This is a genomic window from Mycobacterium scrofulaceum, from assembly GCF_002086735.1.
Lineage (GTDB): Bacteria > Actinomycetota > Actinomycetes > Mycobacteriales > Mycobacteriaceae > Mycobacterium > Mycobacterium scrofulaceum.
The window spans coordinates 1-57671 of the sequence record NZ_MVIJ01000010.1; the positions used below are offsets into that span (position 1 = coordinate 1).

52 protein-coding genes, 2 tRNA genes and 1 pseudogene (1 of these 55 running past the window's edge) are annotated in these 57671 nt (G+C 69.2%); 27 read left to right on the plus strand and 28 right to left on the minus strand.

Annotation, left to right across the window (positions count from 1 at the left end; all coding sequences use genetic code 11):
• Window positions 1-224 precede the first annotated feature (224 nt).
• Both BST44_RS08760 and BST44_RS08765 read right to left on the minus strand, forming a co-directional pair.
• A complete protein-coding gene (locus BST44_RS08760) occupies window positions 225-1643 on the minus strand; it encodes a cystathionine beta-synthase (RefSeq protein ID WP_083176670.1) in 1419 nt (472 codons plus the stop codon).
• 69 nt (window positions 1644-1712) lie between these two features.
• On the minus strand, window positions 1713-2780 hold the full coding sequence (locus BST44_RS08765; protein WP_083176672.1) for an alpha/beta hydrolase: 1068 nt from the start codon (window positions 2778-2780) through the stop codon (window positions 1713-1715).
• 243 nt (window positions 2781-3023) lie between these two features.
• On the opposite strand from BST44_RS08765, the gene BST44_RS08770 reads away from it, so the two are divergent.
• Together BST44_RS08770 and BST44_RS08775 are read left to right on the plus strand one after the other, a co-directional pair.
• Window positions 3024-3986 carry an SGNH/GDSL hydrolase family protein gene (locus BST44_RS08770; protein WP_142274427.1) on the plus strand — a complete coding sequence of 321 codons (963 nt, stop codon included), beginning with the start codon at window positions 3024-3026 and terminating at the stop codon, window positions 3984-3986.
• Window positions 3987-4069: 83 nt separating this feature from the next.
• On the plus strand, window positions 4070-5287 hold the full coding sequence (locus BST44_RS08775; protein WP_083176675.1) for an acetyl-CoA C-acetyltransferase: 1218 nt from the start codon (window positions 4070-4072) through the stop codon (window positions 5285-5287).
• A gap of 183 nt (window positions 5288-5470) precedes the next feature.
• Here BST44_RS08775 and BST44_RS08780 read toward each other — a convergent pair whose 3' ends face one another.
• Entirely contained in the window at window positions 5471-6322 is an 852-nt protein-coding gene (locus BST44_RS08780) for a Bax inhibitor-1/YccA family protein (RefSeq protein ID WP_083176845.1), read from the minus strand.
• Between the two features lie 224 nt (window positions 6323-6546).
• Between BST44_RS08780 and BST44_RS08785 the strand changes: the two genes are divergently transcribed.
• The 3 genes from BST44_RS08785 to BST44_RS08795 are packed head-to-tail and all read left to right on the plus strand — an operon-like array spanning window position 6547 to window position 10168.
• Window positions 6547-7584: an enoyl-CoA hydratase/isomerase family protein gene (locus tag BST44_RS08785; protein ID WP_083176846.1), complete on the plus strand. Its 1038-nt coding sequence runs from the start codon at window positions 6547-6549 to the stop codon at window positions 7582-7584.
• Window positions 7585-7596: 12 nt separating this feature from the next.
• Window positions 7597-8388 carry an enoyl-CoA hydratase gene (locus BST44_RS08790; protein WP_083176847.1) on the plus strand — a complete coding sequence of 264 codons (792 nt, stop codon included), beginning with the start codon at window positions 7597-7599 and terminating at the stop codon, window positions 8386-8388.
• A 7-nt stretch (window positions 8389-8395) separates the two neighbouring features.
• Window positions 8396-10168 carry an alpha/beta hydrolase gene (locus BST44_RS08795; protein ID WP_083176676.1) on the plus strand — a complete coding sequence of 591 codons (1773 nt, stop codon included), beginning with the start codon at window positions 8396-8398 and terminating at the stop codon, window positions 10166-10168.
• On the opposite strand, the gene BST44_RS08800 is transcribed toward BST44_RS08795, so the two are convergent.
• On the minus strand, window positions 10169-10618 hold the full coding sequence (locus tag BST44_RS08800; protein WP_083176678.1) for a rhodanese-like domain-containing protein: 450 nt from the start codon (window positions 10616-10618) through the stop codon (window positions 10169-10171).
• The gene (locus BST44_RS08805; RefSeq protein WP_083176679.1) at window positions 10618-11193 is read right to left on the minus strand and encodes a cysteine dioxygenase; all 576 of its coding nucleotides are present in this window, start codon (window positions 11191-11193) and stop codon (window positions 10618-10620) included. Before BST44_RS08805 ends, BST44_RS08800 begins: the two co-directional genes overlap by 1 nt.
• A gap of 180 nt (window positions 11194-11373) precedes the next feature.
• Between BST44_RS08805 and lpqV the strand changes: the two genes are divergently transcribed.
• On the plus strand, window positions 11374-11748 hold the full coding sequence (gene lpqV, locus BST44_RS08810; RefSeq protein ID WP_083176848.1) for a lipoprotein LpqV: 375 nt from the start codon (window positions 11374-11376) through the stop codon (window positions 11746-11748).
• A 90-nt stretch (window positions 11749-11838) separates the two neighbouring features.
• Window positions 11839-12918, plus strand: coding sequence for a patatin-like phospholipase family protein (locus BST44_RS08815; protein ID WP_142274421.1), 1080 nt, complete (start codon window positions 11839-11841; stop codon window positions 12916-12918).
• Between the two features lie 21 nt (window positions 12919-12939).
• On the opposite strand, the gene BST44_RS08820 is transcribed toward BST44_RS08815, so the two are convergent.
• From BST44_RS08820 to BST44_RS08855, 8 genes are all read right to left on the minus strand, one after another.
• Window positions 12940-13818 (minus strand): patatin-like phospholipase family protein, encoded by an 879-nt coding sequence (locus tag BST44_RS08820; protein ID WP_083176849.1) that lies wholly within the window; start codon window positions 13816-13818, stop codon window positions 12940-12942.
• A gap of 45 nt (window positions 13819-13863) precedes the next feature.
• Window positions 13864-14733 (minus strand): class II glutamine amidotransferase, encoded by an 870-nt coding sequence (locus BST44_RS08825; protein WP_083176682.1) that lies wholly within the window; start codon window positions 14731-14733, stop codon window positions 13864-13866.
• A 135-nt stretch (window positions 14734-14868) separates the two neighbouring features.
• Complete coding sequence (locus tag BST44_RS08830; RefSeq protein WP_083176684.1) at window positions 14869-16500, minus strand: long-chain fatty acid--CoA ligase; 1632 nt, start codon at window positions 16498-16500, stop codon at window positions 14869-14871.
• Window positions 16501-16595: 95 nt separating this feature from the next.
• Window positions 16596-17657: a beta-propeller fold lactonase family protein gene (locus BST44_RS08835; protein ID WP_083176685.1), complete on the minus strand. Its 1062-nt coding sequence runs from the start codon at window positions 17655-17657 to the stop codon at window positions 16596-16598.
• A gap of 378 nt (window positions 17658-18035) precedes the next feature.
• Complete coding sequence (locus BST44_RS08840) at window positions 18036-18779, minus strand: DUF427 domain-containing protein (RefSeq protein WP_083176850.1); 744 nt, start codon at window positions 18777-18779, stop codon at window positions 18036-18038.
• 23 nt (window positions 18780-18802) lie between these two features.
• Window positions 18803-19078, minus strand: coding sequence for a DUF6295 family protein (locus BST44_RS08845; RefSeq protein WP_083176687.1), 276 nt, complete (start codon window positions 19076-19078; stop codon window positions 18803-18805).
• 12 nt (window positions 19079-19090) lie between these two features.
• Window positions 19091-19846 (minus strand): dienelactone hydrolase family protein, encoded by a 756-nt coding sequence (locus BST44_RS08850; protein WP_083176688.1) that lies wholly within the window; start codon window positions 19844-19846, stop codon window positions 19091-19093.
• A gap of 109 nt (window positions 19847-19955) precedes the next feature.
• A complete protein-coding gene (locus BST44_RS08855; RefSeq protein WP_083176690.1) occupies window positions 19956-20738 on the minus strand; it encodes a hypothetical protein in 783 nt (260 codons plus the stop codon).
• Window positions 20739-20959: 221 nt separating this feature from the next.
• Between BST44_RS08855 and BST44_RS08860 the strand changes: the two genes are divergently transcribed.
• The gene (locus BST44_RS08860) at window positions 20960-21973 is read left to right on the plus strand and encodes a chemotaxis protein CheB (protein WP_083176692.1); all 1014 of its coding nucleotides are present in this window, start codon (window positions 20960-20962) and stop codon (window positions 21971-21973) included.
• 3 nt (window positions 21974-21976) lie between these two features.
• On the opposite strand, the gene BST44_RS08865 is transcribed toward BST44_RS08860, so the two are convergent.
• From BST44_RS08865 to BST44_RS08885, 5 genes are all read right to left on the minus strand, one after another.
• Complete coding sequence (locus BST44_RS08865) at window positions 21977-23197, minus strand: class I SAM-dependent methyltransferase (RefSeq protein WP_083176694.1); 1221 nt, start codon at window positions 23195-23197, stop codon at window positions 21977-21979.
• A gap of 94 nt (window positions 23198-23291) precedes the next feature.
• On the minus strand, window positions 23292-23657 hold the full coding sequence (locus BST44_RS08870; protein ID WP_083176695.1) for a DUF732 domain-containing protein: 366 nt from the start codon (window positions 23655-23657) through the stop codon (window positions 23292-23294).
• A 57-nt stretch (window positions 23658-23714) separates the two neighbouring features.
• Window positions 23715-24017, minus strand: coding sequence for a hypothetical protein (locus BST44_RS08875; protein ID WP_244184760.1), 303 nt, complete (start codon window positions 24015-24017; stop codon window positions 23715-23717).
• A gap of 136 nt (window positions 24018-24153) precedes the next feature.
• Complete coding sequence (locus BST44_RS08880) at window positions 24154-24624, minus strand: hypothetical protein (RefSeq protein ID WP_083176698.1); 471 nt, start codon at window positions 24622-24624, stop codon at window positions 24154-24156.
• A gap of 151 nt (window positions 24625-24775) precedes the next feature.
• Window positions 24776-24849: transfer RNA gene (locus BST44_RS08885), tRNA-Leu, on the minus strand.
• A gap of 355 nt (window positions 24850-25204) precedes the next feature.
• Here BST44_RS08885 and BST44_RS08890 point away from each other — a divergent pair.
• The 4 genes from BST44_RS08890 to BST44_RS08905 all read left to right on the plus strand — a co-directional run bounded on the left by BST44_RS08890 (window position 25205) and on the right by BST44_RS08905 (window position 28104).
• Entirely contained in the window at window positions 25205-26098 is an 894-nt protein-coding gene (locus tag BST44_RS08890; protein ID WP_083176700.1) for a PPE family protein, SVP subgroup, read from the plus strand.
• Between the two features lie 55 nt (window positions 26099-26153).
• Complete coding sequence (locus tag BST44_RS08895) at window positions 26154-27311, plus strand: PPE family protein, SVP subgroup (protein WP_083176702.1); 1158 nt, start codon at window positions 26154-26156, stop codon at window positions 27309-27311.
• Between the two features lie 161 nt (window positions 27312-27472).
• A complete protein-coding gene (locus BST44_RS08900) occupies window positions 27473-27769 on the plus strand; it encodes a WXG100 family type VII secretion target (RefSeq protein WP_007771418.1) in 297 nt (98 codons plus the stop codon).
• Window positions 27770-27819: 50 nt separating this feature from the next.
• Window positions 27820-28104 carry a WXG100 family type VII secretion target gene (locus BST44_RS08905; protein WP_046182844.1) on the plus strand — a complete coding sequence of 95 codons (285 nt, stop codon included), beginning with the start codon at window positions 27820-27822 and terminating at the stop codon, window positions 28102-28104.
• 72 nt (window positions 28105-28176) lie between these two features.
• Here the strand turns inward: BST44_RS08905 and BST44_RS08910 are convergent, their stop codons facing one another.
• The gene (locus BST44_RS08910; protein ID WP_083176703.1) at window positions 28177-29535 is read right to left on the minus strand and encodes a PPE family protein; all 1359 of its coding nucleotides are present in this window, start codon (window positions 29533-29535) and stop codon (window positions 28177-28179) included.
• Between the two features lie 479 nt (window positions 29536-30014).
• Here BST44_RS08910 and BST44_RS08915 point away from each other — a divergent pair, with 479 nt between their 5' ends.
• The 9 genes from BST44_RS08915 (at window position 30015) to BST44_RS08950 (ending at window position 40671) form a co-directional block, all read left to right on the plus strand.
• A complete protein-coding gene (locus BST44_RS08915; RefSeq protein ID WP_083176705.1) occupies window positions 30015-30788 on the plus strand; it encodes a response regulator transcription factor in 774 nt (257 codons plus the stop codon).
• A complete protein-coding gene (locus BST44_RS08920; RefSeq protein WP_083176706.1) occupies window positions 30785-32341 on the plus strand; it encodes a sensor histidine kinase in 1557 nt (518 codons plus the stop codon). The genes BST44_RS08915 and BST44_RS08920 overlap by 4 nt, the downstream gene beginning before the upstream one ends.
• A gap of 77 nt (window positions 32342-32418) precedes the next feature.
• Window positions 32419-32589, plus strand: a complete 171-nt coding sequence (locus BST44_RS30640) for a hypothetical protein (protein WP_208619756.1) — start codon at window positions 32419-32421, stop codon at window positions 32587-32589.
• Entirely contained in the window at window positions 32586-32675 is a 90-nt protein-coding gene (gene kdpF / locus BST44_RS29485; protein WP_050790038.1) for a K(+)-transporting ATPase subunit F, read from the plus strand. The genes BST44_RS30640 and kdpF overlap by 4 nt, the downstream gene beginning before the upstream one ends.
• The gene (gene kdpA / locus BST44_RS08930; protein ID WP_083176708.1) at window positions 32675-34345 is read left to right on the plus strand and encodes a potassium-transporting ATPase subunit KdpA; all 1671 of its coding nucleotides are present in this window, start codon (window positions 32675-32677) and stop codon (window positions 34343-34345) included. Before kdpF ends, kdpA begins: the two co-directional genes overlap by 1 nt.
• Window positions 34345-36495, plus strand: a complete 2151-nt coding sequence (gene kdpB, locus BST44_RS08935; protein WP_083176709.1) for a potassium-transporting ATPase subunit KdpB — start codon at window positions 34345-34347, stop codon at window positions 36493-36495. Before kdpA ends, kdpB begins: the two co-directional genes overlap by 1 nt.
• Before the next feature lies 1 nt (window position 36496).
• Window positions 36497-37414: a potassium-transporting ATPase subunit C gene (locus BST44_RS08940; RefSeq protein ID WP_083176710.1), complete on the plus strand. Its 918-nt coding sequence runs from the start codon at window positions 36497-36499 to the stop codon at window positions 37412-37414.
• A 12-nt stretch (window positions 37415-37426) separates the two neighbouring features.
• Entirely contained in the window at window positions 37427-39994 is a 2568-nt protein-coding gene (locus tag BST44_RS08945) for a DUF4118 domain-containing protein (RefSeq protein ID WP_083176711.1), read from the plus strand.
• The gene (locus tag BST44_RS08950; protein WP_083176712.1) at window positions 39991-40671 is read left to right on the plus strand and encodes a response regulator; all 681 of its coding nucleotides are present in this window, start codon (window positions 39991-39993) and stop codon (window positions 40669-40671) included. The genes BST44_RS08945 and BST44_RS08950 overlap by 4 nt, the downstream gene beginning before the upstream one ends.
• A gap of 126 nt (window positions 40672-40797) precedes the next feature.
• On the opposite strand, the gene BST44_RS08955 is transcribed toward BST44_RS08950, so the two are convergent.
• The 7 genes from BST44_RS08955 to mfd all read right to left on the minus strand — a co-directional run bounded on the left by BST44_RS08955 (window position 40798) and on the right by mfd (window position 49733).
• Window positions 40798-41742, minus strand: coding sequence for a Ppx/GppA phosphatase family protein (locus BST44_RS08955; RefSeq protein WP_142274422.1), 945 nt, complete (start codon window positions 41740-41742; stop codon window positions 40798-40800).
• Window positions 41736-42224, minus strand: coding sequence for a DUF501 domain-containing protein (locus BST44_RS08960; RefSeq protein ID WP_083176713.1), 489 nt, complete (start codon window positions 42222-42224; stop codon window positions 41736-41738). Before BST44_RS08960 ends, BST44_RS08955 begins: the two co-directional genes overlap by 7 nt.
• On the minus strand, window positions 42217-42891 hold the full coding sequence (locus BST44_RS08965; protein WP_083176714.1) for an FtsB family cell division protein: 675 nt from the start codon (window positions 42889-42891) through the stop codon (window positions 42217-42219). The genes BST44_RS08960 and BST44_RS08965 overlap by 8 nt, the downstream gene beginning before the upstream one ends.
• Window position 42892: 1 nt before the next feature.
• Window positions 42893-44182 (minus strand): phosphopyruvate hydratase, encoded by a 1290-nt coding sequence (eno, locus tag BST44_RS08970; RefSeq protein WP_083176715.1) that lies wholly within the window; start codon window positions 44180-44182, stop codon window positions 42893-42895.
• 69 nt (window positions 44183-44251) lie between these two features.
• Window positions 44252-44980, minus strand: a complete 729-nt coding sequence (locus tag BST44_RS08975) for a lytic transglycosylase domain-containing protein (RefSeq protein WP_142274430.1) — start codon at window positions 44978-44980, stop codon at window positions 44252-44254.
• Window positions 44981-45069: 89 nt separating this feature from the next.
• Window positions 45070-46077, minus strand: a complete 1008-nt coding sequence (locus tag BST44_RS08980; protein WP_083176717.1) for a nucleoside triphosphate pyrophosphohydrolase — start codon at window positions 46075-46077, stop codon at window positions 45070-45072.
• Window positions 46074-49733: a transcription-repair coupling factor gene (gene mfd, locus BST44_RS08985; RefSeq protein WP_083176718.1), complete on the minus strand. Its 3660-nt coding sequence runs from the start codon at window positions 49731-49733 to the stop codon at window positions 46074-46076. The genes BST44_RS08980 and mfd overlap by 4 nt, the downstream gene beginning before the upstream one ends.
• A gap of 108 nt (window positions 49734-49841) precedes the next feature.
• Between mfd and BST44_RS08990 the strand changes: the two are divergent.
• Window positions 49842-50540, plus strand: a pseudogene (locus BST44_RS08990) (diaminopimelate decarboxylase); the annotation flags it as partial.
• Between the two features lie 39 nt (window positions 50541-50579).
• Here the strand turns inward: BST44_RS08990 and BST44_RS08995 are convergent.
• A complete protein-coding gene (locus BST44_RS08995; RefSeq protein WP_142274431.1) occupies window positions 50580-51173 on the minus strand; it encodes a TetR/AcrR family transcriptional regulator in 594 nt (197 codons plus the stop codon).
• A 169-nt stretch (window positions 51174-51342) separates the two neighbouring features.
• Here BST44_RS08995 and BST44_RS09000 point away from each other — a divergent pair.
• The 5 genes from BST44_RS09000 to BST44_RS09020 all read left to right on the plus strand — a co-directional run bounded on the left by BST44_RS09000 (window position 51343) and on the right by BST44_RS09020 (window position 55163).
• Window positions 51343-51414 (plus strand) — tRNA-Gln (locus BST44_RS09000).
• Between the two features lie 179 nt (window positions 51415-51593).
• Window positions 51594-53081 (plus strand): bifunctional UDP-N-acetylglucosamine diphosphorylase/glucosamine-1-phosphate N-acetyltransferase GlmU, encoded by a 1488-nt coding sequence (gene glmU, locus BST44_RS09005; RefSeq protein WP_083176720.1) that lies wholly within the window; start codon window positions 51594-51596, stop codon window positions 53079-53081.
• Between the two features lie 91 nt (window positions 53082-53172).
• Complete coding sequence (locus BST44_RS09010) at window positions 53173-54153, plus strand: ribose-phosphate diphosphokinase (protein ID WP_007168931.1); 981 nt, start codon at window positions 53173-53175, stop codon at window positions 54151-54153.
• Window positions 54154-54519 (plus strand): arsenate reductase (glutaredoxin), encoded by a 366-nt coding sequence (gene arsC / locus BST44_RS09015; protein WP_083176721.1) that lies wholly within the window; start codon window positions 54154-54156, stop codon window positions 54517-54519.
• Window positions 54516-55163, plus strand: a complete 648-nt coding sequence (locus BST44_RS09020) for an LpqN/LpqT family lipoprotein (protein WP_083176722.1) — start codon at window positions 54516-54518, stop codon at window positions 55161-55163. The genes arsC and BST44_RS09020 overlap by 4 nt, the downstream gene beginning before the upstream one ends.
• 81 nt (window positions 55164-55244) lie before the next feature.
• On the opposite strand, the gene BST44_RS09025 is transcribed toward BST44_RS09020, so the two are convergent.
• A protein-coding gene (locus BST44_RS09025) for a helix-turn-helix transcriptional regulator (protein WP_244184761.1) crosses the window boundary here: on the minus strand, window positions 55245-57671 show its 3' portion. Its footprint extends 867 nt past the window's final position; only the last 2427 of its 3294 coding nucleotides appear in the window; the start codon falls outside the window, past its right edge; its stop codon occupies window positions 55245-55247.

Genomic DNA, 57671 nt, shown 5'->3' on the forward strand with positions numbered 1-57671 from the left:
TTTTGTGTTAAAGTGACTGGATAGGAACCGCCGGCGGGCGCCTGCGGAGGGGGCGGGGTGTCCTGCCCACCGGGTGACTCGGGCGACGAGGCCGGTGGCGGGTAGGCGCCGCCGGGCGGCGGTTGATCGGTCATGGGCACCCCTTCCACTGCGGACCAGCCGAACCAGGCGGCATTACAGTACCTGAGCGCCCGACGGCCGGGCGAGATACGCGGCGGGCCCCGTTAGCGCCGCCCTGCTGGTCCACGAGGCCCGTCCGAGAGGAAGCCCAGCAGGTCGTAGCGGGTGATCACCCCTACCGGTTTGCCCTCCTCGACCACCATCAGCGCGTCCCAGTCACGCAGCGCCTTGCCGGCCGCGCTGACCAATTCGCCGGCGCCGATCATCGGCAGCGGCGGGCTCATGTGCTGCGACACCGCGTCGGCCAGTTTGGCCCGGCCCTCGAAGACGGCCGACAGCAGTTCGCGCTCGGAGACGCTGCCGGCCACCTCGCCCGCCATCACCGGCGGTTCGGCGCCGACGACGGGCATCTGGGACACCCCGTACTCGCGCAGGATGCCGATGGCGTCGCGCACGGTCTCGGACGGATGCGTGTGCACCAGGTCCGGCAGCTCGCCCGATTTGCGGCGCAGCACGTCACCCACCCTGGCCTGTTCGGTCGACCCGTCCAGGCGGCTGCGCAGGAACCCGTAGGACGACATCCAGGCGTCGTTGAAGATCTTCGCCATGTAGCCGCGCCCGCCGTCGGGCAGCAACACCACGATCAGCGCGTCGGGGCCGGCCTCCTCGGCGACCTTCAGCGCGGCCACCACCGCCATCCCGCACGACCCGCCGACCAGCATCGCCTCTTCGCGGGCCAGCCGCCTGGTCATGTCGAACGAGTCGGAGTCGGACACGGCGATGACCTCGTCGGGCACACCTGCGTCGTAGGCGGCCGGCCAGAAATCCTCGCCGACGCCCTCGACCAGGTAGGGCCGGCCGGTGCCGCCCGAATACACCGAGCCCTCGGGGTCCGCGCCGATGATGCGCACGGGTCCTTCCGGTCGGCCGCCGGACACCTCTTTGAGGTAGCGGCCCGCGCCGGTGATGGTGCCGCCGGTGCCGATGCCGGCGACGAAATGGGTGACCTTGCCGTCGGTGTCGGCCCAGATCTCCGGGCCGGTGGTGGCGTAGTGACTGGCCGGGCCCTCCGGGTTCGCGTACTGGTCCGGCTTCCAGGCGCCCTCGATCTCGCGGGTCAGCCGGTCGGAGACGCTGTAGTAACTGTCCGGGTGCTCGGGCGGCACCGCCGTCGGGCAGACGACCACCTCCGCGCCGTAGGCGAGCAGCACGTTGCGCTTGTCCTCGCCGACCTTGTCGGGGCAGACGAACACGCACTTGTACCCGCGCTGCTGGGCCACCAGCGCGAGACCGACGCCGGTGTTGCCCGAGGTGGGTTCGACGATGGTGCCGCCGGGCTTCAACAGCCCGGTCGCCTCGGCGGCGTCGATCATCCTGGCCGCGATCCGGTCCTTCGAGCTACCGCCGGGGTTGAGGTACTCGACTTTGGCCGCCACGATGCCGGCGCCGTCGGGGACGACCGAATTCAGGCGAACCAGCGGGGTGCCGCCGATGAGCTCACTGATGTGCTGGGCGATCCGCATGCGTTCATCGTCTCAGGCGGATTCCCGGGGTGCACGAGGGCTTCCCTTCGGCGGGCAAGGGCGGTTGCGTTATTCGGTGGCCTCGCGGATGTAGTCGCCGATCTGCCGCAGGGAGCGAACCGCCTCCGGCACCATCGGCGCCGCGAGCTGGAAGTCGTGAACCTGGCCGGGCCACACCCGCACCTCGGCCGGCACCCCCACCGCGGCCAACCGGCTCGCCGCCAGGCGAGCGTCGTGCAGCAACACCTCGGACCCGGAGACGTGGATCAGCGTCCGCGGCAGGCCGGGCTTGATGTGCTCGAGCGGCTCGTAGATCTCCTCGGGTTTCCCCGCCACCTTGTGCTTGTCGGCCGCGCTGGCAACCAGCTCGGCCAGCGCGTCGAACGCCCGGTGGGAGAACATCGCGTCGGTGTTGATGTTGGGGTGCGCCTGCTTGCATTCCTTCGCCAGCTGCAGCAGCGGCGAGATCATCACCAGGGCCGCCGGCTCCTCGCCGCTCTCTTGCAGGCGTTGCGCCAGCGACAGCGCCAGATAGCCGCCCGCGGAGTCGCCGGCCAGCACGATCTGGTCGGGCTGGTATCCGCGCAGCCGCAGCCATCGGTAGCCGTCGTGGCAGTCGTCGAGGGCCATCCCGATCGAATGCTTGGGCAGCAGCCGGTAGTTGACCACCAGGACCGGCGCGTCGGCGGAACTCGACAGCGCCTCGACCAGCCGGCCGTGCGAGTTCGCCCCGCACGTCAGGAAGGCGCCGCCGTGGAAGTAGACGACCACCCGGCGGGTGCCGTCGGCGGGCAGTACGCCCGGCGCGCGCACCAGCTGCGCCGACGCGTTGGGCAGCTTCACCGTCTCGCGGACGGTGGCCGACACGGGCAGCACCGCCCGGGCCGCAAGGTCGATCAGGCCCCAGGGCCAGGGGAAGTTCGGGACGTGGCTGCCGACGGACAGCACCGGCCGGATGGTCACCCGCGACGTCAGGTTGGCCACCCGCGCAGCAACGCTGGGCCCGGACTCGAGAACCTCGACCGGCGTGCCGTCGCTCATCGCGAACCTGCGGGCCTTTGCCCGGCGGGCCCTCAGGCCGTCATGCGGGCGCAGGGCATCTTGGGGCCAGCCGGATACCTTGCCGGGTGCGCTCATGCTCAACACTTCCTACGCCGTTGTAGTGCGACACAGCATGTGACGAGGCGGCCAAGCGTCCGGTTCAGCCGTTTGCCCGAAGCGCTCAGCCAACCCCTGCGGATCAGCGTGACAGGCATTTTCCGGAGCAACGTTTGAATAGCCCGATTCGATACCAATTCGTTTCCCGCCGTGACCGGATTGTTGGTCAGCCGACCTCGCAAACATCCAAGCCGAACTAAACTGGTCTGCGTGACCATGCGGGTGCCGCGTCGTTCGGCGATCGCCCTGGCCACAGCAGGCGCACTCGCCTCGACGGGGACTGCCTATCTGGGGGCGCGCAACCTGCTCGTCGGCCAGGCGACGCACGCGCGCACCGTCATCCCCAAGTCCTGGGACATCCCGCCGCGCGCCGACGGCGTGTACACCCGCGGCGGCGGACCCGTGGAGCGGTGGCACCGCGGCGTGCCCTTCGACCTGAGCCTGATGATCTTCGGCGACTCGACCGCCGCCGGCTACGGGTGCGTCAGCGCCGAGGAAGTGCCGGGGGTACGGATCGCGCGGGGCCTCGCCGAACAGACGGGCAAGCGAATCCGGTTGAGCACCAAGGCCATCGTCGGCGCGACCTCGAAGGGCGTCTGCGGCCAGGTGGACGCCATGTTCGTGGCCGGGGCGCCACCGGACGCCGCGGTGATCATGGTGGGCGCCAACGACGTGACGGCCCTCAACGGTGTGAGCCAGTCGGCCCAGCGGCTCGGGTTGAGCGTCCGCAAGCTGCGCGCCCGCGGGGCGGTCGTGATCGCCGGCACCTGCCCGGATCTGGGTGTCATCACCGCCATCCCGCAACCGCTCCGCTCGCTGGCGCACGAGCGTTGCATGCAACTGGCCCGCGCCCAGGCCGCGGCGGTGCGCTCCGCCGGCGGCATGCCGGTACCGCTGGGCCAGCTGATGACCCCTCAATTCCGGTCCACGCCCCACGTGATGTTCTCGCCGGACGGCTTCCACCCGTCCGCCCCGGCGTACGCGATCGCGGCCGACGCGCTGCTGCGCGCGCTGTGCGAGGCCCTGGGCGAGGAGGTCGACATTCCGCCGCTGGAGTTGGCGGCGTCGACCACCGCGCCGGTGCTGGGCCAGGGGCACACCCGAAGCAGCGTGATGTCGCGGCTGTGGCGGCGCCCGGTGGCGCGACCCGCCCCGTCTTCGTGCCCTCAGGTTGGCAGCGACTAGATTTGTCCTAGCCCGTCGGCGTTCAGTCAACGGTTTGTGAAGCGCACTCGTCGGAATCCGGAAGGGATTTGAAGGGAACCGTTATGCCTGAAGCCGTCATTGTCTCAACCGCTCGCTCGCCGATCGGCCGCGCGATGAAGGGGTCGCTGGTCTCCATGCGGCCCGACGACCTGGCCGCCCAGATGGTGCGCGCCGCGCTGGACAAGGTGCCCGCGCTCAACCCGCACCAGATCGACGACCTCATGCTGGGCTGCGGCCTGCCGGGCGGCGAGTCCGGCTTCAACATGGCCCGCGTCGTCGCCGTCGAGCTCGGCTACGACTTCCTGCCGGGCACCACCGTGAACCGGTACTGCTCGTCGTCGCTGCAGACCACCCGGATGGCGTTCCACGCCATCAAGGCCGGCGAGGGTGACGCGTTCATCTCCGCGGGTGTGGAGACCGTGTCCCGGTTCGGCAAGGGCAACTCCGACTCGTGGCCCGACACCAAGAACCCGATCTTCGACGAGGCCCAGGAGCGGTCGCAGGCCGCGGCCGCGGGCGCCGACGAGTGGCACGACCCCCGCGCCGACGGCAGCCTGCCAGACGTCTACATCGCGATGGGCCAGACCGCCGAGAACGTCGCGATCATGACCGGCATCAGCCGCGAAGACCAGGACCGCTGGGGGGTGCGCAGCCAGAACCGGGCCGAGGAGGCGATCAAGAGCGGCTTCTTCGAGCGCGAGATCTCCCCGGTCACGCTGCCCGACGGCAGCACCGTGAGCACCGACGACGGTCCCCGCGCGGGCACCACCTACGAGAAGGTCTCCGAGCTCAAGCCGGTGTTCCGGCCGAACGGCACGGTGACCGCGGGCAACGCCTGCCCGTTGAACGACGGCGCCGCCGCGCTGGTGATCACCAGCGACACCAAGGCCAAGGAGCTGGGCCTCACCCCGCTGGCGCGGATCGTGTCCACCGGCGTCAGCGGCCTCTCGCCGGAGATCATGGGCCTGGGCCCGATCGAGGCGTGCAAGAAGGCGCTGGCGCGGGCGGGCATGTCGATCAACGACATCGACCTCTATGAGATCAACGAGGCGTTCGCCGTTCAGGTGCTGGGCTCGGCGCGCGAGCTGGGCATGGACGAGGACAAGCTGAACGTGTCCGGCGGGGCGATCGCGCTGGGCCACCCGTTCGGCATGACCGGTGCGCGCATCGCGACCACGCTGATCAACAACCTGCAGACGCACGACAAGACGTTCGGCCTCGAGAGCATGTGCGTCGGCGGCGGTCAGGGCATGGCGATGATCGTCGAGCGGCTGAGCTGACGGCGGCTGTCCCGTCCTAGTCGCCCGGCGTGCGCCGGGGGCTTTGCGCGTGCGTTCAGGGCGAGAAACTCGCCGAGATCCCGCCGCCGGCTCACACCCGAAGCCGTCAATGCACACGCGAGACCCGGCTCAGACGACAAGACCGGCACGCCGATCGGCGTGCCGGTCTTTCGTTGTCGAGAGCTAGTCGTTCTGCAGGTAACTGAGCAGGCGCAGGATCTCGATGTAGAGCCAGACCAGGGTCACGGTCAGGCCGAGCGCGATACCCCAGGCCGCCTTCTCGGGGGCCCCGGCGCGCACCATCTGGTCGGCCGCATCGAAGTCGATCAGGAAGCTGAACGCCGCGATCGCGATGCACACCAGCGAGAAGATGATCGCGAGCGGGCCGCCGCTGCGCAGGCCCAGGCCGGTGCCGCCGCCGACGCCGAACATCGCCAGCACGAAGTTGCCGAGCATCAGGGCCAGCACGCCGAACATCGCGGCGACGAGCATGCGGGTGAACTTGGGGGTGACCCGGATGGCACCGGTCTTGTACACCACCAACATGCCGAAGAAGACACCGAAGGTGCCCATCACGGCCTCCCCGATCAGCACGCCGGCATTCGCGTGCGACACCGAGAAGTTGGCGAAGACGAACGAGATGGCGCCCAGGAAGAGGCCCTCGAGGACGGCGTAGCTGAGCACGATCGCCGGGCTGTCCTGCTTGCGGCCGAAGGTCGCCACCAGCACCAGACCCAGGCCGCCGAGCGCACCGATCATGGTGAGCGGCATCGCCAGCGCGAGGTTGGCGGACACCAGGAAGTAGGAAACCACGGCGGACACCGCCAGCACGGCCAGCGTGATGCCGGTCTTGGTGACGACGTCGTCGATGGTCAGCGGCCGCGAAGCCCTGGCCTCCTGGTAGGGAGCTTGGTAGGGCGCCGCGTAGGGGTCGGCTCCATATCCCTGCATCGGGGCCGCGCCTGTGCCGAACTGCGCGTATCCGCCCCGCTGCTTGGGCAGCGAACGAAATACCGGGTTGCTTGTCTCCCGCACCGTCGGATCCTCTCTATTGGCTTCGAGCTGTGCGAACACCATCTCAACGAGCAGCGTCCCGTCCGGGTTCCCGGCCGACCTGGGCATTTTTCGGTGCCCGGAGCCGTCCCGACGAACGCAGGTGCTGTCGTCGCGTTAAAGATAACCCTTACCCGCGGGTATGGCGCCGGTCGTCACGATCTAGATTTTTCGTCGAGGGTGAACCGGCGATGGGAGGCCAGTGCGTGTCCGACGAGTCCGATGAGGTTCTGACCCGCGTCGACGGCAACGTCGGTCTGATCACGCTCAACCGCCCCAAGGCGATCAACTCGCTCAACCAACGGATGGTGGACGCGCTGCGCGCCATCCTGACCGCCTGGGCGGACGACGACGCGGTGCGGGCGGTGGTGCTCTCCGGCGCCGGCGAACGCGGGCTGTGCGCCGGCGGCGACGTCGTCTCCATCTATCACAGCGCCCGCAAGGACGGGGTGGAGGCGCGGCGGTTCTGGCGGGACGAGTATCTGATGAACGCCCAGATCTCCGATTTCGCCAAGCCATACGTGGCGCTGATGGACGGCATCGTGATGGGCGGCGGCGTCGGCGTGAGCGCGCACGCGAACACCCGCGTGGTGACCGACACCTCCAAGATCGCGATGCCCGAGGTCGGCATCGGCTTCGTTCCCGACGTCGGCGGGATGTTCCTGCTGTCCCGTGCGCCCGGGGGCCTGGGTCTGCACGCGGCCCTGACCGGGGCGCCGTTTTCCGGATCCGACGCCATCGCCATGGGATTCGCCGACCACTACGTGCCGCACGGCGACCTCGAGGCCTTCACCCGCGCGGTCGTCGCCGACGGCGTCGAGAACGCCCTCGCCGCGCATGCCGTTGAGCCACCACCCAGTGAGCTTGCCGCACAACGACCTTGGATCGATGAGTGTTACGCGGGCGAGACGGTCGAAGACATCGTCGCCGGTTTGCGGGACCACGACGCCAACGCGGCCAACGACGCCGCCGACCTGATCGCCACCCGGTCGCCGATCTCGCTGTCGGTGACCCTGGAGGCCATCCGGCGCGCCGGCAAGCTCGAGACCGTGAAAGACGTTCTCGTTCAGGACTACCGGGTGTCGTCGGCGTCGCTGCGGTCGCACGACCTGGTGGAGGGAATCCGGGCACAGCTGATCGACAAGGACCGCAACCCGAAGTGGTCGCCGGCGACGCTGCCCGAGGTGACCCCGGCAGACGTCGAAGCGTATTTCACCCCGGTCGACGACGACCTGAGTTTCTAGAAAGGCGATTTGGTGACTGACACGGCCCCAGAGAACTACGAAACCATCCTGGTCGAGCGCGACGAGCGCGTCGGCACCATCACCCTGAATCGCCCCAAAGCGCTCAACGCCCTGAACACCCAGGTGATGAACGAAGTTACAAGCGCGGCAACCGACTTCGACAACGACCCCGGCATCGGCGCGATCATCATCACCGGTTCGGCCAAGGCGTTCGCCGCGGGCGCCGACATCAAGGAGATGGCGGCCCTGACGTTCGCCGACGCCTTCGACGCCGACTTCTTCGCCCCCTGGGCCAAACTGGCGGCCGTGCGCACCCCGACCATCGCCGCGGTGGCCGGGCACGCGCTCGGCGGCGGCTGCGAGCTCGCGATGATGTGCGATCTGCTGATCGCGGCCGACACGGCGAAGTTCGGTCAGCCGGAGATCAAGCTCGGTGTGCTGCCAGGCATGGGCGGCTCGCAGCGCCTCACCCGCGCCATCGGCAAGGCCAAGGCGATGGACCTGATCCTGACCGGGCGCACCATCGACGCCGCCGAAGCCGAACGCAGCGGCCTGGTTTCGCGGGTGGTGCCGGCCGACGACCTGCTGACCGAGACCAAAGCCGTGGCCACCGCCATTTCCCAGATGTCACGCTCGGCCGCACGGATGGCCAAGGAGGCGGTCAACCGCGCGTTCGAATCGAGCCTGTCCGAAGGGCTGCTCTACGAGCGCCGGCTCTTCCACTCGACCTTCGCGACCGAGGACCAATCCGAAGGCATGGCGGCCTTCGTCGAGAAGCGCGCTCCCAACTTCACGCACCGGTAGGCCTGCGATGAGCGACCCGGGTTCAGCGACGAACACCGACACCGGCGGCAACCCGACGGCCGTCGCCGACGAAGCCGGGCCTGCGCAGACCGGACCCGAAACCGCGCCGGCGGCTCCCGAGCCGCAGCCCGGCCGAAAGCCTTGGTGGGTACGTCATTACACGTTTACCGGCTCCACCGTCGGCCTGATCTTCATCTGGTTCTCCATGACGCCGTCGCTGCTGCCGCGCGGCGCGCTGTTCCAGGGGCTGGTCAGCGGGATCTCCGGCGCCATCGGCTACGGGCTGGGGGTGTTCGCCGTGTGGCTGGTCCGCTACATGGGCGCCAAGGATCACAGTCCCCCGGCGCCGCGCTGGGCGTGGAAGGTGCTGATCCCGATCGGTGCGCTCGGAATGGTGTTGATGGCCATCTGGTTTCACGTCTGGCAGGACAACGTGCGCGACCTGATGGGCGTTGCCCACCTGAAGTGGTACGACTACCCGGTGGCCGCGGGCCTGTCGCTGGTGGTGTTGTTCACCCTGGTCGAAATCGGCCAGTTCATCCGTTGGCTGGTCCGGTTCCTGGTCGCCCAGGTGGACCGCATCGCTCCGTTTCGGCTGTCGGCGACCATCGTGGTGGCGCTGCTCGTGGTGCTCACCATCACCGTGCTCAACGGTGTCGTGCTCAAGTTCGCCATGCGCACCATGAACGACACGTTCGCCTCGGCGAACAACGAGATGAACCCCGACACCGCTCCGCCGAGGACGCCGCTGCGATCCGGCGGTCCCGAGTCGCTGGTGTCCTGGGAATCCCTTGGCCACCAAGGCCGCATCTTCGTGGAAGCCGGGCCCAGAGTGGACCAGCTCACTGCCTTCAACGGGGTCCAGGCGACCGAACCGATCCGCGCCTATGCCGGGCTGAACTCCGCGGACGGCATCACGGCGACCGCCGAGCTCGCGGCGCGCGAGCTGCAGCGCACCGGCGGGCTGCAGCGCGCCGTCGTCGCGGTCGCGACGACCACCGGCACCGGCTGGATCAACGAGGCGGAGGCCGACGCGCTCGAGTACATGTACAACGGCAACACCGCGATCGTCAGCATGCAGTACTCGTTCCTGCCGAGCTGGCTGTCCTTCCTGGTGGACAAGGAGAACGCCCGCCACGCCGGGCAGGCGCTGTTCGAGGCCGTCGACCGGCTGATCCGCCAGATGCCCGAAGCGCAACGCCCCAAGCTCGTCGTGTTCGGCGAGAGCCTGGGCTCGTTCGGCGGCGAGGCGCCGTTCATGAGCCTCAACAACGTCCTCGCCCGCACCGACGGCGCCCTGTTCAGCGGACCGACGTTCCAGAACACCATCTGGACCGACCTGACGGCGACGCGCGACGCCGGTTCCCCGGAGTGGCTGCCGATCTACAACGACGGCAAGAACGTCCGGTTCGTCGCTCGCCCACCCAATTTGGCGCGCCCGAACGCCGCGTGGGACCGTCCGCGGGTGGTGTATCTGCAACACGCCTCGGATCCGATCGCCTGGTGGTCACCCGACCTGCTGTTCAGCCAGCCGGACTGGCTGCGGGAACCGCGGGGCTACGACGTGCTCCCGGAGACGCGCTGGATTCCGGTTGTCACGTTCCTGCAGGTGTCGGCGGACATGGCGGTGGCGGTCGACGTGCCCGAGGGGCACGGCCACCACTACGTCGCCGACGCGGCCGACGGCTGGGCCGCGGTGCTGTCGCCGCCGGGTTGGACGCCGGAAAAGACGGCCAGGCTGCGGCCGCTGCTCCATTCGGAGGCCACCTCCACCGGGTAGCTAGAGCCAGCGGCGGCCCGGGGTGCCGGAATTGGCGAGCACTGCCGGGCCGGCGGCCACCGACCCGGCGCCCGAAAGCTGTTGCAGCACACCGGCGCCCGCCAGCGCGTGGTAGCCGCCGATGACGTCGGTGGCGCGGTGCAGGCCGATGTCCAGCAACGCGGCGGCCGCCAGGCTGGAGGTGTAGCCCTCCGAGCACACGATCGCCCATTCGACGTCGTCGCCGACCGCCTCGGGCAGCCTGGCCTCGCTGGTCGGGTCGCAGCGCCACTCCAGGACGTTGCGCTCGATCACCAGCGCGCCGGGGATGTCACCCTCCCGCAAGCGCTGGGCCTGCGGCCGGATGTCGACCAGCACCGCACCGCGCCGCAGCGCGTCGGGCACCTCGGCGGCCGGCAGCCGGCGGAAACGGCGCCGGGCGGATCTCAACACGGCGTCGATGCGGCTCATCACGGTCCTTCCGGTTGGTCGGTCAGTTCGGTGCGCTGACGGCGCAGCCGATTCCGGCCGGTGATCTGGTAGTAGGACATCGCGGTCAGCGGCGGCGAATAGGCATGCACGCTGAGCGAGGGCCGTGCCGGTGCCGAGACGGGCACGGCCACCGGCCGGGGTGCCCACACCACGTCGTGCACCCAGCCCAGCGGGAACCCGGCCTGATCGCCGGCGTCGAGCCGGCGCTGCCGCAGGGCACGCCCGTCCCAGCGGAATTCGTTGAGCGAGCCGGACACGACGGTCAGCGCGCCCAGGGACCCGCCGTGGTCGTGCAGTTCGGTGTGATGCCCGGGGACCCAGCTGATCAGCCAGACGTCCAGCTCCTCGTCACCGTGGATGCGGGTGAACCAGCGGCGCGACTCGGGTACGCCGCCGGGCGGCAGCAGGTGGTCGCAACGCCCGCTCAGCACGTCGTCGGCGGCCTGGTCGGTGGCGTGCAGGAGGTCGGGAACGCGCAGGCGCGTCGGGCCCGAAGAGGGGGACGAGAAGGGCCGCGGGCGCAACGCAGCCGGGGCGGCAAGGGGCACGGACATCGGGGAGCTCCAGGGAGAAGGATCGGACAGGCGGCGGCGTGTTACGGCCGACAACACTCGCAAAATCCGAAGCGCTCCATCACGGCCGCCAGTGTTGCATAGATTGGCAGGGTGCGCTGGTGCCGTGCCCGTCCCCGGTCCTGGGGACCGCTCGTCGTGGCGGCCGGCCTGCTGTCGGTGATGGGTTGCTCGCACGGCGCCCCCAGCGGCGAGCCCGCGCCCTCAACGGCGCGGCCGACGGGCGTCCCGGCCGACCCGGGCGCGGCGCCCCCGGGCGCCGTCGGACGCTCACCGGCGGGCGTGACGACCAGGGTCGACGTGCCCGCGAATTCGACCGAGGAAGAGTATTACCAGGCCTGCCACGCCGCAAAAGTGTGGATGGACGCCCAGCCCCGGACCGATCGGTCGCTGTTCGAGCCCTACCTGGCGATGGTCCAGGCCGCGCCCGCGGGCACCGCGGGCAGCTGGAACGCCCGATGGGCGGACCTGACGCCGGCTCGGCAGGCGGCGGTCATCACCGCCGCGCGCGCCGCCGCCGACGATGAATGCGACTAGAGCCTTCGAACTCGTGCGCGATTGAATTCACGGGTAGATAAAGTGTCATCCCCGCCGGTGCCGGCCGGTTCCACCGCGCAAAATGAAGGGATGCCGGACGGACCTGGCGGGGTGGTCCCGCGCCGATCGTCACCGACGCGGGTGGCGTTGGCGCTGGGCAGCGGCGGCGCGCGCGGCTACGCCCACATCGGGGTGATCGACGCCCTGCGCGCCCGTGACTACGAGATCGTGGGAATCGCCGGCTCGTCGATGGGTGCGCTGGTCGGCGGTCTGGAGGCCGCCGGCCGCCGCGACGAATTCGCCGACTGGGCGAAGTCCCTGACGCAGCGGACCATCCTGCGCCTGCTGGACTTCTCGATCAGCGCGGCCGGGGTGATGCGGGCGGAGAAGATCCTGGAAGCGGTGCGCGACATCCTCGGCCCCGTCGCCATCGAGCAGCTGCCGATTCCCTTCACCGCGGTCGCGACCGACCTGTTGACCGGTAAATCGGTGTGGTTTCAGCGGGGTCCGGTCGACGAGGCGATCCGCGCCTCCATCGCGATCCCGGGCGTGATCGCCCCCCACGAAGTCGACGGCCGACTGCTGGCCGACGGCGGCATCCTGGACCCGCTGCCGATGGCCCCCCTGTCGGCGGTCAACGCCGACGTGACCATCGCGGTGAGCCTGAGCGGCAGCGAGGCGATCGCCAACCGCGACGCCGACGCCGGCGTGACCGCCGACTGGCTGAACCGCATGGTGCGCAGCACCTCCGCGCTGCTCGACACCTCCGCGGCCCGGTCCCTGCTCGATCGGCCGACCGCGCGCGCCGTCCTGGGCAGATTCGGCGGGACCACCGCCGAATCCGACAGCTGGACCGACGAAGCGGACGCCGACGAGGTCGCCGCCGAGGACGACGCGGTGGGCGAACTTGCCGACGCCGCACCGGACGTCCCGAAGCTGGGCAGCTTCGAGGTGATGAACCGCACGATCGACATCGCCCAGGCCGCGCTGGCGCGCCACACGCTGGCGGTCTACCCGCCCGACCTGTTGATCGAGATCCCGCGCTCGGTCTGCCGGGGCCTGGAGTTTCACCGGGCGGCCGAGGTGATCGCCGTCGGCCGCGCGCTGGCGGACGAGGCCCTGGACGCCTTCGAGAACGACCGCGCCGCGCCGCCCCCGGCCGAAGGCTGAAACCCCTACGGCCGCAACGGCTCAGCGTCGATCGCACCCCAAGAACCGCGCGACGGCCCCGGCTTCGCGGCGGCCCTGCTCGCGCCCGGCCAGCGCCGATGCGACGCGGCACCGGGGGTCCAGCGGGTTGGGCCCGAACGCCTCCAGCGAGCGGTGATCGGCGAACACCGCGAACGTCGCACCGGGGAACGAGGAGATCTCCGCGGCCGGGCCCGCGCCGAACGGGGCGGGCGCGTCCGCGGCCGACGGCACCAGCACCACCGCCGCGTCGCAATCGGCGGCCACGCCGAGGTTGACCAAGCTGGCGACCCCACCGTCCATGTAGCGCCGGCCCGCGATCGCCACCGGCGGCCACGCCCCCGGCACCGCGCAGCTGGCGGCCACCGCGTCGACGAGGTCGACGCGGGAGTCGCGATCGAAGGCCACCAGTTCCCCGGTGTCCGCGTCGATGGCGGTGATCCGCAGCGTCCGGTCGGGCCAGACGTGCGACGGCAGCCGTTGGGCGATCACCCGGCGCCGCACCGGCGGCGCAACGGTTTTGGCGGCCAGCGCCACGGCACCGATCCGCCGCATCTGCTCACGCGTCCGGTCCGAGCCGTCCGCATAGGGCTCGGCCAGGGCGGTCAGGAACATCTCGGTGATCGAGTCGACGTCGACCCCGGAATCGATCTCGGCCGACGATTCGGCGACCTGCCGGTCGAACAGCGCGTCAAGCGGGCTGCCGCCGGCGATCTGTGCGGCCACGGCCGAGCCCGCCGAGGTTCCCACCAGCACGTCGGCGCCCAGCAACAGCCGCGCCGCCGCCGGCGACGCGTCGGCGATGCCCCGCAAAACGCCTGTCTCCCAGGCTATTCCCGCGATCCCGCCGCCGGCCAGCACAAGCGCCCGTCTGGTTGTCACGCCCACCCACTCTGCCAGCAGCCGTGGGCGCCGCAGTGGCGGGGTTTACGGCGAGAGCAGCTGCGCCTGCTGCGCCGGCACGCTGAGATCCTCCTCGCGGATCAGGTGCCTGGGCGGGTCGGGCAGCACCACCTTGCTGGTGATGTGCAGTCCCGCGTCGACATGGACGAGCTCGCCGGGGTCCAGCAGGCGCCAGCGCGGGTCGCCGTCCATCGGTTCACTGGCGAATATCACCGACGATCGGGCGCACAGATGCTTCGACCAGGCGCGGATCCGGTCGGTGCGCATGTGGAAGTCTCGCGCCGACTCGGGCTCATAGCGCCGGTCCAAGACATAGAGCCGGTTGCTCGCCGGGTACCGCAGCGCCCACATCTCGGTGGCCGTACTCAGCAGCACGTTGACCCCGAAGATCGGCACGCTGTCCGCAAGCCACCGGATGGCATCGAGCAAACCCGCTGTCGTGTCGCCGCTTTGGGCTCGGGCGCAACCGGTGATCAAGGCGAAGACCCGCTCGGAGTCGGTGTCGCCCTGCACCAGGTCGTCGGTGCCGAGCTCGCGCAGCCGGGCATCGAGAACCTCCAGCCCCTCGACCACGCCGTTGTGCGCGAATATCCGCCCGTCCTGCAGAAAAGGATGAGTGTTACGGGTCTCGTGTGAGCCGGTTGTCGCGTAGCGCACGTGGGCGATGAAGGTGGTGCCGGTCATCTCGTGGGCGTCTGTGGCGAACGCGGAGTCCTCCCAGGCCGCCATCGGCTGCTTGTCCAGCCGCGGCCGGCCGCGTTCGTCGAAGACGCCCAGGCCGGTGCCGTCCGGGTTCCTCCTGCTCTGGACCGACAGGCTGTCGGGGGCGTCCAACAACCAAAACGTCGCGGTACAAACGTCCGTCCCGGCGTGCAATCCGAAAAGTCGACACATATCAGCACGGTACCCAGGATCGCCTGGTCAACACGCGCGCGAGCTCCGCCCTCATTCGCGAGCAGACGCAAAATCGCACGCTTCGGGGCGAAGCGATGCGATTTTGCGTCTGCTCGCGCCGCCAACCCGCGGCGCTCAGTCGCGGGCCTCGACCACCCAGTAGCCATGCTCGGCGTAGCGCGCCCGGATGGCCTTCTTGTCGTACTTGCCCACACTGGTGCGCGGAATCTCCTCGACGAACGCCCACCGCTCGGGCAGCCACCAGCGAACCACCTTCTCCGCGAGGAACTTTCGCAGATCCTCGGCGCTGACCGTGGTGCCTTCCTTGGCGACCACGACGGCCAGCGGCCGTTCCTGCCACCGCTCGTCGGGCACGCCGACGACCGCCGCCTCGACGACGTGGGGGTGCCCGATCAAGTCGTTCTCCAGCTCGACCGAGGAGATCCACTCCCCACCGGACTTGATGACGTCCTTGGCCCGGTCGGTCAGGGTGACGAAGCCCCGCTCGTCGAGCCGCCCCACGTCGCCGGTGCGCAACCAGCCGGAGTCGAACTTCTCGTCGTCGGCCGTCAGGTAGTACGAGCCCGCGATCCACGGGCCGCGGACTTCCACCTCCCCCACGGCCTCCCCGTCGTTCGGCAGCACCCGGCCGTCGTCGTCGACGATGCGCATCTGGACACCGCAGACCGGTTGCCCCTGGGTGGCGCGGAACGCCCAGTGCTGGTCCTCGGGCGTACCAGGCGGCGGCCACGCCATGGTCGCCATCGGGGAGGTCTCCGTCATGCCCCACAGCTGCCGGATCTGCACGCCGTGCTTTTCCTCGAAGGTGCGCATCAGCGACACCGGGACGGCCGAGCCGCCGCAGACCACCAGCCGCAGCGACGACATGTCGTGGCCGGGTTCTTCCTCCAGGCGATGCAGCACGTCGTTCCAGATCGTCGGGACCGCGCCCGCCACGGTCGGCCGGAGGTCCTCGACCATGCGGATCAGTGACCGCGCGTCGAGGTGGCAGTCGGGCAGCACCAGGTCGGCGCCGGCCATCAGGGCGGCGTACGGCAGGCCCCACGCGTTGGCGTGGAACATCGGCACGATCGGCAGCACGCTGTCGACGGCAGCCACGCCGATGCCGTTGGCCGTGCAGGCCGCCATGGTGTGCAGGTAGCTCGAGCGGTGGCTGTAGACCACGCCTTTCGGGTTGCCGGTGGTGCCGCTCGTGTAGCACATCGCGGCCGCGGACCTCTCGTCGATCTCGGGCCAGTCGAACTCGGTCGATTCGCCGGCGAGGACGTCGGCGTACCGCAGGACGGTCTTGCCCGCCCCTTCGAACGGGGCCTGGTCACCCTCGCCGACCACGATCACCGTGTGCACAGTCTTCAGCTCGCCCAGCACCGGGGCGAGCAGCTTGGCGAGCGACGCGTCGACCAGCACCACCTGGTCCTCGGCCTCGTTGGCGACGTAGGAGATCTGTTCGGCGAACAGGCGGATGTTCAGGGTGTGCAGCACGGCGCCCATCGACGGCACCGCCAGGTAGGTCGCCAGGTGCTCGGCGTTGTTCCACATGAACGTGGCCACCCGCTGATCCCCGTCGACGCCGAGGCGGCGCAACCCGTTCGCCAGCCGGGCGGCGTCCTGCCCGAGTTCGCGGTAGCTGAGCCGCCGGTAGCCGTCGCCGGTGGCGGTGGTGACCGTGCGCGCACCGTGCACGCCGCAGCCGTGCCGCATGATCGCGGTGATCGTCAACGGAACGTCCTGCATCGTGCTGTCCATTGAGGTACCGCCTTTGGATCTCGGCGCAGCGCCGCCTGATGTCAACCGGCCGCCTCCACCCTAAGCCGGGTCCGGCGGCGGCGTCGGCAATCACCCTAGGCGAGTACGGGTTCCCGCTGAGCCAGCGCGGGCAGCCGGGTGGTCGACGCCTCGGCGGATCCCCCGGACGCGGCTATCGGCGCCGCGGTGATCGTGCCGGAGTAGCCGGCGATGTAGAGATACCTGCCGTCCGGACTTTCGACCACGCAGGACGGCTGCTTGGCCACCGTGATGTCGCCGACGACGTCGTGGCTGCGCGTGCAAACCACCGCGACGCGGTCGTCGCTGACCAGGTAGGCGCGGCGGCCGTCCCGGCTGAGCGTCAGGCGGGTGAGCGGGCCGGCGACCTCGCTGAGCTTGCGCGTGCCGGTGATCTTGCGGGTCCGGGTGTCGACGACGTCGAGCACCGCCCCCACGACCGGCCCGCAGCTGGCGACGTAGGCCGTGCCGCCGTCGTCACTCAGCGCGACGTCGCGGATGGGCAAACCGAGCTCGTAGGCGCCGACGATGCGCGAGCGCCCGGGGTCGACTTCGACCAGCTGGCCGCCGGACGGCCCGTTGATGGCGGCGTACAGGTGGCGGCCGTCGGGGCTGACGCACAGGCAGTCGGCGGTGGTCCCCGGCTCGCTGGCGAGCTCGATCACCGCCACGTCGTCCGTGGTGACGTCCAGGACCGTGACGTCGGCGCCCTGGGCGCCGTTGCGGCTGGCGTAGACGAGCCTCCCGTCGCCGCTGACGGCCAGATCGCTCACGTTGTGCGCCAGCGGGTGCGTGGCGACGTGCGCGCCGGTCGCCAGGTCGACGACGTCGACGGAGTCGTACGACATCGTCGCGGTGCTGACGAAGGCGAGCGGGGCGTCCCCGCCGCTCAGGGCGACCGCGAACGGCTCGGCCAGGCCGGTAACGGTCCGCACCACCCGACGGGCATCGGTGTCGATGACCGAGACCGCGTCGCGGCCGTGGTTGGCGACGACGAGTCGACTTCCGTCGGGGCTGACGCCGATGTCGCTGATCGGGCCGTTCCCTACCGGAATCCGGACCACCGAGGTCTCATCGAGCCGGAACGCCGGCTCGTCCCGGTGGTCCTCGAAGGCTTTGCGGTCATTGACACCGCTCACACTGCACCGCCTTTGCTGTGTTGTCGGCGCGGGGGGACGTCGCCGGGACTCGCACGACGATCCGGCCCCCGGATCCAGGAGGATCTCAGCACCGAAAGGCGCTGACGCGACTGGTTTTTGCGATTCTAGCCGCCGAAATCCGCGTCAAAGCGGTTCGAAATCCCCCGACGTTAGCTACGTCACTCCCCGCACTCAGGTTCTGCTCAGGCTTCCAATTACGCTGTATCGCAGTCGCTTACCCGTAGCGAAAGTGATGCAAACGCGCACCCGGCGGATTTCGCTCCCATCGCTAACGTCCCCGGTCAGGGCCGTGTCGTCGTGCCGCATAGGAAAATCTCAGGCTTCGGCGCGAAGAGTGAAAGATCACACTCCGATCCGCTAGCTGAACTGGGTTTGCGGCCGGGGCAAGGCGGTGCCGTCGACGACGATGTCCAGCTTCTCGTTGTAAAACGCCACCAGCCCGGCGATCTGCCCGACGGCGGGCAACGGGTAATGGTACGTCCAGGCCAGGTCTGGATGCAGCCCGCTGGGGGTCCGCACCGACCAGTATCCCGACGTCACCCCCTTGTACGGGCACAGCGTCTGCGTCGGGCTGGGTTCCAGATGCTCGAAAGCGACGTCGGTGGGGTCGATGTAATACCTTGTCGGCAAACCGGTTTCAAACAGCAGGACAGGAGACGCGGTGTCCGCCAACGTAACCCCGTCAAGCTCGACGCGGATATGCCGGTGTGAGCGTAGCGCGTCAACCCGCGAATACGGGCTGCGCGGATGGCCGTAGATCGGCTCGTCCTCCTCGAACCACCGCAACGCATTCCATTCGAATCGCACCGTCCCGGCCACCGGGCCGTCACCGTCGGCGTCGAACACCCGCGCGGCCGACGGGTGGGTCTCGCCGGCCGCCTGAAGTGAGTGCAGCCGCGACGGCCCGAACTGCACCTGCTGCGGATGGTCTTCGTCGCGCAGAAACTCCGCGCGGACATCGGCGAGCGGGATGTAGTACTGCGGGTAGTACGGGACCTCCCACACATAGCGGGCGGCGGTGGTGTCGAAGACCAGCGCATCGCCCAGATAGCCGCGTACCCGGCGCGGCGCGGGCTCGACTCTGCCGCGGGCGGCGGCCATTTGGGGGTAGTCGCGGCCGGCGGTCACTTCTGGTCCCTGGAGGCCAGGCCGGCCGGCGCGTGGGCGATCGCCTTCCGGATGGCGTCGGCCAGCGCCAGGGCGCTCTCCTCGGTGAGCTCGAGCGCCACCCGCGCCGACGGCCCGAGCTCCGGGTTGATCACGTCGATGTTGACGGTGTGGCCGTAGGGCGCGTGGACCGGGTGATCGACGTACACCGTCGCGCGGCTGGCGCCGAACCACCCCGTGGCGCCCTTGCCGCTGCCGTCGATCCCGACGTGTTCGGTGAGGTAAGTGCACATGGCGGGCGGTACCTAACCTTTCAGGTGGGCGGCGAAGAAGTCGTCGATGCGCCGCCAGCCGTCCACCGCCGCCTCCGGCCGGTAAGCGGGCCGGTCGACGGAGAAGAACGAGTGACCCGCGCCCTCGTAGGAGTGGAACTCGTGCGGCTTGTCCAGCCTGTTCAGCTCCTCGTCCAGTGCGGCCACCGCGGCCGGTGCGGGGAATCGGTCGTCGAGCCCGAACAAACCGAGCAGCGGGCAACTCAGGCCCGGCGCCAGCTGCAGGATCGGCTTCATCGCCTTGGGCATGCCCTCCGGCGGGTCTTCGACGATGAAAGCGCCGTAGCAGTCCACCGCGGCGTCGAACGGCAGCGAACACGCCGCCAGGTAAGCGTGCCGCCCACCCGAACAGTGCCCGATCACGCCGACCTTTCCGTTGGCACCCGGCAGGGACCGCAGGTGCTCGACCGCGCCCGCGACATCGCCGACCAACCGTTCGTCGGGCACCCCGCCCGCGGCCCGCGCCGCCGCCGCGGCGTCGTCCGGCGACGCACCGGGGGCCTCGCGGGAATAGAGGTTCGGGGCCACGGCGTGGTAGCCGCCTACGGCGAGCCGCCGAACGAACTCCTTCGTTTCGCGGTCATAGCCGGGCATGTGATGGATCCACACGATCCCGCCGCGCGATCCCTGGGCGAGCGGCGAGGCGCGGTACGCCTCGATCTGGTCGCCGCCGTGGCCGGTGATGGTGATGGTTTCCGCGCGGATGGCGTCGGGGCTGAGCGCGTTCATCGCAAATCCTCTTGGGGCTCAGTGGATGGCCGCAACGGGACGCGGAGCGCATGCGACCGGTCCGGGACCGCCCCGCCGGGAACCAACGTATCGGACCAGCCGCGCGCGTTCAGCGCCGCTTGTCGCGCACCTTGTAAGTCGACGGCCACGACTTGCGGGACTCATCCCCGGTCAGCGGCGTGCCCATGCCCCCGACCTTCACGTTGTAGGCCTCCTTGCCGGGGCCGACCTCCCGGTTCGCGTGTTCCTGGGCGAGGAAGTACAGCTCGTCGATGGTGGCCTCGTCGTAAGCGACGAACGAGGTCTCCCGTTCCATGTCGTCGATGCCGACGAGCATCCGCTCGGTCACCAACCGCGACGCCAGCGCCGCGAGGCCGAACAGCGTGAACGGGATGAGCCAGTAACACAGGTAGGACAGCGCGGTCGTGTTGTCGAGAAATGTGGCGTCGCTGCGCACGATCGGCGGAATCGCCGACGACACCGTCATGGCGGCCGCCGCCGCCACCCAGATCCAGCTCAGCACGCCCACCATCCGGCCGAACAGCTCGGTCTTGACGACGTCGGGGGGCTGTTCCGCGGCGGCGAACGCGCGCACGAACGGCTTGCCGGTCAGCGCGCCGGCCAGCGCAACCGCAAGGAACCCGGCGGCGCTCAGCGGCAGCATCCACCGCTGGGCGAACGATCCCCCGAGCGCGAACGTCAGCACCGCGAGCACCACAAAGACTGCGGCCGAACCGATTTCGAGCGTTCGCTGCGGCTTGGCGGTGACGCTCGCGATCGCCGACGCCGCGACCGCCAACGCCAGCCCGACCAGCACGGCGGCGGCGACCGGGACGTTGCCGACGAGCACCCAGAAAGCGATCCATGGCGCGAGACCAAACAGCATGCCCACGGTGGGTCAGTGTATGAGTGGCGGTTCGGCGCGCCGTCGGCGGCAGGCCCAACATTTGGTCCGCGGGTGGCCAAGCGCTTTGCCTGCGGTGCGGCGGCGAGCCGCGCAGAGGGCTTATGGCCCTTGGCGGCGGCGCCCGCGTGGGTCAGTCTGGTAGCCATACGTTTGCAGACGGTGGCGGGATCTCCGAGCTGTCAGCCAGGGCAAGGCTGGGTCGAGCTATGGCGCGCACGGCAAAACCGGCTGAGGGCGTGGTGGCGATCGGTGCATCCGCCGGGGGCATCGAGGCGTTGAGCGAGCTGGCCGCGGCGATGCCGCCGGACTTCCCGTACGCGGTGATGATCGTCATCCACATGAGCCGCGGAGCGCCTTCTCTGCTGGCGCAGATCATCGATCGAAGCGGCCCGTTGCCGGCGGTCGCAGCGATCGACGGCGCCGTCCTGGAGGCGGGCCGCATCTACGCCGCCGTGCCCGATCACCATCTGCTCGCCCGCGACCATCGGGTGGCGCTGTCGGACGGGCCGTGGGAAAGCGGCCGCCGACCGGGAATCGACGCCCTGTTCCGGTCCGTCGCGCTGGACTACGGCCCCCGCGCGATCGGTGTCTTGATGTCGGGGCTGCTCGACGACGGCGTGGCCGGACTGCGCGCCATCAAGGCCAAGGGAGGAGTCACGGTGGTGCAAGAACCGACGGACGCGCTGTTTCCCGATCTGCCGAAAAACGCCCTGAAAGCCGACGTCGCCGATCACACGGCGACGGCGAAGGAGATCGGCGACCTGCTCGCACAGCTGGCCGATCGCAACATCGAAGAACAGCCGGCGGACCCCGACGGGCGGCTCGAGCTGGAGAATCGGATCGCGCTGGACAGTCAGTTCGCCGCGTCGGTGGGCGTGGAGGATTTGGGGCCGCCGACCGGGTACACCTGCCCCAGCTGCAACGGCACGCTGATGTCCGTGGGCCACAACGCCTATCGCTGCCAGGTCGGTCATGCATGGACGGCCCAGTCGCTGCTGGTCGCCTACGGCGACGAGCTGGAGGAGGCGATCTGGGCGGCGATCCGCAACCTGAAGGACACCGCCCGACTGTCTAGTACGCTCGCCGAAAACGCCGAGAGCGCGGCGGATCTGGAAGGCTATACCGTCGCCGCGAACCGGGCGGCGCACGCGATCTCCGCGTTGCGCCAGGGCCTGCTGACGGCCAAGGCCGACAACAGCGACGGCGCCGAAGGGCCGTGAGGGCTAGCAGGACGGGTTCAGTGCCATCGCCAGAAAGTCGAGGCGCCACAGCGACTCGAACAGCTTGCGCCCGAATTCCCCTACCAGGTCACGGTGTTGTGGGTCGACGGACCCGCGCTGTGCCACCAGCTCGATGATGTCGCCGATCGTGCGTCGCGCGTCGACGTGCTGAACGAAGGGCAGCTGCGCCGGGTTGAGCTTCAATTTGGTTCCGGGCAAGTGGATTTCGTCCCCGGACAGCAGGCAGGCCGTCCGCAGTAACGGGACGTAGTCGAGCGCAGCGGCCGTCGAGAAGTCGATCGCGTAGTGCGCCTTCGGACGTTCCGGGCGGCAGGCGATGAAGAAGTGGGTGGCGTTCACCGGCTGCAGGCGCTCCATCACCGACCAGAGTCGGGCTTCGGGCAGTCGGTTCAGCAGCGCCTGGAAGTGGCTCGCCGGCGCGACGAAGTCGTGCGGGTAGTACGGCGTTTTGTGGAACCAGCCCTGGAACGCCAGTCCGGCGGATCCGACCAGGTCCAGGCATTCCTCGACGGTGTAGCTGCACTGGCGGCTGTGCAGGAAGGTGTCGACCAGGGCGCCGTCGGACAGCAGGTCGTGCGCGCTCTTCAGGTAGGGCCGGACGGGGTGATCGGCCGGCAACACCGCAATCGCCTCCTTCACCAGTTGGACGGACGCGTCGTCTTGCACCAGTCCCAGGTCGCGGAACGCGGACTCGAGCATGTCGACCCCGATTCGGCCGTACTTCGCGTAGAGCATGACGCCCAGCGCCCCGTCCGAGCGCAGGCACTCGCCAAGGGCTTTGAGCCCGGCGAGCGGATCCGCCAGGTGGTGCAGCACGCCGGTGGACACGATCAGGTCGAAGTCGCGGCCAAGCGCCGATACCTCTTCGATGGGCAGCAGATGCAGTTCCAGGTTGTCGAGGCCATGCTTGCCCTTCAGATACCGCTCGTGGTTGAGCGCCGAGCGGCTGACGTCGATCGCGACCACGCTGGCGGCGCGGTTCATGAAAGCGAAGAGCGCCGCCTGGAAGGTGCCACAACCCGCGATGAGAATGTCGAGGTCGGGCTTGTACCCGCGGTCCGGCCACAAGACCCGGTGCGCCCAGAAGGGATCGAACCAGTCCCAGTGATTCTTGCTCCATGCCGCGAGATCGGTGACCGGGGGCGGATACTCCCACCGGTCGTATTGCCGGGAGACGTCGTCGCCCCGCGGATCGTCGGTCACTTCGGCGCGGCTCCTTCGCGGTGGCGGTCGCGACCAACTTACTGTGCGTGGCGCGGTTCGGCTCGCCGACCTGCGCCTCGCCGGCTCGTCCGGTTCACATCAGCGGGGGCCCGGGGATCAGCCAGATCAACGACCGATCGATCTGCCCCCGGTACTGCGGGCAGTAGGCGGCGACGGACAGCCCGACGAAGTAGCTGGCTTCTTTCATCGAGAGATCGGTGTCGCGCTTCACCTTCATCGCCAACACGCTCGCATTCGCCTTGTTGTCGAATCCCGTGCACACCCGGTGGCCCATCGCGATCGCGGTCCCGCTGTCGCGGACCTCGATACCGTAGTTCGCCAGGGAGGCGATGAACGCGTCATCGGCCGGATCTGCCGATGCCGTCGCCGACGAAAACGACACGGCGGCCAGCAGCACGACCGCGCACGCGACCGGCCACTTTCCGGGACGGACGTTCATACCGGCCGCGGTGTCCTTTCCGTGCGGACAGAGCGCGCCTGCACTCCGTCGGATCGATCAATTCGGGGTAGACAGGGGCACTTTCGAGGAGCTCACGGGTTGCGTGGTCTGGCCGTCGGTCTGCGGCGCGCCGACCTCGTGCAGCGCCGCCGGCTGCGAGCGCCAACCGGCGTACCCGAGGGCCGCGCTGATCGCGGTGTAGACGACGGCCTCTGTCCACATGAATCCGACGCCCCACCTCCTGCCGAGGAAGATGGGTTCGTCGATGATGCCGGCGGAGGCCGCGATGGCGTAGCCCGCGTGCGCGTAGGCGATTCCGGCGAACGCTCCGCAGAAGAACTTGCTCACTTCGCGACTCATTTCCTTCTCCTCTCGAATCCCCGGCCGGCCGGGTGATCTCACTGTCGGCCCTGCCTCCCAGCGGTGGTAGGGGCCAAGGTCCTCCCGGACCGGACCCTTGGTCGTCTTTCGCCGAAGGAACGGCCGGGGCGTGAACCTACGCGGACCCGTTGAGGATGCGGTCGCGGATGGCGGTGGCGGTCGTGAGATGCCCTTCGGCGGAATTCATGAATTCGCCCGCGTGCCGGGCCTCATTCGCGTCGGTGTCCTCGATCGCGGCGACGCAGAAGTGCGACGCGGCGTCGAAGTCGTCGAGGCTGGCCTGCAGCGCGACGGTGAGCTCTTTGTCAGGGGAGGGCATGTGGCCCTGCAGGGAGCTTGCCGCCTCGTGCCCGTCGTGGCAGGCGGCCCTCAGAGCCGCGTAGTCGTGGCTGTTGATCGCGAAGGTGGCCTTGCCCATGGCGATACCCAGGTCCTGCATGGGGCCCTTGGTCAGTTCGACCCATCCCCGCACGGCCTGACCGTCGCGGGTTGTCGTGGTGGTGCCGCCACCGCTGGTGTCTGTGTGGGACGAACAGCCGGCGACGACCAGCGCCGCCGCAATGCCCACCATGGCTTGCTTGATCACACGGGTGATCCTTCGCCCCGACGACGCCCGCCAGACAGGGCACAAAGGCTCTACCTCGGACGAAAGACGGCCCGGATGCGATCCGGTGCGGCCGCCTGAACCGGCCCGGCGGGGGTTACGGGGGCGACGCCGTGAGCCGGCCGACCGCGGGTGCCCCCAGTCGGACTCGAACCGACACTGGGCGGATTTTAAGTCCGCTGCCTCTGCCAATTGGGCTATGGGGGCCCGGCGGCGAATTTAGCGCGCCGGCGCCGATTCCGAAGCATCGCATGCCGCCCGAATGGGCTTAACGCCCCACATGCGTTGCGGGGTGTCGTCGGCTAAAATCCGCGGCCGCCCTGCTTAACCACGGCTTTCCTCCAGATGACAGATGACACCGCTATGTCGTGCGGCAGGACCGTGTTAAAACTGTCGGCTTCATCGTTAAGAAGCCGTAAACGGCTGTCACGCTGGCGCTTTCGATCGGGAACGTGGAGTCGTGGGTCGTTAGTGTTACGCCAACGCACAGGGGCCGTTACGCGAACACTCAGGTCGATCCACCGCATGGGGGTCGGCTAGTTCCGAACACTAGGAGCAACAGATGTCATTTTTGACGACACAGACCGAAGAGATGCTGGCTGCGGAGCAGCTGCTGTCGGGGATCAACACCAACTTGGCGGCGCAGAACGCGGGCGCGGCGTCGGCGACGACGGTGATCGCTCCCGCGGCGGCCGACCCGGTGTCGGCCCAGCAGGCGGCCATCTTCTCGACGTACGGCACCCAGTACCAGGCGATCGCCACGGAGGCGCAGGCGCTGCTGGAGAATTACGCGCAAACCCTGGGCATCAGCTCCGGCAGCTACGGCGACACCGAGGCCATCAACGCGGCCCAGGCCACGCTTTCCAATGCCGCGTCGCCTCTCGCCGCCGCGGCCGCCACCCCGTCGAACACGCCGCTCGACTACCTGGCCTGGCTGCTCGGCAGCACCGGCAACAACACCAACCCGGCCATGCTCGGCGGGATCTTCGGTCTGTCCAGCAACGGTGCGAACATCGGCAACATCGGCTTCGGCAACTGGGCCTCCGCCGCATCGGACCTGTTGGGCCTGGCCGGTGGTGGCCTGCTCGACACCTCGGCCGCCGACGCCGCCGGCGCGGCCGCCGACGCGGCGGGCCTGGCCGACGTCACGACGCCGATGGCCGGCGGGGGCATGGCCGGGATGGGCGCCATGCCGTTGGCCTCGATGGGCTCGGCGACCATGGTCAGCAACCTCTCGGTGCCGCCCAGCTGGGCCGGCTCGGCCACCCCGGTCGTCGGCACCAGCGCGGCGCCACTCGAGACGGTGGGCTGGACGGCCGCCGCACCGCAGGCCGGCGCGGGGACCGTCATCCCGGGGATGCCGGGGATGGGCGCGGCCGCGCGCAACAGCGCGGGCTTCGGTGCACCGCGCTACGGCGTCAAGCCGATCGTCATGCCCAAGCCGGCGACCGTCTAGTTCCTCGGCCACTTAGACAGCAGATTCGAAAAGACAGAAGGAGCGGGAAACACAAATGGTTCTTGACTTTGCAGCAATTCCCCCGGAGATCACCTCCTCGCTCATGTACGCCGGCGCCGGCGCCGCGCCGTTGATGGCCGCCGCGACGGCGTACGCCAACCTCGCCGCCGAGGTGAGCGCTACGGCGACCCAGTGGGAGTCGATCGTGTCGCTGCTGACCACCGAGAACTGGACCGGGGGCGGGTCGGCTGCGGCCGCCGCCGCGGCTCAGCCGATCATCGCCTACCTGACCGAGACGGCGACGACGCTCGAGCAGGCGGGCGCGCAGGCCACCGCCTCGGCCGCCGCGTACGAAGCGGCGTTCGCGGCGACGGTGCCCCCGCCGGTGATCGCGGCGAACCGGACGTTGTTGGCGACGCTCGTCGCGACCAACTTCCTGGGCGTCAATTCGGCCGCGATCGCCGCGGCAGAAGCCGACTACGCCGCGATGTGGGCCCAGGACGCCGCCATGATGGCCGCGTACCAGGCCGCGTCGGCGGTGGCCGGGGTGCTCACACCCGTGACGCCGCTGGCCTCGACCACCAACCCGGGATTGGCCGCGACCGCCGACAGCGCCGCGCTGGCCGCCGACTCGTCGGGCGGCACGGTCCAGGCGTTGGCGGCCCCGGTCTCCAACGCGGCTCTGGCCGCCCCCACCCTGCCCTTCCAGACCACGGGGATTTTGGGCTCGATCGACAACTTCCTCGGCACGCCCGCGGTGCTCAACGGCATCAACGGCGGCGTGAACACCGCGGCCTGGTTCGTGATGAACACCATCCCGACCGCGGTCTCGCTGGGCCACACGCTCGGCACGGTGCCGGCGATCCCGTTCGCCCTCACCGACTCCGTCACGCCGCTCGCCGGTGGGATGGTGCAGGGCACCATGGTGGGTTCGGTGTCGGGCGCGGGTGCGTCGGCCGCCCTGGGCGAGGCCTCCGCCGTCGGCGGGCTGTCGGTGCCGGCCGGCTGGAATGCGGCCGCCCCGGCGTCGCTGGCCTCCTCCACCGCTCCCCTCGAGGGCTCGGGGTGGACGGCCGCGGCCGAGGCCGAGCCTGTCGCGGCGATGCCCGGCATGCCCGGCATGGCGGCGGCGGCCAAGGGCGCCGGTGCCTACGGTTCCGGGCCGCGGTACGGCTTCAAGCCGATCGTCATGCCCAAGCAGGTCGTTGTCTGATGTCGCGATTACCGCTACGGGAAATTAGGGGGTACATGTCACCCGTTTGAGGCGATCAGTTAACCGGCAGGCCGTAATCTGTCCATAACGCGGCCACCACCGCATCAATTACAACTGTTAAGACTTCGACACTGAAGGCTTGAGGGATAAGGAGAAAGCACATGGCAACACGTTTCATGACCGACCCGCACGAAATGCGGGCGATGGCGGGCCGCTTCGAGGTGCACGCCCAGACCGTCGAGGACGAGGCCCGCAAGATGTGGGCGTCGTCGATGAACATCGCCGGCTCGGGCTGGAGCGGCCAGGCGCAGGCCACGTCGTACGACACCATGGGTCAGGTCAACCAGGCCTTCCGCAACATCGTCAACATGCTCCACGGAGTGCGCGACGGGCTGATCCGCGACGCCAACAACTACGAGCAGCAAGAGCAGGCCTCGCAGCAGATCCTCGGCAGCTAGCGCTAAAAACCGCGGCTGCGTACCATTCCAGACATTAGGAGAACACCGTTATGACAATCAATTACCAGTTCGGCGACGTCGACGCCCACGGTGCCTTGATCCGGGCCCAGGCCGCGTCTCTGGAGGCTGAGCACCAGGCCATCGTTCGCGATGTGCTGGCCGCGGGTGACTTCTGGGGCGGTGCCGGTTCGGTGGCCTGCCAGGAGTTCATCACCCAGTTGGGTCGCAACTTCCAGGTGATCTACGAGCAGGCCAACGCCCACGGGCAGAAGGTGCAGAGCGCCGGCAGCAACATGGCCAGCACCGACAGCGCCGTCGGGTCCAGCTGGGCCTGACACCCCATCTCCACTCGAGGGGCCCGCACACCACGGTGTGCGGGCCCTTTTGGGTTCGGAGCGGCCGCGGGTTTAGCCGGCCACCGGCGAACGCGGAATGAGCGAGGGCCGGAACCCGACCCGGTGCACCGCGCCGTCGGACTCCCGCCCGACCATGCCGCCCAGCGGCAGCTTGGAAATCCCCGGTGCCGACGACGGTGTGGGCGCCGCGGCCCACCCGCCCGGCACTGCGTGGGCGTCGAGGACGGCGGGCAGCGGCGTCACCGACGATGCCGCATTCGCCCAGCCCGGCGGCACCGACAGCGTCCCCAGCGCGGAAGCTTGGCCGATGCCGGCCGACGCCCCGGTACCCAGGCCCCCCGCCGGCGCGAGATCGCCCAGTCCACCGATCGGCCCGAGGCCCCCGCCGACCGGAAGCCCGGCCGCACCCTCGGCCCCGATGATCGAGCCCGCACCTTCGAAGTCGATCGACAGACCGTAGAGGTCCATCCCGATTCCGCCACCATCGGCGCCCAGGCCCGCACCGTCGGCGCCCAGGCCGGCAAAGTCGGAGCCCACACCGAGCGCGTTGGTGACTCCCGTCTCCGCGCCGAGGCCACTGCCCAGCCCGGTGGTCAGTCCCGTGGCTGCTCCCACGCCGGTGCTCGCGCCCTTCGCCGCGCCTTTGGACGTACCGGTCAGGCTGGACAGCGCGCCGAGCGGGGAGGACGCCCCCGAGCTACCCAGCGACGCCCCGGTACCCATCGCGGCCTGCGACAGGCCCGTGCCGGAGGTCGATCCGGGCGTCGACAAGCTGTGCAGGGCTTGTGATACCGACATCGCGTGCCCCGACGCCGTCTGGGCGGTGCCGGCCACCCGGGTGGCGGTGGCGTGAGTCACTGCGCCGGCTTGCCCGGCGACGCCGGCCGGGTTGGTCGTTTGCGGCGGCGGGGCGAAGGCGCTGAACGCCGACGCGGAGGCCGAGCTGGCGGCGTAGGTGTACATCGCGGTGGCGTCCTGCGCCCACATCTCGCCGTACTGGGCCTCGGTGGCCATGATCGCCGGCGTGTTCTGTCCCAGGAAGTTGGTGGCGACCAGCGCCATGAGCTGAGCGCGGTTCGCCGCGATGAGCGGCGGCGGCACCGTCATCGCGTACGCGGCTTCGTAGGCCGCCGCGGCCGCGGTGGCCTGCATCGCCGACTGCTCGCACAACTCGGCGGTGGCCCGCAGCCAGACCACGTACGGCGCCGCCGCGGCGGCCATCGACATCGACGTCGGACCGGACCATTCCTCCGTCAGGGTGGTAATCACCGATTCGTACCCGCCGGCGGCCGAGTTGAGCTCGAGGGCCAGCGACTCCCAGGCCGCCGAGGCGGCCAACAGCGTCGCGGGCCCGGGCCCCATATACATGCGACCCGAGTTGACCTCCGGAGGCAGCGCGCCAAAGTCCATAACTTTCCTTCTGCTAGTTGAGCCTGTCAAGCCCGGCCCGAGGCGCCGACAGCGGTGGTGGAGGTCGCTGCGGCGGATGGTGATGGCGCGCACTCTTCGGCGAAAACCATTTCAAACGACCAACTTTGGTAACGTCACGTAGCGTTGATTGATGGAAGTCGGGACGCCGTCGTCCCACCTTCATCGAGCGTAGGCACCGGGCCCTGAGAGCCCTCCGTGACAGTTAACGGTCCTGCAAACCAGCAGATCCGTTCTGCTGCTGTTAAATCCGGGAAAACTGCCTGGCATTGCGCCCCAGGCCACATCAAAGGACCGTGCGTCGCAGCGCTTTTGGCAAATCTGCTTGTCTAGATCTGTCGACGCGACACATATAAAACTCATATTTGAATGCCCTTTGACGCGGTTCGCCTCCCCCGCCACATTTGAGATCTCTATGAACTTCGTGACAGTCAGGTGTGTCGCTTGCCAGAATGTAGGAAATGACCGCAATGTCGGGTTACGCGGGCGGCCAGCGCCCCCGCCAGGCCATCCTCGGGCAGCTGCCCAGGATCTACCGCGCCGATGGATCACCGATCAGGGTGCTGTTGGTCGATGACGAGCCGGCGCTGACCAACCTGGTGAAGATGGCGCTGCACTACGAGGGCTGGGTCGTCGACATCGCCCACAACGGGCGCGAGGCCATGGCCAAGTTCGACAAGGTCAGCCCGGACGTCCTCGTGCTCGACATCATGCTTCCCGACGTGGACGGGTTGCGAATCCTGGAGCGCGTGCGCCAATCCGATGCCTATACGCCGACCCTGTTTCTGACCGCACGGGATTCGGTCATGGACCGGGTCACCGGCCTGACCGCCGGCGCCGACGATTACATGACCAAGCCGTTCAGCCTCGAGGAGCTCGTCGCCCGGCTGCGTGGGTTGTTGCGCCGCTCGGGCCAACAGCCGCCGCCCGCCGACGAAACCCTCAACGTCGGCGATCTGCGCTTGGACACCGCCAGCCGCGAGGTCACCCGCGACGGCACGCCGATATCGCTTTCCTCGACCGAGTTCGAGCTGTTGCGCTTCCTCATGCGCAATCCCCGCCGCGCGCTGAGCCGCAGCGAAATCCTCGACCGGGTCTGGAACTACGACTTTGCCGGGCGCACCAGCATCGTGGACCTCTACATCTCCTATCTGAGGAAGAAGATCGACTCGGGGCGGGAACCGATGATTCACACCGTGCGCGGTGTGGGATACATGCTGCGGCCCGCGGAATGACCCGGGACCGGGACGCCCTGTCCGGGGATCTCCCGCGGTGGCTACCCCGTTCGCTGCGCCGCCAACTGTTGTTGGGCGTACTGGCCGTGGTCAGCGTGGTGTTGATGACCGTCGGGTTCGTCTCCGTGCTCAGCCTGCGCGGCTACGTCACCGCGATGAGCGACGCCGACGTCGCCGAGTCCTTGGAGGCGTTGGGCCATTCGTACATGAAATACCGCACCGCTGAACCCAATCCGGCCGATGGCGCCAAGCCGCTGGGCCAGGCGATGCTGCAGTTCACCGATCAAACGCCGGGGAACCTCATCGTGGTTTTGCGCGACGGCGCCGTCATCGGGTCGGCGGTCTTCTCCGAAGCCGAAGCGCGACCGGCGCCCGCCGACGTGGTCCACACCATCGAAGCGCAGCCATGGATCGACGGCAGGCCGCGAACGGAGAATCTGGGCAGCCTCGGGTTCTACCGGATCAAGAGCCACGTCGACGGATCCGATGTGCTGATCGCCGGGGTGTCGCTCAACCTCGCCGACCGAATCATTGCCCGCAAGCAGGTCACCACGACCCTGCTCATTGCGGCGGCCCTGGTGGTCACCGCCGGACTCACCGTGTGGGTGGTCGGCTATACCCTTCGGCCGTTGCGCCGGCTGGCCGGTGTTGCGGCGGAGGTCGCCGCGATGCCGCTCACCGACGACGACCACCGGATCAGCGTCCGGGTGCGGCCGCGGGACACCAACCAGCAGAACGAGGTCGGCATCGTCGGCCACACCCTGAACCGGTTGCTGGACAACGTCGATAGCGCCCTGGCGCAACGCGCCGAATCCGACCTGCGGATGCGGCAGTTCATCACCGACGCCAGCCACGAGCTGCGGACCCCGTTGGCGGCGATTCAGGGCTACGCCGAACTCACCCGCCAGGACAGTTCCGAGTTGCCGCCGACGACCGAATACGCGCTGGCCCGCATCGAATCCGAGGCGCGACGCATGGCGCTGCTGGTCGACGAGCTGCTGCTGCTGTCCCGGCTGGGCGAAGGGCAGGATTTGCAGAGCGAAGACGTCGACCTGGCCGAGCTCGTCGTCAACGCCGTGAACGACGCGGCGGTCGCGGCGCCGACGCACCATTGGGTGAAGGAACTGCCCGAGGAGCCGGTGTGGGTCCGCGGTGACCAGGACCGACTGCACCAACTGGTCAGCAATCTGCTCAACAACGCCTGGGTGCACAACCCGCCCGGGGTCACCGTCACCACGGGACTCACCTGCCACCGCGACGGTCCCGACGCGCCCTGGGTGGAACTGACGGTCGCCGACGACGGCCCGGGCATCGACCCAGCACTTCTCCCCCGCTTGTTCGAGCGGTTCGCCCGCGCGGACAACTCCCGCCTCAACGGCACGGGCACCGGGCTGGGCCTGGCGATCGTCAATTCGATCGTCAAGGCCCACCACGGCTCCGTCACCGCCGAATCCACCGATGAGAGAACGGTTTTCCGCGTGCGGATGCCGATGATCGACGGGCCGGGCGCCGAGGCCGGACAACCCCGCGCGGCGGGCGTTAAGAAACCGTAAATGCGCCACGCGGCCGCGTTAGGAAAGTGTCAACCAAAGGCCCTAGCACCGGCACGCCAGCTAATTTCAAGCTGACCTTGCCTCCGGGACAGCGCTGCCGCTGGCTCGACGGGGCCTTTTCGTATGCACGTGATCGGCGCGAACGGAGACAAGATGGGCTCGAGATGGGCATAGTGGCGTTCGTCGTGCTCACGGTGGCGGTGTTCGCCGTCCTGGGCATGGTGCAGAAGTTGGTCGAGCGGTTGTGAGCTACGAAAACATCGTCGGTTTGGTGCTTTCCGTCCTGCTCGCGCTGTTTCTCGGCTGCGCCCTGCTGTTCCCGGAGCGGTTCTAGTGAGCACAGCAACGGCGGGGGTGTTGTTTCTCGCGGTTCTCGTCGTCGCGCTCGTGGCGGTGCATGTGCCCCTGGGCGACTACATGTATCGGGTGTACGCGTCCGACACGGACACGTATGCCGAGCGCGCGATCTATCGGCTGATCGGTGTCGATTCCCGCTCCGAACAGACGTGGGGGGCCTACGCCCGCAGCGTCCTGGCGTTCTCGTCGGTCAGCATCCTCTTCCTGTTCTTCTTCCAACTCCTGCAGGGCAGGCTGCCGCTGCACCTGCACGACCCCGCCACGACGATGACGCCCGGGCTGGCGTGGAACACCGCGGTCAGCTTCGTCACCAACACCAACTGGCAGGCCTATTCCGGTGAATCCACACAGGGCCACCTCGTGCAGATGGCCGGGCTCGCGGTGCAGAACTTCGTCTCCGCCGCCGTCGGCATGGCGGTGGCGATCGCGCTGGTGCGCGGGTTCGCCCGCACGCGCACGGGCGAGCTGGGGAACTTCTGGGTCGACCTGGTGCGGGGCACGCTGCGGATCCTGCTGCCCATCGCGATCCTGGGCGCGCTGCTGCTGGTTGCGGGCGGGGCGATTCAAAACTTCCACCTGAACGACCAGCTCGTCACCGGCCTGAACGGGACGCAGCAGACGATCACCGGCGGCCCGGTGGCCAGCCAGGAAGCCATCAAGGAGCTGGGCACCAACGGCGGCGGGTTCTACAACGCGAACTCCGCGCACCCGTTCGAGAACCCGACCAGGTGGACCAACTGGCTGGAGATCTTCCTGTTGCTGGTAATCAGTTTCTCGCTGCCACGCACGTTCGGGCGCATGGTGGGCAGCAAGAAGCAGGGCTATGCGATCGCATCGGTGATGGCATCGCTGTACGCGGTCAGCGTGACGTTCATGTTGTGGTTCCAATTGCAGCACCACGGCACGGTGCCGACCGCGGTCGGCTCGGCGATGGAAGGCGTGGAACAGCGGTTCGGCGTCGCCAACTCCGCGGTGTTCGCCGACTCGACGACGCTCACCTCCACCGGAGCCGTCGACTCCTTCCACGACTCCTACACCAGCCTCGGCGGGATGATGACCTTGTTCAACATGCAGCTCGGCGAGGTCGCGCCCGGCGGCACCGGGTCGGGCCTGTACGGCATGCTGATCCTGGCGGTGATCACCGTGTTCGTCGCCGGGCTGATGGTCGGCCGCACCCCGGAGTACCTGGGCAAGAAGATCAATCCCCGCGAAATCAAGCTCGCCGCAAGCTATTTCCTGGTCACGCCGCTGATCGTGCTGACCGGGACGGCCATCGCGATGGCGCTGCCGGGCGAACGCGCCGGCATGCTGAACACCGGTCCGCACGGCCTGTCGGAGGTCCTGTACGCGTTCACCTCCGCGGCCAACAACAACGGGTCGGCCTTCGCCGGAATCAGCGTCAACACCAACTGGTACAACACCGCGCTCGGCCTGGCCATGGTCTTCGGCCGGTTCCTGCCGATCGTGCTCGTGCTCGCCCTGGCCGGCTCGCTGGCCAAGCAGGGCGTCACCCCGGATTCGGCGGGCACCCTGCCCACCCACCGTCCGCAGTTCGTGGGGATGGTCGCCGGGGTGACCTTGATCCTGGTCGCCCTCACCTTCCTGCCCATGCTGGCGCTCGGACCACTCGCCGAAGGAATCCACTGATGACCGCGCCCACCGTCGACCCGGCCGAGCAGTCGCAGCCCGTCACCCACGCGAACAGCAAGCGGGTGCAAGGCGGTTTGCTTGACCCGAAGATGCTGTGGAAGGCGACGCCGGACGCGCTCCGCAAGCTCGACCCGCGCACGCTGTGGCGCAATCCGGTGATGTTCATCGTCGAAATCGGTGCCACCTGGAGCACCGCGCTGGCGGTCATCAACCCGACCTGGTTCGCCTGGTTGATCGTCACCTGGCTATGGCTCACGGTGCTTTTCGCCAACCTCGCCGAGGCGGTGGCGGAAGGCCGCGGCAAGGCTCAGGCCGAAACCCTGCGCCGCGCCAAGACCCAGACGCTGGCCCGGCGGCTCAAGGACTGGGTGCCGGGCGCGCCCGCCGTCGAGGAGGAGGTCGCGGCGCCGCTCCTGCAGCAGGGTGACGTCGTGGTGGTGGAGGCCGGTCAGGTGATACCCGGGGACGGCGACGTCGTCGAAGGCATTGCGTCGGTGGACGAGTCGGCCATCACCGGCGAATCCGCGCCGGTGATTCGCGAGTCCGGAGGTGACCGTTCGGCGGTCACCGGCGGCACCACCGTGCTGAGCGACCGGATCGTCGTGCGGATCACGCAGAAGCCCGGCGAGAGCTTCATCGACCGGATGATCGCGCTCGTCGAGGGCGCCAACCGGCAGAAGACCCCCAACGAGATCGCGCTCAACATCCTGCTGGCCGCCTTGACGATCATCTTCGTCTTCGCCGTCGCCACCCTGCAGCCGCTGGCGATCTACTCCAAGATGAACAATCCCGGTGTGCCGGACACCCAGGCGCTCGACACAAACGGGGTCACCGGCATCGTGATGGTGTCACTGCTGGTCTGCCTGATCCCGACGACCATCGGCGCGCTGCTGTCCGCGATCGGCATCGCCGGCATGGACCGGCTGGTGCAACGCAACGTGCTCGCCATGTCGGGGCGCGCGGTCGAGGCCGCCGGCGACGTCAACACGCTGCTGCTCGACAAGACGGGGACCATCACCCTGGGCAACCGGCAGGCCGCGGCCTTCGTCCCACTCGACGGCGTCACCAACGAGCAACTTGCCGACGCCGCGCAGTTGTCCAGCCTCGCCGACGAAACACCGGAGGGACGCTCCATCGTCGTCTACGCCAAACAACACTTCGGGCTGCGCGCACGCACCCCGGGCGAACTCACCCACGCCCATTGGGTTGAGTTCTCCGCCGCGACGCGGATGTCGGGAGTCGACCTCGACGGGCACCAGCTGCGCAAGGGGGCCGCCAGCTCCGTCGCGGAATGGGTGCGCGGCCAAGGCGGTAAGGTTCCGCAACAGCTCGGCGAGCTCGTCGACGGCGTCTCCGCCGGCGGCGGCACCCCGCTTGTCGTCGGGGAAACCCGCGACGGCGAAGCGGCGGTGTTGGGAGTCATCCACCTCAAGGACGTCGTCAAGCAGGGCATGCGTGATCGGTTCGACGAGATGCGCAGGATGGGCATCCGGACGGTGATGATCACCGGCGACAACCCGTTGACCGCCAAGGCGATTGCCGATGAGGCCGGCGTCGACGACTTCCTCGCCGAGGCCACACCCGAGGACAAACTGGAGCTGATCAAGCGGGAGCAAGAGGGCGGCAAGCTGGTCGCGATGACGGGCGACGGCACCAACGACGCCCCCGCCCTGGCTCAGGCCGACGTGGGCGTGGCGATGAACACCGGCACGTCGGCCGCCAAAGAGGCGGGCAACATGGTGGACCTCGACTCCGACCCCACCAAGCTCATCGAGATCGTCGAGATCGGCAAGCAACTGCTGATCACCCGCGGCGCGTTGACCACCTTCTCGATCGCCAACGACATCGCGAAGTATTTCGCGATCATCCCGGCCATGTTCGTCGCGCTGTTCCCCGGGCTGGACATGATCAACATCATGCGGCTGCACAGCCCGGAGTCGGCGATCCTGTCGGCGGTGATCTTCAACGCGATCATCATCGTGGCGCTGATCCCGTTGTCGCTGCGCGGCGTGCGCTACACGCCGAGCAGCGCGTCAAAGCTGTTGAGCCGCAACCTGTATATCTACGGCCTCGGCGGCATCATCGCCCCGTTCGTCGGCATCAAGCTGATCGACCTGATCGTCCAATTCGTCCCGGGGATGTCCTGACATGAGCTTCTCGAACTTCGTCCGCATGCACTGGGCGGCCCTGCGCGCGCTGCTCGTGCTCACCGCGATCACCGGCGTCGCCTACCCGCTGCTGATCTGGCTGGCCGCGCAGATTCCGGGGCTGCAGGACAAGGCCGACGGTTCGGTGCTGACCGCCGGCGGGAAACCGATCGGCAGCCGGCTGATCGGTCAGCTGTTCACCGACTCCGGCGGAAACCCGCTGCCCCAGTACTTTCAGAGCCGCCCCTCGGCGGCCGGCAACGGTTACGACCCGCTGTCGTCGGGTGCGAGCAACCTGGGACCGGAGAGCATCGTCGACACACCCGCCGATCCGGCGCAACTGGCGGCCGGCAGGTCCGCCGCGGACGCGGGCTTCAAGCCGAGCCTGCTGACGACCGTGTGCGCACGCAGCGCCGCGGTGGGCCGGCTGGAGGGGGTGGACGGCTCGCGTCCGTTCTGCACCGGCGGCGGCGTGGGCGCCGTCCTGTCGGTGATCGGACCCCGTGACGCCCGTGGAAACGTCGTCCACCCCACCCGGGTGGTCAGCGTCAACGAGCCGTGCCGGGCCGCGCCGTTCCTGCCCCTTTACGAGGGTGTGCGGGTCGAGTGCGCCAAGTACGGCGAGGACTACACCGTCGGCCAGATCGTGCCCATCCGCGGCGCCGCACCCGCCGACCCCGCCGTGCCCGCCGACGCCGTCACCGCCGGCGGCAGCGGGCTCGACCCGAACATCTCGCCGGCCTACGCCGACCTCCAGGTCGCCCGGGTGGCCAGGGCGCGGCATGTCAGCCCGAACCAGATACGGGAGGTGTTGGCGCAGAACCGAAGCGGCCGCACGCTCGGATTCCTCGGCGAACCCTGCGTCAACGTGTTGCAGCTCAACCTGCAACTCGATCACAAATATCCGGTCTCGAGCTAGCGCGATGGGGGGATGATGGTTGACGTGAGCGTCGTTGACCACCGCCCCAAGCGCGGCGAGCTGCGGATTTACCTCGGTTCGGCTCCGGGGGTCGGCAAGACGTACGCGATGCTCGGCGAGGCGCACCGCAGGCTGGAACGCGGAACCGACCTCGTGGCCGGCGTGATCGAGACCCACGGCCGGGCGAAAACGGCTGAGCTGCTTGAAGGCATCGAGTTCGTGCCGCCGCGCTACATCGAGTACCGCGGCGGCAGCTTTCCCGAACTCGACGTGCCGGCCGTCCTCGCGCGCAAACCCCAGGTCGTCCTCGTCGACGAGCTCGCGCACACCAACACGCCGGGCAGCAAGAACGCCAAGCGCTGGCAGGACGTCGAAGAACTGCTCGACGCCGGGATCACGGTGATCTCCACGGTCAACGTCCAGCACCTGGAAAGCCTCAACGACGTCGTGGCCCAGATCACCGGCATCGAACAGAAAGAGACCATCCCGGATTCCATCGTCCGGCAGGCATCCCAGGTAGAGCTCATCGACATCACGCCGGAGGCGTTGCGCCGCAGGCTCTCCCACGGCAACGTGTACGCGCCCGAGCGGATCGACGCGGCGCTGTCCAATTACTTCCGCCGCGGAAACCTTACCGCGCTAAGGGAATTGGCGCTGCTCTGGCTGGCCGACCAGGTCGACACCGCACTGGCCAAGTACCGGGCCGAGAACAAGATCACCGAGACGTGGGAGGCCCGGGAGCGGGTCGTGGTGGCGGTCACCGGCGGCCCGGAGTCGGAGACGTTGGTGCGGCGGGCCTCCCGGATCGCGTCGAAGTCCAGCGCCGAGCTGATGGTGGTGCACGTCATCCGCGGGGACGGGCTGGCCGGCCTGTCGGAGGCGCGGATGGCCAAGATCCGCGAGCTGGCGAGCAGTTTGGACGCCTCGTTACACACCGTGGTCGGCGACGACGTGCCCACCGCCCTACTCGATTTCGCCCGAGAGATGAACGCGACGCAGTTGGTGATCGGCACCTCGCGGCGGTCGCGGTGGGCGCGCGTCTTCGAGGAGGGCATCGGCGCGAGGATCGTCGAGCGGTCGGCCAAGATCGACGTACACCTGGTCACCCACGAGGAATCCAAACGCGGCTTTCGCGCGGCGTCGCTGGCGCCGAACGAGCGGCGGGTGGCCGCATGGCTCGCGGCCTTCATCGTGCCGTCCGCCATCTGCGCGGTCATCGTGACGGCGCTCGACCCGTATCTGGGCACCAGCGGCGACAGCGCGCTCTTCTTCGTCGGGGTGCTGGTCGTCGGACTGCTGGGAGGCGTTGCGCCGGCCGTGGTCTCGGCAGTGCTGTCCAGCCTGTTGCTCAACTACTTCTTGACCGCCCCCCGGCACACCTTCACCATCGCCGAACCCGACGCGGCCGTCACCGAACTGGTGCTGCTGCTGATCGCGGTCGCGGTCGCGGTCCTCGTCGACGGCGCGACCAAACGCACCAGGGAGGCCCGTCGCGCCTCCCAGGAGGCCGAGCTGCTGATCCTGTTCGCGGGCTCGGTGCTGCGCGGTGCCGACCTCGAGACGCTTCTCGAGCGCGTGCGCGAGACCTACTCTCAGCGCACCGTCAGCATGTTGCGCGAGCCCGGCGAGCAGGACCACGCCGGCGGCCGAAGGGGCGAGGTGGTCGCCTGCGTGGGCCGGGACCCTTGCGTCACGGTCGATTCCGCGGACACCGCGATCGAGGTGGGCGACGACGAGTTCTGGATGCTGCTGGCGGGCAGGAAGCTTTCGGCACGCGACCGCCGGGTGCTGAGCGCGGTGGCCAAGCAGGCCGCGGGCCTGATCCGCCAACGCGAACTCGCCGAGGAAGCCAGCCGGGCCGAGGCGATCGTCCGGGCCGACGAACTCCGGCGCTCCCTGCTCTCAGCGGTCAGCCACGACCTGCGGACGCCGCTGGCCGCGGCGAAGGTCGCGGTGTCCAGCCTGCGCGCCGAGGACGTCGCCTTCTCCCCGGAGGACACGGCGGAACTGCTGGCGACCATCGAGGAGTCGATCGACCAGTTGACCGCCCTGGTGGGCAACCTGCTCGATTCGTCGCGCCTGGCCGCCGGCGTGGTGCGCCCGGACATGCGCCGGGTCTATCTCGAGGAGACGGTGCAACGGGCCCTGATCAGCATCGGCAAGGGCGCCACCGGTTTCTACCGATCCGCCATCGATCGGGTCAAGGTGGAAGTGGGTGACGCCGTGGTGCTGGCCGACCCCGGGCTGCTCGAACGTGTCCTCGCCAACCTGATCGACAACGCGCTGAGGTACGCGCCCAGCTGTGTGGTTCGGGTCAATGCGGGGCGGGTGGGCGACCGGGTGCTGATCAACGTCATCGACGAGGGGCCCGGTGTCCCGCACGGGGCTGAGGAGCAGATCTTCGAAGCGTTTCAGCGACTCGGTGATCACGACAACACCACGGGGGTGGGTCTGGGCATGTCGGTAGCGCGCGGCTTCGTCGAAGCCATGGGCGGAACCATCGCGGCCGGTGACACTCCGGGCGGCGGGCTCACCGTGACGGTGGAATTGGCCGCGCCAGACCCGGCGGGTGACCGATGACGCGCGTGTTGGTGATCGACGACGAGCCGCAGATCCTGCGCGCGTTGCGGATCAATCTGTCGGTGCGGGGCTACGAGGTGATCACCGCGTCCAGCGGCGCGGGGGCGCTGCGGGCCGCCGCCGAGCACAAACCCGACGTGGTGATCCTCGACCTGGGTCTGCCCGACATCTCCGGCATCGACGTGCTGGCGGGACTGCGCGGCTGGCTCACCGCACCGGTGATCGTGTTGTCGGCCCGCACCGACTCGTCGGACAAAGTGGAGGCGCTCGACGCCGGGGCCGACGACTACGTCACCAAACCCTTTGGGATGGACGAATTTCTGGCCCGGCTGCGGGCGGCGGTGCGGCGCAATGCCGCGGCGTCCGAGCTGGAACAGCCGGTGATCGAGACGGACGCCTTCATCGTTGACCTGGCGGCCAAGAAGGTCACCAAGAACGGCGCCGAAGTCCACCTCACGCCGACGGAATGGGGGATGCTCGAAGTGCTGGTCCGCAATCGCGGCAAGCTCGTCGGCCGCGAAGAACTCCTCAAGGAGGTCTGGGGACCGGCCTACGCCACCGAAACGCATTACCTGCGAGTGTATTTGGCGCAGCTGCGGCGCAAACTCGAGGACGATCCGTCGCACCCCAAACACCTGTTGACCGAGTCCGGCATGGGGTATCGCTTCGAAGCGTGAGTTCCCGCGGGCGCCTGGCGCTTTGAGTGTGCGCACACGGCGCGCACACGACCGAGTCCTCGCCCCAGCCGCACCCCGGAAGCCCTGAGCGCACGCTCGTTGCGCGGCGGCGGCGGCGCCTGTGACTTACCCGGCGACCGACAGCACGATGCCGTCCAAAATGTCGTGTTCGCTGACGGTCAGCTCGTCGATGCCGGCGCGGGCGCGCAGCTCGCGCGCCAACTCCTCGACCACGATCGCGCCCCCACCGATCACGTCGGCCCTGCCCTCGTGCATCGGCGCCAGCGCCGCCCGCTGGGACCTGGTCATGCCGATCAGCCGCTCGCACACCGCCAGCAGGTCGTCCCCCGGGACGCGCGAAAGGTGAATCGCCGCAGAGTCATACGCCGTCATGTTGTGGGCCAGCGCGGACAGCGTCGTCATCGTCCCCGCCAGCCCGACCCACGTCCGCGCCCCCTCGACGGGCACCACGCCGAGCGCGACCTCGAGCCGCTCGCGCACCACCGCGCGGGCCGCCGCCACCTCCTCCGGCGTCGGCGGGTCCGAGTGCAGGCAGCGTTCGGTCAGTCGCACACAGCCGATGTCGGCGGAGTAGCTCGCCATTACCGCATCGCCGCCGAGGACGATCTCGGTCGAACCGCCGCCCAGGTCGACGACGACGAAAGGCCCCGCGGCCGGGTCTAATTCGCCGACGGCCCCACGGAACGACAGCGATGCCTCCTCGGCGCCGGTGATCACCTCCGCCACCGCGCCCGGCAGCACGGCGCCCAGCACGTCGGCCGTCATCGCGAAGAAAACGTCACGATTGGCCACGTCGCGGGCGGCCGACGTGGCCACCATCCGCACCCGCTCGACGCCGTGGTGCTTCAGCAGGGCCGCGTACTCGCCCAGCGCATCCCGGGTCCGGGCGATCGCCTCGGGCGCGAACTCACCGGTCGCGTCGACGCCTTGCCCCAGCCGCACGATCCGCGTCTCCCGATGCACGTCGCGCAGCCGGCCGTCGCTCACGTCGGCGATCAGCAACCGGATCGAGTTGGTGCCGCAATCGATTCCGGCCAGCCTGCTCACCACTTGCCCGCCTCCAGAACGCCGGCCATCGCGGGATCGGGGGCCAGGGCCGCCAGCGCCTGGTCACCCAGGGGGTTGCAACCGGGCCCCTTGGCCAGCGAGTGCGCGATCAGCACGTGCAGGCACTTGACCCGGTCCGGCATCCCTCCCCCGGAAAACGCCGTTCCCAGCGGTTCGATCGCGTCCCGTTCGGCCAGATACGACTCGTGGGCCCGCCGGTACGCGGCCGCCAGCTCGGGATCGTGCCGCAGCCGCTCGGTCATCTCGCGCATCAGCCCCGTCGTCTCGAGCCTGCTCGCCGCCGCGGTGAGCACCGGATGCGTCAGGTAGTACAGCGTCGGAAACGGCGTCCCGTCCGGCAGTTTCGGCGCCGTCTTCACCACCCCGGGCTCCCCGTTGGGGCACCGGTAGGCGATGGCGAGCACGCCACGCGGCTCGCGCCCGAGCTGCCGCGCCACGGCCTCCAGGTCTGCGGGATCAACCACCGGGCGCCGGGGGGTTCGGTGCTTCCGGCGGGACGGGACCGGCCGGCGCGGGGGCTTCCGGCGGCGGCACGTTGGCCGGCGGCAGGTGCGGCGCGTCGGCGATGGTGTGCCACAGCGCGGTGTACCAGGGATCGCTGCTGGCCGGTTTCGCCGCCTGGCCCCCCGGCTCGGACGGGGTGGCCGCCGACGGCGGGAGCTGGACCTGGAACGGGATGTCGCCCGGCTTCACGAAGCCCAGCCGCTCGCGGGCCTGCGCCGCAATGTAGGCCGGGTCACCGAGTTTGGCCTTCCTCTGCTCGAGGTCGGCGATCTGACGGCGCAGCGCGGCTTCGCTCGCCGTCAACTGATTCATCTCGGTGCGCTGCGCGAAGTAAGTGCGCACCGGGCCGGCGATCGTCAGCGTCAGCACGCAGACGACCGCGGCCAGCACGGCCGCCCGCCGCGCGGTGAAACCCAGTCGCTGATCGGACCGCTGCTCGACGGACTCGGCGACCTGCCGCTTGATGGGCTCGACGACGTGCTCGACGCCCGCGCGCGCGGTGGCCTGCTTCGCGGTTTGCGACGGCTTGGAGGACGGCTTGGCCGTGCGGCGGCGCCGAACCGGATCCCCGGCCTTCCCCGGCCGCGATGCCGGGGAGCGCCGTTTTGGATCCGGCTTGGCGGGCAAGCTATTTGGCCTCCGGCGCATACCGCGGGAACGCCAGATCACCGGCGTAACGGGCGGCGTCGCCCAGCGCCTCCTCGATGCGCAGCAGCTGGTTGTACTTCGCGACCCGCTCGCTGCGGGCGGGCGCCCCGGTCTTGATCTGCCCGCTGCCGACGGCCACCGCGAGGTCGGCGATCGTGGTGTCTTCCGTCTCGCCGCTGCGATGGCTGATCATGGTGCGGTACCCGCTGTGGTGGGCGAGCGCGACGGCGTCGAGCGTCTCGGTCAGCGTGCCGATCTGATTCACCTTGACCAGCAACGCATTCGCGACGCCCTTTTCGATGCCTTCCTCGAGGCGCTCGGGATTGGTGACGAAGATGTCGTCGCCGACGATCTGCACCTTGTCGCCGATCGACGCGGTCAGCGCCGCCCAGCCCTCCCAATCGTTTTCGTACAGGGGATCCTCGAGCGACACCAGCGGATAAGCCTTCAGCAGGCCCGCATAGAACTCGGTCATCTGCTCGGCCGTCCGGGTGCTCCCCTCGAACGAGTACTCGGTGCCCTGCGCGTGGAATTCGTTGGCCGCGGCGTCGAGGGCCAGCGCCACGTCGACACCGGGCTTGAGGCCCGCCGACTCGATGGCCTGGGAGATGAGGTCCAGGGCCGCGGTGGTGCCGGCCACGTTCGGCGCGAAGCCGCCCTCGTCGCCCAGCCCGGTGCTCAGCCCCTGCTTCTTCAACACCGACTTGAGCGAGTGGTATACCTCCGCCCCCCAGCGCAGCGCCTCGCCGAAGCTGGGCGCGCCGATCGGCGCCACCATGAACTCCTGGATGTCGACGGAGGTGTCGGCGTGCGCCCCGCCGTTGAGGATGTTCATCATCGGCACCGGCATGATGTGCGCGTTCGGGCCCCCGATGTAGCGGAACAGCGGCAGCTCGGCCGAGTCGGCCGCGGCCTTGGCGACGGCCAGCGACACGCCCAGGATGGCGTTCGCGCCCAGCCGGGACTTGTCCGGGGTGCCGTCGAGGTCGACCAGCGCCTGATCCACCAACCGCTGGTCGTCGGCGTTGAGCCCGATCACCGCCGGTCCGATCTCGTCGAGGACGGCCTGCACCGCCTTGTGGACCCCCTTGCCGCCGTAACGCTCACCGCCGTCGCGCAACTCGACGGCCTCGTGCTCACCGGTGGACGCGCCCGACGGCACCGCCGCGCGGGCAAACGTCCCGTCGATCAGGGCGATCTCGACCTCGACCGTCGGGTTACCGCGGGAATCGAGGATCTCGCGGGCCCCGACCTGCTCGATAATCGGCACTGAATTTCTCCTTGTTTCGTAGCTGGTGCCGGCCCTCGCCGCCGTTAGCGTAAAGCCTGATACATCCTGCTACAGCGGGTGACCCGCCGCGTAAGCGGTCGCCCAGTCGCGCACCGCCCGCGCGTACACGCCGGAGTTGTTGTAGGCCCGCAGCGCGGTGATCCAGCCGCGCGGCGTCGCGAGATCCTTTCCCCGCCAACACAGGTAACCCGCCGCGGCGAGCGCCGCGTCGTCGATGTTGTCCGGGCTGACGCGGCCGTCGTTGTGGGCGTCGACACCGTACAACCGCCAGGTCTCCGGGATGAACTGCATCGGCCCCATGGCCCGCACCACCCCGTCGTCGTCGGTCGCCTGTTCCTCGCTGTCGACGATGCGCAGGGTGCCGCCGCTGCCGTCCAGCCGGACGCCGCGGATCGGCGGGCTGACGTCGCCGTTGGGCGCCAGCCGCGCGCCGCGGTAGGTGCCGTGGTGGCTCTCGACCTGACCGATGCCCGCCAGCGTGGTCCACGCGATGTGGCACCTGGGGTTCTCGACCTCGGCGACCCGGGCCGCGTACGCGTAGGCCTCCAGCGCGATGACGGGGATCTCCAGCGTCGCGGACCGCTGTTCGGCCCACGCCCGAAGCTGGTCCGCGGGGCGCCCGCTGGCGTGCGTGTCCACCGGCGGCACCGGGGCGCCGGCGGGCGGCGGAACACCCTCCGGGATGAACAGGCTGAGCTGCCACGTGCAGCTGGAGGCCATCAGCATCGCGGTCGCGCCGATCACGGCGGCCGCGCGCAACCAACGCCTCGGCGACACCATGCTGGTTAAAGCTCCCTCAAACTCCCCTGCACCAACTTCCGCATCACCATCGTCCCACGGGTTTCGGTGCAGCCCGGCTGCGTCGGTCAGGCGTCGTCGGCCACGGCGTCCACCCCGGGCTCATCGACGTCCACGGCCGGCTCGTCGATCACCCCGTGCGACGGCCAGTGCTCACGCCACTCTTCCTCCGTGACCTGGCCCAACGGGGCCACGTCGAACTCCTCCGGGACACCGGCGCCGCGGCGCGTCGCGGCGATCGCCCGCTCGACTTCGCGGACCGTGTCGACGAACTCGAGCACCGCCGAGCGCAGCGCGCCCTCGGCGTCACCGTCGGCCGGCACCGAGATGGCGGTGATCCCGGCGGGCACCAGGTCGGCGGGCAGCCCGGCCTTCTCGGCACGGTCAATCACCTTCTGCGCCAACGCCAGCGCCGGTTGCCCGGTATGCACCTCGTCCATCACCGATTTCCGGGGCTTTTCGGCCGCCTTGCGCTCCTCCCACTGCGCCAACTGTTCTTCCAGCGAAATGGTCTGGCCCGCAAGCACACCCGGGACCCGGTTGCCCAGCTTGCGCATCAGCGTGGCGGCGACGTCGTCGATGGTGAAGGGAAGCTGCGGGGCGTCCTCGGCGATGCGTGCGTGGAAGAGCACCTGCAGCAGCACGTCACCGAGTTCTTCGCGCAGCGCCTCGGCGCTGCCGCTGCGCACCGCGTCCAACAGTTCGTAGGTCTCTTCCAGCAGGAATCGGCGCAACGAGTCGTGGGTCTGTTCGCTCTCCCACGGCCCGGCGGTGCGCAGCTTGTCCATCATCGCGACGGCGTCGACCAGCCGCTCGCCCCGCGGCGTCTCCGGGGCGGAGATCAACCGGGCGCCCGCCGCCAGCCGGGCGGTGACGGCGGGGTGGTCGGGGTCCGACGACAGCAGCACCGGCGCCGGATCATCGGGATCGCCGGCATGCACCGGACGCGCCGCCGGAAGCGACCACGGCACCGCGACGGGCATCTCCTCGGTGTACTGCACCTCGCCGCCGAGATGTTCGATGGCCTCCACGGGCACCAGCGAGGGGCGACGCGGGTCGCACAGCACGACAATCACGCTTGCCGCTCCTCACTCGACGTCAGTGCAGGTGAACCCGTTATACCAAGGTCCGTCTGCGGTCTGCCCTGCAGCGCCGTCACCAGGTTGGCCACCATCTGCACCAACTCGACATCGCGGATGCGCGCCGCACCGACGCCGCCGTCCCGGGGGATGGGGACCTGCACGGTGGACGTCGTGGCGCGGTAGCTCGCGGACGGATACATCCGCTTGAGCCGCACCTGGGCCGAGTCGGGCAGCGTCATCGGCGACAGCCGCACGGTCGCCGCCGACGGGGCCGACACCTCAATGATGCCGGCGGCCCGGCACAGCAGCCGAAGCCGGGCCACCGCCACCAGCCGCAGCGCCGGTTCGGGCAGCGCGCCGTAGCGGTCGACGAGCTCCTCCACCACGGCGTCGACGGCCGCGTCGTCGGGAGCCGCGGCCAGCCGCCGGTAGCCCTCCAGCCGCAACCGGTCGCTGGCGATGTAGTCCGGCGGCAGGTGGGCGTCCACCGGCAGGTCGATCCGCACGTCCTTGGGCTCCTCGGCCGTGGTCACCGTCTGGCCGTCGGCCGCCGCCCGGTACGCCTCGACGGCCTCGCCGACCAGCCGCACGTACAGGTCGAACCCCACCCCGGCGACGTGGCCGGACTGCTCGACGCCCAGCACGTTGCCGGCGCCGCGGATCTCAAGGTCCTTCAAGGCGACCGCCATGCCCGCGCCCAGCTCGTTGTTCTGCGCGATGGTCGCCAGCCGGTCGTAGGCCGTCTCGGTCAGCGGCGCGTGCGGCGGATAGAGGAAGTAGGCGTAGCCGCGCTCGCGGCTGCGGCCCACCCGGCCGCGCAACTGGTGCAGCTGCGACAGCCCGAAGGTGTCGGCGCGTTCGACGATCAGGGTGTTGGCGTTGGAGATGTCCAGCCCGGTCTCCACGATCGTCGTGCAGACCAGGATGTCGTACTCGCGGTTCCAGAACCCCTGCACGGTGCGTTCCAGCCGCTCCTCGGGCATCTGCCCGTGTGCGACGACGACCCGCGCCTCGGGCACCAGCTCGCGGATCCGGGCCGCCGTCCGGTCGATGGAGCTGACCCGGTTGTGCACGTAGAAGACCTGCCCGTCGCGCAGCAGCTCGCGCCGCAGGGCGGCCGCGACCTGCTTGTCGTCCTGCGGCCCGACATAGGTGAGCACGGGGTAGCGCTCCTCGGGCGGCGTCAGGATGGTCGACATCTCGCGGATCCCGGCCAGGCTCATCTCCAGCGTGCGCGGGATCGGGGTGGCGCTCATGGTCAGCACGTCGACGTGGGTGCGCAGGCTCTTGATGTGTTCCTTGTGCTCGACGCCGAACCGCTGCTCCTCGTCGACGACCACCAGGCCCAGGTCCTTCCACCGGACCCCGGTCTGCAGCAGCCGGTGCGTGCCGATCACGACGTCCACCGACCCGTCGGCCAGGCCCTCGATCACGGCGCGGGACTCGGCGTTGTCGGTGAACCGGGACAACCCCTTGACGGTCACCGGGAACCCGGCCATCCGGTCGGTGAACGTCTGCAGGTGTTGGTCGGCCAGCAGCGTGGTGGGCACCAGCACCGCGACCTGCTTGCCGTCCTGCACGGCCTTGAACGCCGCCCGGACCGCGATCTCGGTCTTGCCGTAGCCGACGTCGCCGCAGATCACCCGGTCCATCGGGATGGGCTTTTCCATGTCGGCCTTGACCTCGGTGATGGCGGTCAGCTGGTCGACGGTCTCGGTGAAGCCGAACGCGTCCTCCATCTCGGCCTGCCAGGGGGTGTCGGGTGAGAACGCGTGCCCGGGGCTGGCCTGGCGTTTGGCGTAGAGCGCGACGAGCTCGCCGGCGATCTCGCGCACCGCGCGGCGGGCCTTGGTCTTGGTGTTGGCCCAGTCGCTGCCGCCCAGCTTGGAAAGCGCCGGCGCCTGCCCGCCGACGTAACGGGAGAGCTGGTCCAGCGAGTCCATCGGGACGTACAGCTTGTCCGACCCGCCCCCGCGCTTGCTGGACGCGTATTCGAGTACCAGGTACTCGCGCCGCGCGCCACCGACGGTGCGTTCGGTCATCTCGACGAACCGCCCGATCCCGTGCTGGTCGTGCACCACCAGGTCGCCCGCCGTCAACGCCAGCGGGTCGACGGTGTTGCGCCGCTTGGCCGCCAGCCGCTTGCCCTCGACGGCGGTCGCGCGGCTGCCGGTGAGGTCGGTCTCGGTGATGACGACCAGGTTGGCGCCGGGAACGACGACCCCGTCGTGCAGCGGGCCCTTGAGGACGCTGACGACGCCCGGCTTGAGCGTGGTGTCGGTCGCGTCCGGTTCCAGCATGGCGGCGGGGGTGTCGGAGTCGGCCAGCCGCTCGACCACCCGGTGGGCGGTCCCGGCGCCGGGGGCGACGACCGCCGCGTAACCACCGGTCGAGACGTGCGCGCGCAGCATGGCGAAGATTCCGTCGATGTCGTGCTGATGCCCGCGGGCCGACGGGGCCGCGCGGATGTCCAGCTCCATCGCCGACTCGTCGGACAACTGGCTCAGCGTCCACCACGGGTGGCCGGACGTGGCCGCCGCGGCGCGCACGTCCTCCAGCTCGGTGAACCCGGAACCACCGAACTGCGCGACGTCGACGGGCGCGTCGGTGCCCAGCGCCGCGACCGACCACGACGCCTCGAGGAACTCGCTGCCCGTTTTGATCAGGTCGGCGGCCCGGGTGCGCACCTTTTCGGGGTCGCACAGCAGCACCGGCGTGCCCTCGGCCAGCTGGTCGGTCAACAGCACGTGTTCGCCGGGCCGCAGGACAGGCAGCAGCGCCTCCATGCCGTCGACCGCGATACCCTCGGCCAGCTTGGCCAGCATGTCGGTGACGCTCCCGGTGATGGCGGGCTCGGCCCCCGAGTGCCGGGCCGCGAGCGCGGCGGCCCGCTCCCGCACGTCGTCGGTCAGCAGCAGCTCGCGGCAGGCCACCGCGATCACCGTCTCGACCTCGATCTCGGGGATGGAGCGCTGGTCGGCGACGGCGAACATCCGCATCTCGCTGACCTCGTCGCCCCAGAACTCGATGCGCACCGGGTGTTCGGCGGTGGGCGGGAAGACGTCGAGAATCCCGCCGCGCACGGCGAACTCGCCGCGCCGGCCCACCATGTCGACCCGGGTGTAGGCCAGCTCGACCAGCCGGGCGACGACCCCCTCGAACGCCATCTCCTGCCCGACGCTGAAGGTGACTGGCTCCACCAGGCCCAGCTGGGGCGTCATCGGCTGCAGCAGCGAGCGCACCGCGGTCACGACCACCCGCAGCGGTGGGCCCAGCCGCGCGTCATCGGGATGGGCCAGCCTGCGCAGCACCGTCAACCGGGTGCCGACGGTGTCGACGCCGGGCGAGAGCCGCTCGTGCGGCAGGGTCTCCCAGGACGGGAAGGCCGCGACGGCATCGCCGAAGACGCCGCGCAGTTCGGCGGTCAGGTCGTCGGCTTCGCGCCCGGTCGCGGTGACTACCAGCAGAGGACCCAACCGCGCCAGCGCGCTGGCCACGAAGAGCCGTGCGCTGGCTGGACCCACCAGGTGAAGTTCGGGCGGTCGGTCGGCCGCGCTTTCGATCAGCTGCTGGAAGGTCGGCGCGGTGAGCGCCAATTCAACGAGCCCCGCGATCGGGGGTTCTGGGCTAGCAGGCCCCGGTGCGGTCATGATGAATCCATTCTAGGGGCGCCAGGATTCGTCAATATCGAGGCCGAAGCCGTCAAAGGATCGTTAGGAACCCGGCGCGGGGCGCCCCCGCGGGCGCACGTTGGATGCATGACTTTGCTGGATACCCTGCCCGCCATCGGTGACGCGGCGTCCCCGCTGTGGGCCGGCGCCGGACGCCACGCCCCGGCCGGCGCGGCCGAAGAGGCCGATTTCGCCGACCGCGCCCGCCGTTGGCGCAAGGCGCTGCGGGGTGCGCGCGTCGTCTACTTCGGCCGGTCGCCACTGACCACCGGCGTCGCGCGCCTCGCACGCGAAGGGGGCCTGGGCATCGGCGTCCGCTCGGACGGCGAGCTGGCGGCCGCCCTCGCCGCGGGAACGGACCCGGCACGCATCGTCGCGCACCCCGGATCGCCCGAGTTGTTGCGCGACGCGGTAGGCGTCGGCGTCGGGCGCATCGTGCTGGACTCGCCCCTCGAGGCTCCCCACGTCGCCGGCCCGGCGCGGCGCGGGTCGGCGCGCACCACCTTCGACCTGGTGGGCCTGCGCTGCCGGCCGGATTCTTGTGGCACGCGGGCCGGCGCCGCGGCACGCTACGGCGAGGCGATCCGCCGGACGATCGCCGCGATGGCGGACGTCCGCGCCCGGGACGGCGTCATCCTCACCGAACTGCACGTGGGCGGTGACCAGGCCGACCCCGGCGTCGTGGGCGGACCGGAGCCCGGCGCCGACGAGCTGGCCGCCGTCATCGAGGACGCGCTCGACGAGGCCTGCGCCGCAGAGCATTTCCCCCGGCCCGTCGTCGCGGTGGGTGTGACGCTGACCGCGTGAACCCGCCGGGCCGAGTCCCTACTCGTCCTGCAACCTGGGATCGGCCTCCAGATGGGTCAGCCCGTTCCACATCAGGTTGACCAGGTGCGCGGCGACCACTTCTTTCTTGGGCTCACGGGTGTCCAGCCACCACTGCGCCGTCATCGACACGGAGCCCACCAGCGCCTGGGCATACAGCGGCGCCAGCTCCGGATCGAGGCCGCGCCGGGCGAAGTCGCCGGCCAGGATGGAGCTGACCTGGCTGACGGCGTCGTTGAGCAGGCTGGAGTAGGTGCCCGAGCTGATCGCGGCCGGGGAGTCGCGGATCATGATGCGGAAGCCGTCGGTGCGCTCCTCGACGTAGGTGAGCAACGCGAGCGCGACCCGCTCGACCCGCACCCGGGAGCGGTTGTTGGTCAGCGAGGAGGTGATCCCGTCGAGCAGCGCCGACATCTCGCGGTCGACGACCACCGCGTACAGGCCCTCTTTGCCGCCGAAGTGCTCGTAGACGACCGGCTTGGACACGTTGGCGCGCAACGCGATCTCCTCGATCGAGGTGCCCTCGTAACCGCGCTCGGCGAACAGCGAGCGCGCGATGCCGATGAGTTGTTGCCGGCGCTCGCTGCCGGTCATCCGTGCGCGCGGCGCGCGGACCTCCTTGTCCGGCTCCTTGTCGAGAACAGCCACGTCAATCAGCGTATAGCTTCCTCGGCGCCGAACCGGCCGTCTTTCCCTCGGCCACGCGATCGGCGCCCGCACCGTCTAAAGTCTCTTGGTGGCGCGGGCGTATCGGGCCTTGCGATCCGTCGTGGTGTAATCGGCAGCACCTCTGATTTTGGTTCAGATAGTTCAGGTTCGAGTCCTGGCGACGGAGCATCGCACCTCGGGTCGAGTGTGGGGGCCTACGCACGAATCCGAGGCAGCTCCCGTACTGAGGGCCCACAGTCGGCGGCTTGACGTCAGCGGTCTTTGCGTCGACGTCCGGTGTGGTGACACGCTTGACGGCGTGTCGTCGTACCGACACGCAGGGTCGCGCCGGGTTGAGGAGAGTTGATGGCGTCTCGTGGTGATACCGCGGTCGTGGTGCTCGCGGCCGGGCCGGGCACCCGGATGCGGTCGGACACCCCCAAGGTGCTGCACACGCTCGCCGGCCGCAGCATGCTGTCCCATCTGCTGCACGCGATCACCAAGGTCGCGCCCCAACACCTCGTCGTCGTCCTCGGCCACGATCACCAGCGCATCGCGCCGCTGGTCTCCGAATGGGCCCACGACCTGGGCCGCGGCATCGAGATCGCCCTGCAGGAACGGCCGCTGGGCACCGGGCACGCGGTCGGCTGCGGCCTGTCCGCGCTGCCCGAGGATTACGCCGGGGTCGTGGTCGTCACCTCCGGGGATACGCCGCTGCTGGACCCCGACACGCTGGCCGACCTGATCGCGACGCACAACGCGGGATCGGCCGCCGCGACCGTGCTCACCACGACGCTCGGCGACCCCACCGGGTACGGCCGCATCCTGCGCACCCAGGACAACGAGGTCACCGCGATCGTGGAGCACGCCGACGCGACGCCCTCGCAGCGCGAAATTTGCGAGGTCAACGCGGGGGTCTACGCCTTCGACGTCGCGGCGCTGCGCTCGGCACTGAGCCGGCTGAGCTCCAACAACGCCCAGCAGGAGCTCTACCTGACCGACGTCATCTCCATCCTGCGCGGGGACGGGCGGGCCATCCACGCCCGGCACGTCGACGACAGCGCCCTGGTGGCCGGGGTGAACAACCGCGTCCAGCTGGCCCAACTGGGCGCCGAACTCAACCGCCGGATCGTCGCCGCCCACCAGATGGCCGGGGTGACCATCGTCGACCCGGCGACCACCTGGATCGACGTCGACGTCACGATCGGCCGCGACACCCTGATCCACCCCGGCACGCAGCTGCTGGGCCGGACCCGGCTCGGCGGCCATTGCGTCGTCGGACCGGACACCACGCTGACCGACGTCACCGTCGGCGACGGCGCATCGGTGGTGCGCACCCACGGCACGTCGTCGTCCATCGGCGCCGGCGCCACCGTCGGCCCCTACACCTACCTGCGCCCCGGCACGGTCCTGGGCGACGACGGCAAGCTCGGGGCGTTCGTCGAGACCAAGAACTCCACGATCGGCACCGGCACCAAGGTCCCGCACCTGACCTACGTCGGCGACGCCGACATCGGCGAACACAGCAACATCGGCGCGTCCAGCGTCTTCGTCAACTACGACGGCGCCAACAAGCGGCGCACCACGGTCGGGTCGCACGTGCGCACCGGGTCGGACACGATGTTCGTCGCGCCGGTGACGGTCGGCGACGGGGCGTACACCGGGGCGGGAACCGTCGTCCGCGAGGACGTCCCGCCGGGCGCGCTGGCGGTCTCCGCGGGTCCGCAACGCAACGTCGAAGGCTGGGTGCAGCGCAAACGGCCGGGCAGCGCGGCCGCCGAAGCCGCCGAAAAGGCGGCCCGCAAACCAGCCGGCGACACCGAGCAGTCTTCCGAGCCCGACAAGACATCGTGACTTTGCTATCTGGTAACCCGCCGACACTTCCGTACCATTCGCTACGTACGATTGGACCTCCGATTTTGATTCGAACGGCGAGGGCAGTGCGTTGAGCCACGACTGGACCGACAACCGCAAAAACCTGATGCTCTTCTCCGGCCGTGCGCATCCGGAGCTGGCCGAACAGGTGGCAAAAGAACTCGACGTGCACGTCACCGCTCAGACGGCCCGGGACTTCGCCAACGGCGAGATCTTCGTGCGGTTCCACGAGTCGGTCCGCGGGTGCGACGCCTTCGTCCTGCAGTCGGCCCCGGCACCGGTGAACGACTGGCTGATGGAACAGCTGATCATGATCGACGCGCTCAAGCGCGGCAGCGCCAAGCGGATCACCGCGGTGATGCCGTTCTACCCCTACGCCCGGCAGGACAAGAAGCATCGCGGTCGCGAGCCCATCTCGGCGCGGCTGGTCGCCGACCTGCTCAAGACCGCGGGCGCCGACCGCATCGTGACCGTCGACCTGCACACCGACCAGATCCAGGGGTTCTTCGACGGGCCGGTCGACCACATGCGCGGGCAGAACCTGCTGACCGGCTACATCCGCGACAACTATCCCGACGGCAACATGGTGGTCGTCTCCCCCGACTCGGGCCGGGTACGCATCGCCGAGAAGTGGGCCGACGCGTTGGGCGGCGTTCCGCTCGCCTTCATCCACAAGACCCGCGACCCGCGGGTGCCCAACCAGGTGGTGTCCAACCGCGTCGTCGGCGAGGTGCAGGGCAGGACGTGCGTGCTGATCGACGACATGATCGACACCGGCGGCACCATCGCCGGCGCGGTCAAGTTGCTGCGCGACGAGGGCGCCGGTGACGTGATCATCGCGGCCACCCACGGCGTGCTGTCCGACCCGGCCGCCGAGCGGCTGGCGGCGTGCGGCGCCCGCGAGGTGATCGTCACCAACACGCTGCCGATCGGCGAGGAGAAGCGTTTCCCGCAGCTCACGGTCCTATCCATCGCGCCGCTGCTGGCCAGCACCATTCGCGCCGTCTTCGAAAACGGCTCCGTCACAGGGCTGTTCGACGGGGACGCCTAGATGGCTAGAGCTTCTGGGGGTGCCGACGACGCCGTCATCTACCACAACCCCCGGTGCAGCACCTCGCGCAAGACGCTGGATCTGTTGCGCGACAACGGTTTCGAGCCGACGATCGTCGAGTACCTGAAGGACCCGCCGTCGCGCGACGAACTGGTGCGGATGATCCGCGATGCCGGGATCGACGTGCCCACCGCCGTGCGCAAGCGGGAATCGCTCTACGGCGAATTGGGTCTCGCCGACGCGACCGACGACCAGCTGCTCGACGCCATGGCCGAACACCCCATCCTGATCGAGCGCCCGTTCGTCGCCACCCCGAAGGGCACCCGGCTGGCTCGGCCGGTCGAGAAGGTCCGCGAGATTCTGTGAGACGCGCGTGTGCGGCCGCGGCCATCGCGCTGGCACTGCCCGCGGCGGCATGTGGCCCGAAAACGCCTGACTACCAATCCATCTGGTCGACGACATCGACGACCACGACCACCACCACGAGGGCGGCCAAGCCCGTCCCGCTGTCGCAGTACCTGCAGAACATCGGCGTGACCGGGGAGCAAGTTGCACCGGGCAACCTGCCCGACCTGACCGTGTCGATACCGACACCCCCGGGCTGGACGGTCGCGAGCAATCCGCACATCGCGAAGGAGACGCTGATGATCTCCAAGGGCGGCAAGTATCCGACCGCCAGGCTCGTGGTGTTCAAGCTGCACGGTGATTTCGACCCGGCCCAGGTGATCCAGCACGGCAACGACGACGCCCAACTGTTCGAGGACTTCAAGCAATTGGACGCCTCGACGACGCCGTACAACGGCTTCCCCTCGTCGATGATCCAGGGCAGCTACGACCTGGACGGCACCCGGCTGCACAGCTTCAACCGGATCGTCATCGCCACCGGCTCGCCGCCCGCCAAGCAGCGATACCTGGTGCAGCTCACCATCACCGGGCTGGCCAACCAGGCCGTCGAGCAGTCATCCGACATCGAGGCGATCATGCGGGGATTCGTCGTCGCGGCGAAGTAAGTTCGACCGTCGGTCGGCGAGATTGCCGCTACGGTCGTGATTCCGGCCCGAACCACAGCCTTGGCGGCAATCTCGGCGCGGTCATGGACAGTACTGATCCTTGAAGAGCTCCACCCGCGACGAGATGCCCAGCTTGGCGTAGACGTGGGTCAGATGGGTCTGCACGGTGCGCGGTGAGATGAACAGTCGCGCGCCGATGTCCTTGTTGCCCAAGCCCTCCCGCACCAGTCGCACCACATCCTGCTCCATCGGGGTCAGCGATCCCCAGCCGCTGGCCGGGCGCTTGCGCTCGCCGCGGCCGCGCTGCGCGTAGGCGATCGCCTCCTCGGTGGACAGCGCCGCCCCTTCGACCCAGGCGTCGTCGAAGTCGTTTTCACCCAATGCTTTTCGAGCTTCAACGACTGCAGCCTCGTAGGCTGACTGATACATCGGGAAACGCGGGTGCGTCATACGCCCGCGCAGCGCCTCTGCGGCGCCCATCAGACGCGCGGCATGCCGGTGATTGCCGTCGTCCACGGCAAGGCGGGCAAGGCACTCCAAAGCGTCATCCGTGTGCAGATAACCCTTAGTACGATCGGCGACCGTGAGGGCCTCGTGCGCATCTCGCTCCGCCTGGCCGGGCTCGCCTTGAGCCATCGCAATGTACGCACGAATCACCAAGGCGGGAACTCGTTGCCAACCCGGTGCGAATTCGAGATTCTCATCGGCCCACCGGCGGGCTGTGACTACGTCTCCGATTGCCAAGGCCGCTTCGGCAATCGGGTTGGTGGATCGGGTGAACACCTCACGCAGTGCATTGGTGTGCTTCCAGGCCGTCTCGCAAAACCTGAATGCCGCAGGACCCTCGCCAGACGCCAAGGCGGCATCACCAAAAAGCGCGTACACCGTGTCCTCCGAAATACCACCCAGGGCCTCCGCGGCTATCCTTGCCGATTCCGCCGCTAAGCGGGCGGCAGTTCCTTGCCCTTGGCGAGCCAGCACCACGCCATGCACCAAGCATCCGTAAACCTTCATGACCACATCCCCCGCCTCGGCCGCCTCCGTAGCCAAGGATTGGGCAATGTCGGCGGCTTCGGCGAGATTTCCCAGCTGCATGAGTGCGATCACCAGCCAGGTGCGGCAGTTTCGTGAGTAGAACGGGTCGCCAAGTGCGTCGGCGAGGTCGCGTCCCTCCTCAGCGGCCGCGCGAGTCGCGATCGGCTCGCCGCCCATGGCGCCGACCGTCGCATGGTGGCTCAAGATCTGGCACAGGGTCCACCGGTCGTCGGCGGCGCGGGCCAGCTCGGTTGCTTCGGCGATGTAAGGCTCGGCCACCTCGGGTTGGTAGACGACGCTGAGCCCGCATGCGATGAGCGCACGGCTGATCAATGCTGACTCGCCGAGCTGACGCGCGACGACCAGCGCGTCCTGCACCGCACTCAAGTCCGTCGGCAGGCCCATCCAGGCAGCGAGGAATTGGCGCTGAACCACCGCCGCGACCCACACCCCCGGCGCTACGGGCGAACTCCTCTCGTCCGTCAAAACAGCGTCGAGACCCGCGAGCGCTTCTCCGACACGGCCGCCCCGCAACCACAATGAGTGCAGCGCCAGAATGAGCCGCATCGCTGTTTCGGCATCCGAATTCTCGCGGCTCCAATTGAAGGCGGCCCGCAGATTCTCGATTTCGATTTGCGCCCAATGCACGAGCGTCTCAACGCCGCTGAGCCCCTGCGCCTCTAACTCGAGGGCTCTTTTCACGTAGTAGTCGCGGTGGCGAGTGCGAACCCGCTCAGGCTCACCGGAATCGCCGAGTTTTTCTTGCGCGTACTGGCGTACCGTCTCCAGCAGGCGGTATCGCATTCCGTCAGCGGTGTCGTCGGAAACTACGAGAGACTTGCCGACCAGCAAGCTCAATTGGTCCAACAGCTGGTAGCTTTCGACGTCGCCGTCGGCTCCGACGGCTTGGGCGGCATCCAAATCGAACCCGCCCGCGAAGGCCGCCAGCCGTCGAAACAACACTTGCTCTGGTTCGGTGAGCAGCGCATGGGACCAATCCACCGAGGCACGCAACGTCTGCTGGCGACGCACCGCGGTGCGCGCACCACCGGTCAACAGGCGAAAACGATCATGCAGACTGTCGACGATCTGGCGCAGCGACAGCGCCCGAACACGTGCCGCGGCAAGCTCGATTGCCAACGGCATGCCGTCCAGGCGCTCGCATATTTCCCGCACCACGGCTTTGTTATCTTCCGTCACGGCGAATTCGGGACGTGTGCGGCGGGCTCGGTCTGTGAACAACTCGATCGCCTCGTCGACGAGCGACAGCGACGGCACCCGCCAGCTCAGCTCGCCCGGCACTCCGAGCGGCTCACGGCTGGTGGCCAAGATCGTCAACTGCGGACAGGCGCCGAGCAGCTCGATCGCCATCGCCCCGCACGCGTCGAGCAAATGCTCACAATTGTCGAGCAGGAGCAACATGGTCTTGCCGCTGAAGAACCGCATCAGTAAGTCCATGGTGGAACGGCCCGG

Coding starts and splice junctions, on each gene's coding strand:
- BST44_RS08760 (WP_083176670.1), bottom strand. CDS start 1,643: ATGCGGATCGCCCAGCACATCAGTGAGCTCATCGGCGGCACCCCGCTG.
- BST44_RS08765 (WP_083176672.1), bottom strand. CDS start 2,780: ATGAGCGCACCCGGCAAGGTATCCGGCTGGCCCCAAGATGCCCTGCGC.
- BST44_RS08775 (WP_083176675.1), top strand. CDS start 4,070: ATGCCTGAAGCCGTCATTGTCTCAACCGCTCGCTCGCCGATCGGCCGC.
- BST44_RS08795 (WP_083176676.1), top strand. CDS start 8,396: ATGAGCGACCCGGGTTCAGCGACGAACACCGACACCGGCGGCAACCCG.
- BST44_RS08800 (WP_083176678.1), bottom strand. CDS start 10,618: ATGAGCCGCATCGACGCCGTGTTGAGATCCGCCCGGCGCCGTTTCCGC.
- BST44_RS08805 (WP_083176679.1), bottom strand. CDS start 11,193: ATGTCCGTGCCCCTTGCCGCCCCGGCTGCGTTGCGCCCGCGGCCCTTC.
- lpqV (WP_083176848.1), top strand. CDS start 11,374: ATGGGTTGCTCGCACGGCGCCCCCAGCGGCGAGCCCGCGCCCTCAACG.
- BST44_RS08815 (WP_142274421.1), top strand. CDS start 11,839: ATGCCGGACGGACCTGGCGGGGTGGTCCCGCGCCGATCGTCACCGACG.
- BST44_RS08825 (WP_083176682.1), bottom strand. CDS start 14,733: ATGTGTCGACTTTTCGGATTGCACGCCGGGACGGACGTTTGTACCGCG.
- BST44_RS08830 (WP_083176684.1), bottom strand. CDS start 16,500: ATGGACAGCACGATGCAGGACGTTCCGTTGACGATCACCGCGATCATG.
- BST44_RS08840 (WP_083176850.1), bottom strand. CDS start 18,779: ATGGCCGCCGCCCGCGGCAGAGTCGAGCCCGCGCCGCGCCGGGTACGC.
- BST44_RS08845 (WP_083176687.1), bottom strand. CDS start 19,078: ATGTGCACTTACCTCACCGAACACGTCGGGATCGACGGCAGCGGCAAG.
- BST44_RS08850 (WP_083176688.1), bottom strand. CDS start 19,846: ATGAACGCGCTCAGCCCCGACGCCATCCGCGCGGAAACCATCACCATC.
- BST44_RS08860 (WP_083176692.1), top strand. CDS start 20,960: ATGGCGCGCACGGCAAAACCGGCTGAGGGCGTGGTGGCGATCGGTGCA.
- BST44_RS08870 (WP_083176695.1), bottom strand. CDS start 23,657: ATGAACGTCCGTCCCGGAAAGTGGCCGGTCGCGTGCGCGGTCGTGCTG.
- BST44_RS08875 (WP_244184760.1), bottom strand. CDS start 24,017: ATGAGTCGCGAAGTGAGCAAGTTCTTCTGCGGAGCGTTCGCCGGAATC.
- BST44_RS08890 (WP_083176700.1), top strand. CDS start 25,205: ATGTCATTTTTGACGACACAGACCGAAGAGATGCTGGCTGCGGAGCAG.
- BST44_RS08895 (WP_083176702.1), top strand. CDS start 26,154: ATGGTTCTTGACTTTGCAGCAATTCCCCCGGAGATCACCTCCTCGCTC.
- BST44_RS08900 (WP_007771418.1), top strand. CDS start 27,473: ATGGCAACACGTTTCATGACCGACCCGCACGAAATGCGGGCGATGGCG.
- BST44_RS08905 (WP_046182844.1), top strand. CDS start 27,820: ATGACAATCAATTACCAGTTCGGCGACGTCGACGCCCACGGTGCCTTG.
- BST44_RS08910 (WP_083176703.1), bottom strand. CDS start 29,535: ATGGACTTTGGCGCGCTGCCTCCGGAGGTCAACTCGGGTCGCATGTAT.
- BST44_RS08915 (WP_083176705.1), top strand. CDS start 30,015: ATGACCGCAATGTCGGGTTACGCGGGCGGCCAGCGCCCCCGCCAGGCC.
- BST44_RS08920 (WP_083176706.1), top strand. CDS start 30,785: ATGACCCGGGACCGGGACGCCCTGTCCGGGGATCTCCCGCGGTGGCTA.
- kdpB (WP_083176709.1), top strand. CDS start 34,345: ATGACCGCGCCCACCGTCGACCCGGCCGAGCAGTCGCAGCCCGTCACC.
- BST44_RS08940 (WP_083176710.1), top strand. CDS start 36,497: ATGAGCTTCTCGAACTTCGTCCGCATGCACTGGGCGGCCCTGCGCGCG.
- BST44_RS08945 (WP_083176711.1), top strand. CDS start 37,427: ATGATGGTTGACGTGAGCGTCGTTGACCACCGCCCCAAGCGCGGCGAG.
- BST44_RS08950 (WP_083176712.1), top strand. CDS start 39,991: ATGACGCGCGTGTTGGTGATCGACGACGAGCCGCAGATCCTGCGCGCG.
- mfd (WP_083176718.1), bottom strand. CDS start 49,733: ATGACCGCACCGGGGCCTGCTAGCCCAGAACCCCCGATCGCGGGGCTC.
- BST44_RS08995 (WP_142274431.1), bottom strand. CDS start 51,173: ATGACCGGCAGCGAGCGCCGGCAACAACTCATCGGCATCGCGCGCTCG.
- glmU (WP_083176720.1), top strand. CDS start 51,594: ATGGCGTCTCGTGGTGATACCGCGGTCGTGGTGCTCGCGGCCGGGCCG.
- arsC (WP_083176721.1), top strand. CDS start 54,154: ATGGCTAGAGCTTCTGGGGGTGCCGACGACGCCGTCATCTACCACAAC.